At 67.3% G+C, this 50,867-nt stretch carries 59 protein-coding genes, 3 tRNA genes and 1 pseudogene; 6 read left to right on the top strand and 57 right to left on the bottom strand.

The window, feature by feature from the left end:
- A pseudogene (locus tag VS93_RS31765) lies at positions 1-637 on the top strand (hypothetical protein); the annotation flags it as partial.
- A complete protein-coding gene (locus VS93_RS27055) occupies positions 595-933 on the top strand; it encodes a hypothetical protein (protein WP_236700570.1) in 339 nt (112 codons plus the stop codon). The pseudogene VS93_RS31765 and the gene VS93_RS27055, both read left to right, overlap by 43 nt.
- A gap of 63 nt (positions 934-996) precedes the next feature.
- Here the strand turns inward: VS93_RS27055 and truA are convergent, their stop codons facing one another.
- The 37 genes from truA to VS93_RS15450 form a co-directional block, all read right to left on the bottom strand.
- Positions 997-1,827 carry a tRNA pseudouridine(38-40) synthase TruA gene (gene truA / locus VS93_RS15630; protein WP_082126916.1) on the bottom strand — a complete coding sequence of 277 codons (831 nt, stop codon included), beginning with the start codon at positions 1,825-1,827 and terminating at the stop codon, positions 997-999.
- Positions 1,828-1,922: 95 nt separating this feature from the next.
- Complete coding sequence (gene rplQ / locus VS93_RS15625; RefSeq protein ID WP_046470661.1) at positions 1,923-2,462, bottom strand: 50S ribosomal protein L17; 540 nt, start codon at positions 2,460-2,462, stop codon at positions 1,923-1,925.
- Positions 2,463-2,636: 174 nt separating this feature from the next.
- A complete protein-coding gene (locus VS93_RS15620) occupies positions 2,637-3,656 on the bottom strand; it encodes a DNA-directed RNA polymerase subunit alpha (protein WP_046470660.1) in 1,020 nt (339 codons plus the stop codon).
- Between the two features lie 133 nt (positions 3,657-3,789).
- Complete coding sequence (gene rpsK, locus VS93_RS15615) at positions 3,790-4,194, bottom strand: 30S ribosomal protein S11 (RefSeq protein WP_046470659.1); 405 nt, start codon at positions 4,192-4,194, stop codon at positions 3,790-3,792.
- A gap of 66 nt (positions 4,195-4,260) precedes the next feature.
- Positions 4,261-4,641 (bottom strand): 30S ribosomal protein S13, encoded by a 381-nt coding sequence (rpsM, locus tag VS93_RS15610; protein ID WP_046470658.1) that lies wholly within the window; start codon positions 4,639-4,641, stop codon positions 4,261-4,263.
- A gap of 204 nt (positions 4,642-4,845) precedes the next feature.
- A complete protein-coding gene (gene rpmJ, locus VS93_RS15605; RefSeq protein WP_046470657.1) occupies positions 4,846-4,959 on the bottom strand; it encodes a 50S ribosomal protein L36 in 114 nt (37 codons plus the stop codon).
- 56 nt (positions 4,960-5,015) lie between these two features.
- On the bottom strand, positions 5,016-5,237 hold the full coding sequence (gene infA, locus VS93_RS15600) for a translation initiation factor IF-1 (RefSeq protein ID WP_017593374.1): 222 nt from the start codon (positions 5,235-5,237) through the stop codon (positions 5,016-5,018).
- A gap of 301 nt (positions 5,238-5,538) precedes the next feature.
- Positions 5,539-5,985, bottom strand: coding sequence for a DUF1707 SHOCT-like domain-containing protein (locus VS93_RS15595; protein WP_046470656.1), 447 nt, complete (start codon positions 5,983-5,985; stop codon positions 5,539-5,541).
- Positions 5,986-6,092: 107 nt separating this feature from the next.
- Positions 6,093-6,917 carry a type I methionyl aminopeptidase gene (map, locus tag VS93_RS15590; protein WP_046470655.1) on the bottom strand — a complete coding sequence of 275 codons (825 nt, stop codon included), beginning with the start codon at positions 6,915-6,917 and terminating at the stop codon, positions 6,093-6,095.
- A gap of 1 nt (position 6,918) precedes the next feature.
- The gene (locus VS93_RS15585) at positions 6,919-7,557 is read right to left on the bottom strand and encodes an adenylate kinase (protein WP_046470654.1); all 639 of its coding nucleotides are present in this window, start codon (positions 7,555-7,557) and stop codon (positions 6,919-6,921) included.
- Between the two features lie 11 nt (positions 7,558-7,568).
- Entirely contained in the window at positions 7,569-8,882 is a 1,314-nt protein-coding gene (gene secY / locus VS93_RS15580; RefSeq protein WP_046470653.1) for a preprotein translocase subunit SecY, read from the bottom strand.
- Between the two features lie 304 nt (positions 8,883-9,186).
- Positions 9,187-9,654, bottom strand: coding sequence for a 50S ribosomal protein L15 (rplO, locus tag VS93_RS15575; RefSeq protein WP_046470652.1), 468 nt, complete (start codon positions 9,652-9,654; stop codon positions 9,187-9,189).
- Entirely contained in the window at positions 9,651-9,836 is a 186-nt protein-coding gene (gene rpmD / locus VS93_RS15570) for a 50S ribosomal protein L30 (RefSeq protein ID WP_046470651.1), read from the bottom strand. The genes rplO and rpmD overlap by 4 nt, the downstream gene beginning before the upstream one ends.
- Positions 9,837-9,838: 2 nt before the next feature.
- Positions 9,839-10,441 (bottom strand): 30S ribosomal protein S5, encoded by a 603-nt coding sequence (gene rpsE / locus VS93_RS15565; RefSeq protein ID WP_046470650.1) that lies wholly within the window; start codon positions 10,439-10,441, stop codon positions 9,839-9,841.
- Between the two features lie 51 nt (positions 10,442-10,492).
- On the bottom strand, positions 10,493-10,879 hold the full coding sequence (rplR, locus tag VS93_RS15560) for a 50S ribosomal protein L18 (protein ID WP_046470649.1): 387 nt from the start codon (positions 10,877-10,879) through the stop codon (positions 10,493-10,495).
- Between the two features lie 2 nt (positions 10,880-10,881).
- Positions 10,882-11,418 carry a 50S ribosomal protein L6 gene (rplF, locus tag VS93_RS15555; RefSeq protein WP_046470648.1) on the bottom strand — a complete coding sequence of 179 codons (537 nt, stop codon included), beginning with the start codon at positions 11,416-11,418 and terminating at the stop codon, positions 10,882-10,884.
- 16 nt (positions 11,419-11,434) lie between these two features.
- Positions 11,435-11,833: a 30S ribosomal protein S8 gene (rpsH, locus tag VS93_RS15550; RefSeq protein WP_046470647.1), complete on the bottom strand. Its 399-nt coding sequence runs from the start codon at positions 11,831-11,833 to the stop codon at positions 11,435-11,437.
- A 260-nt stretch (positions 11,834-12,093) separates the two neighbouring features.
- Positions 12,094-12,279: a type Z 30S ribosomal protein S14 gene (locus tag VS93_RS15545; RefSeq protein WP_046470646.1), complete on the bottom strand. Its 186-nt coding sequence runs from the start codon at positions 12,277-12,279 to the stop codon at positions 12,094-12,096.
- 13 nt (positions 12,280-12,292) lie between these two features.
- The gene (gene rplE, locus VS93_RS15540) at positions 12,293-12,886 is read right to left on the bottom strand and encodes a 50S ribosomal protein L5 (RefSeq protein WP_046470645.1); all 594 of its coding nucleotides are present in this window, start codon (positions 12,884-12,886) and stop codon (positions 12,293-12,295) included.
- Positions 12,886-13,191 (bottom strand): 50S ribosomal protein L24, encoded by a 306-nt coding sequence (gene rplX / locus VS93_RS15535; protein ID WP_046470644.1) that lies wholly within the window; start codon positions 13,189-13,191, stop codon positions 12,886-12,888. The genes rplE and rplX overlap by 1 nt, the downstream gene beginning before the upstream one ends.
- Positions 13,192-13,194: 3 nt before the next feature.
- Positions 13,195-13,563: a 50S ribosomal protein L14 gene (gene rplN / locus VS93_RS15530; RefSeq protein WP_046470643.1), complete on the bottom strand. Its 369-nt coding sequence runs from the start codon at positions 13,561-13,563 to the stop codon at positions 13,195-13,197.
- Between the two features lie 104 nt (positions 13,564-13,667).
- Positions 13,668-13,946, bottom strand: a complete 279-nt coding sequence (rpsQ, locus tag VS93_RS15525; RefSeq protein WP_046470642.1) for a 30S ribosomal protein S17 — start codon at positions 13,944-13,946, stop codon at positions 13,668-13,670.
- Positions 13,943-14,197 carry a 50S ribosomal protein L29 gene (gene rpmC, locus VS93_RS15520; RefSeq protein WP_046470641.1) on the bottom strand — a complete coding sequence of 85 codons (255 nt, stop codon included), beginning with the start codon at positions 14,195-14,197 and terminating at the stop codon, positions 13,943-13,945. Before rpmC ends, rpsQ begins: the two co-directional genes overlap by 4 nt.
- A gap of 73 nt (positions 14,198-14,270) precedes the next feature.
- Entirely contained in the window at positions 14,271-14,687 is a 417-nt protein-coding gene (gene rplP / locus VS93_RS15515; protein ID WP_046470640.1) for a 50S ribosomal protein L16, read from the bottom strand.
- 3 nt (positions 14,688-14,690) lie between these two features.
- Entirely contained in the window at positions 14,691-15,524 is an 834-nt protein-coding gene (gene rpsC / locus VS93_RS15510; protein ID WP_046470639.1) for a 30S ribosomal protein S3, read from the bottom strand.
- Positions 15,524-15,901 (bottom strand): 50S ribosomal protein L22, encoded by a 378-nt coding sequence (gene rplV / locus VS93_RS15505; protein WP_046470638.1) that lies wholly within the window; start codon positions 15,899-15,901, stop codon positions 15,524-15,526. Before rplV ends, rpsC begins: the two co-directional genes overlap by 1 nt.
- 70 nt (positions 15,902-15,971) lie before the next feature.
- On the bottom strand, positions 15,972-16,250 hold the full coding sequence (rpsS, locus tag VS93_RS15500; protein ID WP_046470637.1) for a 30S ribosomal protein S19: 279 nt from the start codon (positions 16,248-16,250) through the stop codon (positions 15,972-15,974).
- Positions 16,251-16,262: 12 nt separating this feature from the next.
- Positions 16,263-17,096: a 50S ribosomal protein L2 gene (gene rplB, locus VS93_RS15495; protein WP_046470636.1), complete on the bottom strand. Its 834-nt coding sequence runs from the start codon at positions 17,094-17,096 to the stop codon at positions 16,263-16,265.
- A 56-nt stretch (positions 17,097-17,152) separates the two neighbouring features.
- Entirely contained in the window at positions 17,153-17,443 is a 291-nt protein-coding gene (rplW, locus tag VS93_RS15490; RefSeq protein WP_046470635.1) for a 50S ribosomal protein L23, read from the bottom strand.
- Positions 17,440-18,111: a 50S ribosomal protein L4 gene (rplD, locus tag VS93_RS15485; RefSeq protein ID WP_046470634.1), complete on the bottom strand. Its 672-nt coding sequence runs from the start codon at positions 18,109-18,111 to the stop codon at positions 17,440-17,442. The genes rplW and rplD overlap by 4 nt, the downstream gene beginning before the upstream one ends.
- 3 nt (positions 18,112-18,114) lie before the next feature.
- Entirely contained in the window at positions 18,115-18,765 is a 651-nt protein-coding gene (gene rplC / locus VS93_RS15480) for a 50S ribosomal protein L3 (protein WP_046470633.1), read from the bottom strand.
- Between the two features lie 13 nt (positions 18,766-18,778).
- Positions 18,779-19,087, bottom strand: a complete 309-nt coding sequence (rpsJ, locus tag VS93_RS15475) for a 30S ribosomal protein S10 (protein ID WP_013156110.1) — start codon at positions 19,085-19,087, stop codon at positions 18,779-18,781.
- Between the two features lie 254 nt (positions 19,088-19,341).
- The gene (gene tuf, locus VS93_RS15470; RefSeq protein ID WP_046470632.1) at positions 19,342-20,535 is read right to left on the bottom strand and encodes an elongation factor Tu; all 1,194 of its coding nucleotides are present in this window, start codon (positions 20,533-20,535) and stop codon (positions 19,342-19,344) included.
- A 51-nt stretch (positions 20,536-20,586) separates the two neighbouring features.
- Positions 20,587-22,701 (bottom strand): elongation factor G, encoded by a 2,115-nt coding sequence (fusA, locus tag VS93_RS15465; RefSeq protein ID WP_046470631.1) that lies wholly within the window; start codon positions 22,699-22,701, stop codon positions 20,587-20,589.
- Positions 22,702-22,746: 45 nt separating this feature from the next.
- Positions 22,747-23,217, bottom strand: coding sequence for a 30S ribosomal protein S7 (gene rpsG, locus VS93_RS15460; RefSeq protein ID WP_046470630.1), 471 nt, complete (start codon positions 23,215-23,217; stop codon positions 22,747-22,749).
- Positions 23,218-23,219: 2 nt separating this feature from the next.
- Complete coding sequence (gene rpsL, locus VS93_RS15455; RefSeq protein WP_046470629.1) at positions 23,220-23,591, bottom strand: 30S ribosomal protein S12; 372 nt, start codon at positions 23,589-23,591, stop codon at positions 23,220-23,222.
- 464 nt (positions 23,592-24,055) lie between these two features.
- Positions 24,056-24,883: a glutaminyl-peptide cyclotransferase gene (locus tag VS93_RS15450; protein WP_201776657.1), complete on the bottom strand. Its 828-nt coding sequence runs from the start codon at positions 24,881-24,883 to the stop codon at positions 24,056-24,058.
- 201 nt (positions 24,884-25,084) lie between these two features.
- On the opposite strand from VS93_RS15450, the gene VS93_RS15445 reads away from it, so the two are divergent.
- Positions 25,085-25,471, top strand: a complete 387-nt coding sequence (locus VS93_RS15445) for a VOC family protein (protein WP_046470627.1) — start codon at positions 25,085-25,087, stop codon at positions 25,469-25,471.
- Positions 25,472-25,651: 180 nt separating this feature from the next.
- A complete protein-coding gene (locus VS93_RS29225; protein WP_046470626.1) occupies positions 25,652-25,897 on the top strand; it encodes a hypothetical protein in 246 nt (81 codons plus the stop codon).
- A gap of 7 nt (positions 25,898-25,904) precedes the next feature.
- On the opposite strand, the gene VS93_RS15435 is transcribed toward VS93_RS29225, so the two are convergent.
- The 12 genes from VS93_RS15435 to VS93_RS15380 form a co-directional block, all read right to left on the bottom strand.
- Positions 25,905-27,167, bottom strand: coding sequence for a cation:proton antiporter domain-containing protein (locus VS93_RS15435; protein ID WP_156184859.1), 1,263 nt, complete (start codon positions 27,165-27,167; stop codon positions 25,905-25,907).
- A 148-nt stretch (positions 27,168-27,315) separates the two neighbouring features.
- Positions 27,316-27,486, bottom strand: coding sequence for a hypothetical protein (locus tag VS93_RS15430; RefSeq protein ID WP_156184858.1), 171 nt, complete (start codon positions 27,484-27,486; stop codon positions 27,316-27,318).
- Complete coding sequence (locus tag VS93_RS15425; protein WP_156184857.1) at positions 27,471-29,744, bottom strand: hypothetical protein; 2,274 nt, start codon at positions 29,742-29,744, stop codon at positions 27,471-27,473. The genes VS93_RS15430 and VS93_RS15425 overlap by 16 nt, the downstream gene beginning before the upstream one ends.
- A 656-nt stretch (positions 29,745-30,400) precedes the next feature.
- Complete coding sequence (locus tag VS93_RS15420; protein ID WP_046470623.1) at positions 30,401-34,276, bottom strand: DNA-directed RNA polymerase subunit beta'; 3,876 nt, start codon at positions 34,274-34,276, stop codon at positions 30,401-30,403.
- 34 nt (positions 34,277-34,310) lie between these two features.
- Complete coding sequence (gene rpoB / locus VS93_RS15415; RefSeq protein WP_046470622.1) at positions 34,311-37,778, bottom strand: DNA-directed RNA polymerase subunit beta; 3,468 nt, start codon at positions 37,776-37,778, stop codon at positions 34,311-34,313.
- A gap of 511 nt (positions 37,779-38,289) precedes the next feature.
- Complete coding sequence (gene rplL / locus VS93_RS15410; RefSeq protein WP_046470621.1) at positions 38,290-38,679, bottom strand: 50S ribosomal protein L7/L12; 390 nt, start codon at positions 38,677-38,679, stop codon at positions 38,290-38,292.
- A gap of 98 nt (positions 38,680-38,777) precedes the next feature.
- Positions 38,778-39,302: a 50S ribosomal protein L10 gene (gene rplJ / locus VS93_RS15405; RefSeq protein ID WP_046470620.1), complete on the bottom strand. Its 525-nt coding sequence runs from the start codon at positions 39,300-39,302 to the stop codon at positions 38,778-38,780.
- A 328-nt stretch (positions 39,303-39,630) separates the two neighbouring features.
- On the bottom strand, positions 39,631-40,338 hold the full coding sequence (rplA, locus tag VS93_RS15400; RefSeq protein WP_046470619.1) for a 50S ribosomal protein L1: 708 nt from the start codon (positions 40,336-40,338) through the stop codon (positions 39,631-39,633).
- Between the two features lie 149 nt (positions 40,339-40,487).
- Positions 40,488-40,919, bottom strand: a complete 432-nt coding sequence (rplK, locus tag VS93_RS15395; protein WP_046470618.1) for a 50S ribosomal protein L11 — start codon at positions 40,917-40,919, stop codon at positions 40,488-40,490.
- Positions 40,920-41,224: 305 nt separating this feature from the next.
- Entirely contained in the window at positions 41,225-41,983 is a 759-nt protein-coding gene (gene nusG / locus VS93_RS15390) for a transcription termination/antitermination protein NusG (protein ID WP_046470617.1), read from the bottom strand.
- 135 nt (positions 41,984-42,118) lie between these two features.
- Positions 42,119-42,400, bottom strand: coding sequence for a preprotein translocase subunit SecE (secE, locus tag VS93_RS15385; RefSeq protein WP_046470616.1), 282 nt, complete (start codon positions 42,398-42,400; stop codon positions 42,119-42,121).
- 87 nt (positions 42,401-42,487) lie between these two features.
- A tRNA-Trp gene (locus tag VS93_RS15380) sits at positions 42,488-42,560 on the bottom strand.
- A gap of 236 nt (positions 42,561-42,796) precedes the next feature.
- On the opposite strand from VS93_RS15380, the gene VS93_RS15375 reads away from it, so the two are divergent.
- Complete coding sequence (locus VS93_RS15375; RefSeq protein ID WP_046470615.1) at positions 42,797-44,005, top strand: pyridoxal phosphate-dependent aminotransferase; 1,209 nt, start codon at positions 42,797-42,799, stop codon at positions 44,003-44,005.
- A 106-nt stretch (positions 44,006-44,111) separates the two neighbouring features.
- Positions 44,112-45,137, top strand: coding sequence for an adenosine deaminase (locus VS93_RS15370; protein ID WP_046470614.1), 1,026 nt, complete (start codon positions 44,112-44,114; stop codon positions 45,135-45,137).
- A gap of 43 nt (positions 45,138-45,180) precedes the next feature.
- On the opposite strand, the gene VS93_RS15365 is transcribed toward VS93_RS15370, so the two are convergent.
- From VS93_RS15365 to VS93_RS15330, 8 genes are all read right to left on the bottom strand, one after another.
- Positions 45,181-45,771, bottom strand: coding sequence for a TMEM165/GDT1 family protein (locus VS93_RS15365; protein ID WP_082126915.1), 591 nt, complete (start codon positions 45,769-45,771; stop codon positions 45,181-45,183).
- A gap of 306 nt (positions 45,772-46,077) precedes the next feature.
- Positions 46,078-47,157, bottom strand: coding sequence for a UDP-N-acetylmuramate dehydrogenase (locus VS93_RS15360; protein ID WP_046470613.1), 1,080 nt, complete (start codon positions 47,155-47,157; stop codon positions 46,078-46,080).
- A 62-nt stretch (positions 47,158-47,219) separates the two neighbouring features.
- Positions 47,220-47,648, bottom strand: a complete 429-nt coding sequence (locus VS93_RS15355; protein WP_046470612.1) for a MaoC/PaaZ C-terminal domain-containing protein — start codon at positions 47,646-47,648, stop codon at positions 47,220-47,222.
- Between the two features lie 20 nt (positions 47,649-47,668).
- Complete coding sequence (locus VS93_RS15350; RefSeq protein WP_046470611.1) at positions 47,669-48,139, bottom strand: MaoC family dehydratase N-terminal domain-containing protein; 471 nt, start codon at positions 48,137-48,139, stop codon at positions 47,669-47,671.
- 162 nt (positions 48,140-48,301) lie between these two features.
- Positions 48,302-48,466 carry a 50S ribosomal protein L33 gene (gene rpmG / locus VS93_RS15345; protein ID WP_046470610.1) on the bottom strand — a complete coding sequence of 55 codons (165 nt, stop codon included), beginning with the start codon at positions 48,464-48,466 and terminating at the stop codon, positions 48,302-48,304.
- A gap of 90 nt (positions 48,467-48,556) precedes the next feature.
- A tRNA-Met gene (locus VS93_RS15340) sits at positions 48,557-48,629 on the bottom strand.
- 112 nt (positions 48,630-48,741) lie between these two features.
- Positions 48,742-48,817, bottom strand: a tRNA-Thr gene (locus tag VS93_RS15335).
- Between the two features lie 138 nt (positions 48,818-48,955).
- A partial coding sequence (locus VS93_RS15330; RefSeq protein ID WP_046470609.1) for an ATP-binding protein occupies positions 48,956-50,867 on the bottom strand: 1,912 nt, incomplete at its 5' end.

Genomic DNA, 50,867 nt, shown 5'->3' with positions numbered 1-50,867 from the left:
CCCACCCGGCCGGCCCCCCATGTCCGGCCCCCAGGCACCGCACACCGCAGGCGGCGGGCAGCAACCGCTGCAGGGGCATGTCCTCCCTCCCGGGACCGGCGACTCCGCGGCCGGGGACGCCCCCGCGGCCGAGCCCCTGTTCCCGCCCGACGCCGGCCAGGCGACCCAGAACATGCGCGCCGTCAGCAACGACGCCCCTACCCAGACGGCCCCTCCGGTGGAGGACGAATTCGGCGGCCGGCCGATGTTCCGGGACGAGGCCCCCAGCGGGGACAGCCGCAACACCACCACGGCTGAGATCGATCTCTCCGACATAGGCGACGACGCCCCGCAGCCCCTCTACCGCAACAAGACCGTGCTGCTCATCGGCGGGTTCGTCGCCCTGCTGCTCATCGGCGCGGGAGGCGCGTTCCTGCTCGCCGCCAATAGCTCCGGCGGCCCGGGCACACTCGCGGCCGGTGACGTGTTCCCGGAGACCGTGGACGTCGCCGGTGAGACCTACGAACTGGTACTCACCGACGACACCGACGAGTGCGGAACGGCGGCCCACGGAGCTACGGCGACGTCCTCGACGACAACGACTGCGAGCAGATCGTGCGCGCCGCCTACGTCAACGAGGACAAGACGCAGGCCGTGACCGTCGGCGTGGCGGCGATGGCCTCGCCCGAGGACGCGGAGCAGGCTCAGGACGCCCAGGACCTGGAGAACGCGGAGTGGTTCGCCGGACTCAGCGGTGAGGACGGCAGCGGCGCCGAACGCATGGAGTTCGCCGAGGGGCACGGCTCCGGCGCGCAGTGGGACCGCTACCTGGTCTTCTCCCTGGCCTCCACCAGCGACGGCCGGGTCTCCGAAGACGACCGCTCCCAGCTCACCGAGATCAGCGAGGGGTTCGCCGAGGTCCCCTACGAGGGCCTGGACGAGTACGTCGGCTAGGCCCCGGCCATACAGTCGACTAGACCCTGGTCCAGCGGGAGGGCGCCCCGGAACGGGGCGCCCTCACCCGCCGGGCAGGGTCCTGACCCGGCGGGTCGCGGCCGCGCGCCCGGCGAGCTCGTCGTTCTCGGGGTAGCGGACCTCTTCGAGGCTCAGCCCGTGCGCGGGGACCACGTGCACGCCGGAATCGCGCACACCCGCCTCCAGCACCTTCCGCGGCCACTCGGCCCCCCGGCGGCCGTCCCCGACCGCGAGCAGCGCTCCCACCAGCGCACGGACCATGTTGTGGCAGAACGCGTCGGCCTGGACCGCGGCCGCGTACAGGTGCTCCGCCTCCTTGTACCACTCCAGGCGCAGCAGCTCCCTGATGGTGGTCGCGCCCGCGCGCTTGCGGCAGTAGGCCGCGAAGTCGTGCTCCCCGACCAGGCCCGCGGTGGCCTCGTTCATCCGGTCGAGGTCGAGAGAGTGCTTGTGCCACAGCACATCGCGCCTGCGCAGCGGGTCCACTCCGCCCGGCGCGTCGCTGACCCGGTAGACATAGCGGCGGAACAACGGCGAGAAACGCGCATCGAACCCCGGAGGGGCTTCGGTCACTGCGTGCACCCGTACATCAGCGGGAAGCACACCGGCCAGGCGACGCAGCAGCCGGTCGCCCTCGGCCGCCCAGAGCTCCACAGGAACGTCCAGATGCGCCACCTGCCCCCGGGCGTGCACGCCGGCGTCGGTCCGGCCCGCAACGGTCAACTGGACGCCGGCGAGCCGCAGCACCCGCCGCAGCGCCGCCTGCAGCTCCCCTTGGACCGTGCGCCGGTCCGGCTGCTCGGCCCAACCGGAGAAGTCAGTGCCGTCGTAGGCGATGTCCAGCCGCAACCGGACCGTCGGCGCATCCCGCATCGATGATCTCCACCGCGCATCCACTGCAAAGACGAGCGCCCGCCCCCCGTTACGGGGACCGGGCGTCGTGTGCTCGAAGGGACGAACCCCGGACTCTACTTCTTCTCGTCCGAGGACTCGTCTTCGGCCTGTGCTGCCTCCTCCGCCTGAGCGGTCTGTCCGGAGGTCGGCTCCTCCGCCGCCTGCTCGCCGGCCTCGGGAGCGGCGGTGCCCTCCTCCTGGGCCGGCTCCGCCTGCGCAGCCGGAGCGGCGCTCCGGGAGGCCGCGGGCTTCGCCGGGGCGGCCTCCACGAGCTCGATCACCGCCATCGGGGCGTTGTCGCCCTTACGCGGACCGATCTTGGTGATGCGGGTGTACCCACCGTCACGGTTCTCGTAGCGCGGGCCGATCTCGGTGAAGAGCTCGTGCACGATCGCCTTGTCGGTGATCTTGCGCAGCGCCAGGCGGCGGGCGTGCAGGTCGCCCCGCTTGCCGAGAGTGATGAGCTTCTCCGCATACGGACGCAGGCGCTTCGCCTTGGCCTCCGTCGTCTTGATGCGGCCGTGCTGGAACAGCGAGGACGCCAGGTTCGCCAGCATGAGCCGCTCATGAGCCGGGCCGGAACCCAGGCGAGGCCCCTTCGTTGGCGTGGGCATGGTGTGGTTCTCCTAGTGATGCGGTCCTCGGCCAGTTGTCGCTGGCCGAGGACCATGGGCGACGGCTTGAAAATACCGCGGCGCGCGGTGCCTCGGTTGAGGCGACGGGCGACGGCTTGAAAAACCGCGGCGCGCAGCGCCTCCTTTGAGGGCTGTGGTGGGCGACGGGCGGGCCTAGTACTGCTCGGTCTCGACGAAGGACTCGTCATCCTCGTCGGAACCGTAGGAGTCGGCCGCACTGGTGGGGTCGAATCCGGGCGGGGAGTCCTTCAGGGAGAGCCCCATGTCGATGAGCTTCTGCTTGACCTCTTCGATGGACTTGGCGCCGAAGTTCCTTATATCGAGAAGGTCCTGCTCGGAGCGAGCGACCAGCTCGCCGACGCTGTGGATTCCCTCGCGCTTGAGGCAGTTGTAGGAACGGACCGTGAGGTTGAGGTCCTCGATCGGCAGCGCCAGGTCGGCGGCCAGGGCGGCGTCCGTCGGTGACGGGCCCATCTCGATGCCTTCGGCGTCGTGGTTGAGCTCGCGCGCCAGGCCGAACAGTTCGACCAGGGTCTTGCCGGCGCTCGCGACAGCGTCACGAGGACGGATGCACGGCTTGGTCTCGATGTCCACGATCAGCCGGTCGAAGTCCGTACGCTGCTCCACACGGGTGGCCTCGACCTTGTAGGTGACCCGCAGAACCGGCGAGTAGATCGAGTCGATCGGGATGCGCCCGATCTCCTGGCCGAGCTGCTTGTTCTGCGTCGCCGAGACATAGCCGCGGCCGCGCTCGACCGTCAACTCCATCTCCAGCTTGCCCTTGCTGTTCAGGGTCGCGATGTGCAGGTCGGGGTTGTGCACCTCGACCCCCGCCGGCGGCGCGATGTCCGCGGCCGTGACGACCCCGGGGCCCTGCTTGCGCAGGTACATCAGAACCGGCTCATCGTGCTCGGAGCTGACGACCAGGCCCTTCAGGTTGAGGATGATCTCGGTGACATCCTCTTTCACGCCCGGCACGGTGGTGAACTCGTGCTCGACGCCCTCGATGCGGATGCTGGTGACAGCGGCACCGGGGATGGAGGACAGCAGGGTCCGGCGCATCGAGTTCCCGATCGTGTAACCGAATCCGGGCTCGAGCGGTTCGACGACGAACCTCGAACGGAGGTCCGAGATCAGTTCCTCGGAGAGTGTTGGACGCTGTGCGATCAACATGGTCCGTGATTTCCTTTCCCACGGCCGCCCGCTATTTGACGGCCACTGGACGGCCCCGCAGTCGCGGGACCTGTGTTATATCTGCCCTCGCGGCCCCATGCGGAACCCGCGAGGACGACGCGGCGCTGTGCGGTCAGACCCGCCGACGCTTCGGTGGGCGGCATCCGTTGTGCGGAACCGGCGTGACGTCCTGGATGGACCCCACCTCAAGGCCGGTGGCCTGCAGCGAACGGATGGCGGTCTCGCGACCGGAGCCGGGGCCCTTCACGAAGACGTCCACCTTGCGCGTCCCGTGCTCCTGGGCGCGGCGCGCGGCGGCCTCGGCGGCCATCTGCGCGGCGAACGGGGTGGACTTGCGCGAACCCTTGAAGCCGACCTGCCCGGAGCTCGCCCATGAGATCACCGCGCCGTTCGGGTCGGTGATGCTCACGATCGTGTTGTTGAACGTGCTCTTGATGTGAGCATGTCCGTGGACGATATTCTTCTTTTCCTTGCGACGCACCTTGCGTGCGGCACCCTGACGGCCCTTAGGCGGCATACCTGTGAACTCCCAAGATCATCGGTCCGTTGTCTGTATCCGGGCACCCGCCGCGCCCGGAACGGACTACTTCTTGCCGGACTTCTTCTTTCCGGCCACGGTCTTCTTCTTGCCCTTGCGCGTGCGCGCGTTGGTCTGCGTGCGCTGACCCTTGACCGGGAGGCCACGGCGGTGCCGGATGCCCTGGTAGGAGCCGATCTCCATCTTGCGGCGGATGTCGGCCTGGACCTCACGGCGGAGGTCACCCTCGACCTGGTAGTTCGCGTCGATCCAGTCGCGCAGCTTGACCAGCTCGTCCTCACTGAGCTGGTGGACACGGGTCGCGGAACTGACACCCGTGTTCTGCAGGGTCTCGACGGCGCGGGTGCGGCCGATCCCGTAAATGTATGTGAGAGCGATCTCCACCCGCTTGTCGCGGGGAAGATCGACGCCCTGGAGGCGTGCCATGTGGGCGATCTCCTTCGTGCTCTGCGGAGGTCGTAACCCGCCCCTTAAGCCCTCTCGTCGCCCAATCGACGAGGCCCCGGCCTCCGACCGGGGGATATCCCCCGAAAAGCAGGGGGATCGGAACGGGTTCCTTATCTTGTTATCGGAAACACACCGCGGGGCCGGTTTGATCCCCGCTGCGTCCTGCGCGCAAGAAGCGGGTCGCTAGCCCTGCCGCTGCTTGTGCCGCGGGTCCGAGCAAATGACCATGATCTTGCCGTGCCGACGGATGACCCGGCACTTCGAGCAGATCTTCTTGACGCTCGGCTTGACCTTCATGGTTTCTCCGAACTCATACCACCGCCGGCACGCTGCCCCGCAGCGTGCGGGATGGACTACTTGTAGCGGTAAACGATGCGCCCGCGCGTAAGGTCGTACGGGCTCAGCTCCACGACGACGCGGTCGTCGGGAAGAATACGGATGTAGTGCATCCGCATCTTGCCGCTGATGTGGGCAAGGACCTTGTGCCCGTTGTCGAGCTCCACTCGGAACATAGCGTTGGGTAGGGACTCGATAACGGAGCCCTCGATCTCGATGGCACCGTCTTTCTTGGCCATGTCCTCCACGCTTCGTTCATCGACTAGTTGACTGGACTAACCCGGAACGCTCCCAGCCACCCTCGTGACCGACAATCGGGAGCGCAGGTAGGGCAGGGAGCGAGCGATAGGCCGCCCCTGCAAGAAGCGCACGCTGGAAGATCAGGTCAACTGCAGTAGCATACGCCAGTACAACGAACGAATGCGAATGAAGGCAGACTGACCCAACAGCCCGCGTATGGGCTCTTTAAGTCTAGCGCGTCCCGGCGAGTGCTCTCGACGGCACTCGCCGCCGTTCCTGCTTCTGCCAACCGCCGGCCGTTCAGTCCGCCCGGCCCTGTCGTCCCTCCTTGAGCACGATGACCCCGATGCTGATGAACAACAGCACCACGCCCCACGGGCCCGCCACCCACAGGAACCACGGGTAGGCCGTTCCGGCGCCGGTGAGGTAAGGGATCAGCCAGATGGTGAAGCACAACGCGTTCACCCCGGCCCATACCAGCCACGGGATCACCAGCGCCGGGTCCATCCGGTTCCCCGCCGCGGGCGGGCGCGGGGCCTCGGCCGGAAGAGAACCGAGATCCATCTCGGGCAGGTCCCTGAAAAGCGGTACCAGCTCGCCTCGGGTACGCGCCTTGTAGGCGCTCTCCAAACGGGTGTTGAACTCGTCGTCGTCCAGGCGACCCTGCGCGAAGTGCTCCCGCAGCAGTTTGGCCACCCGCTCGCGATCGGCATCCGATACCCGGAGATCGGGCGAGTCCTCCGTCACGGCACACCTCTTAGTCGATCCCGGCTTTTCCGGCCGGATGGCCGTTAAGCGCCAGCGTAGCCGAGGAAGCCTGCCACCGCTGGGGGCCGGGCACCGGTTGGACCCTTTCAGAAACCGGGATCAGGGAAACCCAGTTCGGCGATCTTCACGCGGTTCTCCTCGCGGGCGGTGAGGACCAGCGGCCCGTCGGCGGTGACCGCCACCGAGTGCTCGAAGTGCGCCGACCGCTTGCCGTCGCGGGTGACCACGGTCCATTCATCGCTCAGCGACGCCACGTGCCGGGTGCCCTGGTTCGTCATGGGCTCGATCGCCAGGCACATGCCCTTGGTCAGTTTCATGCCCTTGCCCGGCTTGCCGTAGTTGAGCACATGCGGGTCCATGTGCATCTCGGTGCCGATTCCGTGGCCGCCGTACTCCTGGACGTTGCCGTACCTGCCCTGCGACCGTATGTAGCTCTCGATCGCGTGGCCGATATCACCGAGGTGCCGGCCCAGCCGCATCTCGGCGATACCCCGCCACATCGCTTCCTCGCAGACCTGCATCATCCGATGGTCCTCCGCGCTCACCTCGCCGATCGCGATCGTGATCGCGGAGTCGCCGTGCCACCCGTCGAGGATCGCCCCGCAGTCGACGGAGATGATGTCGCCGTTCTGCAGGACCTTGGTGTCCCGCGGGATGCCGTGCACCACCTCTTCGTTCACCGAAGCGCAGATCGACCCGGGGAAACCGTGGTAGCCCTTGAAGGACGGCACGGCATCGGCATCGCGGATGCTGCGCTCGGCGATGGCGTCGAGATCCAGCGTCGTCATGCCGGGCCGGGCGGTGTTCCGAAGCTCCTCCAGGGTGCGGGCCACGATCCGGCCCGCCTCCCGCATCTTCCGCACCTGCTCCGGAGTCTTCAACTGGACCGAGGGGTCGGCTCTGCGGAACATGTCAGGTCCGGCTCCGCAGGGCTTCCATGGCCCGCGCTGTGACGTCCTCCACCGGCCCGGTGGCCTTGATCGGGACGAGGAGACCCTCGTTGTCGTAGAACGAGACCAGCGGCGCGGTCTGCTCGTCGTAGACCTCCAGCCGGCGGCGGATGGTCTCCTCTCGGTCGTCATCGCGCTGGAACAGCTCGCCCCCGCAGGAGTCGCAGACGCCCTCGGTCTTCGGGGGATCGTAGTCCACGTGCTGCACGTGGCCGCAGTTCCGGCAGGAACGACGACCGGACAGTCGCTTGACGACCTCCTCCTTGTCGACCCTGAGTTCGAGCACGACGTCGAGCAGCTCGTCCAGCTCGCCGAGGATCTTGTTCAGGGTCTCGGCCTGCGCCACGTTGCGCGGGAAGCCGTCCAGCAGAAAGCCGGCCTTGGCGTCGTCCTGCGCCAGGCGGTCGCGGACCATCGCGTTGGTGACCTCGTCGGGAACGAGTTCACCGCGGTCCATGTACGTCTTGGCCTGATTACCAAGCTCCGTGCCACCGCTGACGTTGGCACGGAAGATGTCACCGGTGGACACCTTCGGGATCGACAATTCTGACGCCAAGATCTGGGCTTGGGTACCTTTACCGGCCCCAGGGGGCCCTACCAATACGGCACGCACTATCGCAGAAAACCTTCGTAGTTCCTCTGCTGGAGGTGACTCTCAATCTGCTTCACCGTGTCCAGCCCGACACCGACCATGATCAGGATGCTCGTACCACCGAATGGGAACCCCCCAGAGGCGCCTGCCGATCCGAGGGCGATCATTGGCAGTAGAGCGATCAGACCCAGGTACAGCGAACCGGGGGTCGTCAGCCGAGTCAGCACGTAGTCGAGATATTCGGCGGTCGGACGCCCCGGACGAATGCCCGGGATGAACCCACCGTACTTCTTCATGTTCTCGGCGACTTCGGCGGGGTTGAAAGTGATGGCCACGTAGAAGAACGCGAAGCCCACGATCAGGAAGAAGAACGTGGCCATGTACACCGGGTGCGTACCCGTGACGAAGTAGTCCTGGAGGAACCGCACCACGCGGTTCTCGGAGTCCTCGCCCATAAGGCCGATGGCGAGCTGCGGCAGGTACAGCAGCGAGGAGGCGAAGATGACCGGGATGATGCCGGCCTGGTTGACCTTCAGCGGAATGTAGGTGGAGCTGCCGCCGTACATCCGCCGGCCGACCATCCGCTTGGCGTACTGCACCGGGATCCGGCGCTGCGCCTGCTCCATGAAGACCACACCGGTGATCAGCACCAGGCCCGCGACGCAGATGAGGGTGAACAGCCAGGTCTCCTCCTCTTCCCACAGACCCGCGATGGAGGACGGGAAGACCGCGATCACCTGGGTGAAGATCAGCAACGACATGCCGTTTCCGACACCGCGCTCGGTGATCAGTTCACCGAACCACATGATGATGCCGGTACCGGCCGTCATCACGAAGACGATGGTCACCAGGGTCAGGATGTCCTGGTTGGGCATGTAGGTGTGCACCGGGATCTGCCCTTGGAACAGCTGCCCGGTGCGGGCCATCGCGACGATGCTCGTCGACTGGAGAATCGCCAGAGCCAGGGTCAGATATCGCGTGTACTGGGTGATCTTGCTCTGTCCCGCCTGGCCTTCCTTCTTCAGCGTCTCCAGTCGCGGGATGACCACTGTGAGCAGGTTGATGATGATGCTCGCAGTGATATACGGCATGATGCCCAGCGCGAAGACCGCAAGCTGCAGTAGTGCGCCACCACTGAACAGATTGACCAGCGCGTAAATGCCGGACGTGTCGGCGGCCTGCACCGCCTCCATCTGCTCCCTGATCGCCGCTGAGTTGATGCCCGGTGCGGGGATCACCGATCCCAGCCGGAAGATCGTCAGGATGAACAGTGTGAACAGCAGCTTGTTACGCAGGTCAGGCGTGCGGAACGCACGGACGAACGCACCTAGCACGTCTCCTCCTGCGAGGCTTCGGCGGCGGAACCGATTCGAGACATCGCGGCCGATCCTGAATCGTCGTATAGCGTCAGCACCGGGCGGCTGCCCGGGGCCCGGAAGTCATCAATCAAGCAGATGGCACTGTAACAGCCATCCACCGGGATGGGAGGATCTTCGAGCTCACAGCCGGTAGCCGGCCGCTCCCGGAAGGTCCTCCCGGTCCCGGGCTGGCAAAGCGCACAGAGGCGCCCGCGTGGCCCCAATCTAGTGGGTGTAACCAAACGGGCGCCCCATGAACGCATAGGTCGGATGTCGCTTCCTAGCGCTCGGTGACACTGCCACCGGCCGCGGCGATCTTCTCCTTGGCGGAGACGGAGAACGCGTGCGCGCTCACCTGCACCGCCACCGAGATCTCGCCGGTGCCCAGCACCTTGACAGGCTTGTTCTTGCGAACCGCTCCCTTGGCGACCAGGTCCTCGACGGTGACCTCGCCTCCGTTCGGGTAGAGCTCGCTCAGCTTGTCCAGGTTGACGACCTGGTAGACCGTCTTGAACCGGGCGTTGCTGAAACCCTTGAGCTTGGGAACCCGGCGGATGAGCGGCATCTGACCGCCCTCGAAACCCACCGGAACGGTCGAACGAGCCTTCGTCCCCTTGGTACCGCGTCCCGCCGTCTTTCCTTTGGAAGCCTCGCCGCGACCCTTGCGGATCTTGGCCTTGTTGGCACCGGCTGCCGGACGGAGGTGGTGGAGCTTGAGCGGCTCGTCGGTGGAGTACTCATTACTCATGAGTTGTCCTCCTCGACAGAGACGAGGTGCGCGACAACGTTGATCTGCCCGCGAACCTCAGGACGGTCCTCACGCGAAACAGACTTGCCGATCCGGCCGAGGCCCAGCGAACGGAGGCTGTCGCGCTGCTTCTGGGTGCCGCCGATCTTCGAGCGGACCTGCGTGATCTTCAGCTTCGCCATGGTCAGGCACCCGCCTTCGTTTCCGCCTGGGCGCGCAGCATGGCGGCCGGCGCGACGTCATCGAGCGGCATACCGCGGCGTGCGGCGATCTCCTCGGGACGCTTCAGCTGCTTGAGCCCGGCCACGGTCGCGTGCACGATGTTCAGCGGGTTCGCCGACCCCAGCGACTTGCTGAGGACGTCGTGGATGCCCGCGCACTCCAGCACCGCACGGACCGGACCGCCGGCGATGACACCGGTACCGGGCGCAGCGGGGCGCAGCAGGACGACGCCCGCGGCCTCCTCTCCCTGCACCCGGTGCGTGATCGTGCCCTGGATACGCGGTACCCGGAAGAAGTTCTTCTTCGCTTCGTCGACCCCCTTGGCGATCGCCGAGGGGACCTCCTTGGCCTTGCCGTAACCCACGCCGACCATGCCGTTGCCGTCACCGACGACGACCAGGGCGGTGAAGCTGAAACGCCGACCACCCTTGACGACCTTGGCGACCCGGTTGATGGTCACGACTTTCTCGATATAGGAGACACCCTTGTCTGCGGCGCCGCCGCGGCGATCGTCGCGGCGGTCTCGCCGCTCGCCACCGGCGCCGCGCCGCGGAGCTGCAGCCATCAGTGGTTCCTCTTCTCGTCGTAGTTCTTGCCCTGGACTGAGTTCATCTGATCAGAACTCCAGTCCGCCGGCGCGCGCGCCGTCAGCCACCGCGGCGACACGGCCGTGGTAGCGGTAACCCCCGCGGTCGAAGACGGCCGCGCCGATTCCGGCGTCCTTGGCACGCTGCGCCAGCAGCTCGCCGACCTGCCTCGACTTCTCGGTTTTGGTCTTCTCGGAGCTGCGGATCACCGGATCCATCGTGGACGCCGAGACCACGGTAACTCCCCTGGTGTCGTCCACCATCTGGGCGACCATGTGCTTGGAGGAGCGGGTGACGACCAGGCGCGGACGCTCGACCGTACCCGAGACCTTCTTGCGGACGCGCAGATGCCGCCGCGCACGGGAAGCCGCGCGCGTGGCTGCGCCCTTCCGGGGCCGCAACGTGCTCTTCGCCATGCTCACTTACCAGCCTTTCCGGCCTTGCGGCGGATCCGCTCGCCCTGGTATCGCACGCCCTTGGCCTTGTACGGGTCGGGCTTGCGCAGACTACGGATGTTCGCGGCAACCTGACCCACGAGCTGCTTGTCGATGCCCTCGACGTGCAGCACGGTCGGCTTCTCCACCCGGAAGGTGATGCCGTCCGGCGGCTCCACCGTGATGGGGTGGCTGTAGCCCAGGGAGAACTCCAGGTTGGAGCCCCTCGACTGGACGCGGTACCCCACACCGTGGATCTCCAGGGTCTTGATGAAGCCCTTTGAGACGCCCTCGATGAGGTTCGCGAGCAGGGCACGGGTGAGCCCGTGCAGCGAGCGGTTCTCGGGTTGGTCGTCCGGACGCGTGACCGTGATCGTGCCGTCCTCCTGTGAGACGGTGATCGGTTCGGTCACGGTGTGGCTCAGTTCGCCCTTCGGCCCCTTGACTTTGACGTCTTGCCCGTCAATCGTGACTTCGACGCCCTTCGGGACCGAGATCGGCAGTCGACCGATACGCGACATGCTGAAATCTCTCCCTTTACCAAACGTAGGCGAGGACTTCGCCGCCCACGCCGCGCTTCTTGGCCTGCTTGTCGGTCATGAGGCCACCGGACGTCGAAATGATGGCCACGCCGAGGCCACCCAGGACCCGCGGAAGGTTGTCCTTCTTCGCGTAGACCCGCAGACCCGGCTTGGAGACCCGGCGGACGCCGGCGATCGAACGCTCCCGAGTGGGCCCGTACTTGAGCTCCACCACAAGGCTCTGACCAACCGGGGCGTCCTCGGTGCGCCAGCCCTGGACGTAGCCCTCCTGCTGGAGGATCTCGGCGATGTGTGCCTTGATCTTGGAATACGGCATCTTGACGGTGTCGTGGTATGCCGAATTCGCGTTGCGCAGACGCGTGAGCATATCTGCGATGGGGTCGGTCATCGTCATGGCCGATTGGCCCTTCCTCGCCGCGGTTTCCCCAAGGGCAGGTGCCTGAGCCTGTTCGTGCACGCTCGCTGGCGCACCGACTCCTCTAGGACCTACGGCGTGGTCGTGGGCACCATACCGGAGCCTCCGGTATCGTGCCCGATCGGTTAACTGTCTTGTGAATGCTTTCGCGCGGCGGGTCCTACCGGCCGCTTGATCGAACTGCCGCGGACAGCGGCAATCCCGGGGCCGGTCCCGAATAGGACCGGCCCGGAAGGGATTTACCAGCTGGCCTTGGTGATGCCCGGGAGCTCGCCCCGGTGCGCCATCTCGCGGAAGCAGATCCGGCAGAGGCCGAACTTCCGGTAAACGGCGCGCGGACGACCGCACCGCGAGCATCGAGTATATCCGCGAACGGCGAACTTCGGCTTCCGGTTCGCCTTGGCGATCAGTGCCTTCTTAGCCATCTGTCGTCACCTTTCAGGCTTCCTTGAACGGGAAACCGAGCCGCTTGAGCAGGCTCCGGCCCTCGTCATTGGTGGCCGCCGAGGTGACGACCGTGATGTCCATACCCCGGGGCCGATCGATCTTGTCCGGGTTGACCTCGTGGAACATCACCTGCTCGGTCAGACCGAACGTGTAGTTGCCCTGGCCGTCGAACTGGTTCGGGGACAGCCCACGGAAGTCGCGGATCCGGGGAAGCGCCAGCGAGAGCAGGCGGTCGAGGAACTCCCACATCCGGTCGCCGCGCAGCGTGACGCTGGCGCCGATCGGCATGCCCTCGCGCACCTTGAACTGCGCGATCGACTTCTTCGCCCGGTTGATCTTCGGCTTCTGCCCGGTGATCACCGACAGGTCGGCGACCGCGCCCTGGATCAGTTTCGCGTCGCGAGCCGCCTCGCCGATCCCCATGTTGACCACGATCTTGGTCACCTTGGGGATCTGCATGACGTTGCCGTAACCGAACTCCTCGCGGAGTCCCGAAACGATCTCGGAGCGGTACTTCTCCTTGAGGCGGGGAACCGGCCGGGCCTCGGAGGCACTGGTGGCGTTGTCGTCAGTTGTAACCGTCATCAGATGTCCTTACCGGTACGGCGGGAGATCCGAACTTTCGTTCCGTCTTCCTCGAAGCGGTAACCGACACGGGCAGGCTTGCCGTTCTCCGCGAGCGCGACATTGCTCACGTGGATCGGCGCCTCCTTGGTGACGACCTCGCCCTGCTGACCGCCCGCCGGGTTGGCCTTCTTGTGCTTCTTGATGAGGTTGACGCCCTCGACGACGACACGCTGCTCCTTGGGAAGAGCCCTGATGACCTTCCCGGTGGCACCCTTGTCCTTGCCGGCGATGACGATGACCTCGTCGTTCTTCTTGATCTTCATCGCCTAGAGCACCTCCGGCGCTAGCGAGATGATGCGCATGTACCTGTTGTCCCGCAGCTCACGACCGACCGGGCCGAAAATACGGGTGCCTCGCGGGTCCCCGCCGTCCTTGATGAGCACGGCGGCGTTCTCATCGAAGCGGATGTAGGAGCCGTCGGGCCGGCGGCGCTCCTTCCTGGTGCGCACGATCACGGCCTTGACGACATCGCCCTTCTTCACGCCGGCGCCGGGAAGGGCGTCCTTCACCGTCGCCACGATGGTGTCGCCGATGCCCGCGTAGCGCCGACCCGAGCCGCCAAGGACACGGATGGTCAGGATCTCCTTTGCCCCCGTGTTGTCGGCGACCTTGAGTCGCGACTCCTGCTGAATCACGTCTGCTCCTGATAACTGCGCACGAGCCGATGCCCGCGCATGCTAGGTGGTCTCACCCCTTGGGCGGCCGACTCCGGTCGAGAACCGGCCGCCGAGGCAGGGGTCTACTTAGCCTTCTCCAGGATCTCCACGACGCGCCAGCGCTTGGTCGCGGAGAGCGGCCGGGTCTCCATCATGCGCACCCGGTCGCCGACGCCGCAGGTCTCCGCTTCGTCGTGGGCCTTGTACTTCGTGGTGCGGCGGATGACCTTGCCGTAAAGCGAGTGCTTCACGCGGTCCTCCACCTCGACAACGACAGTCTTCGACATCTTGTCGCTGACGACATAACCTTCGCGCACCTTACGGTAGTTACGCGCGGCAGTCTGCTTGTTGGTTTCGCTCATTCGGCCGCTTCCTTCGTCTTCTCAGCCGACTCACCAGCAAGCGGCACAATGCCGAGCTCGTGCTCCCGCATCACCGTGTAGATCCGGGCGATCTCACGCTTCACGGTGCGCAGCCGACTGTGGTTGTCCAGCTGCCCGGTGGCGGCCTGGAAGCGGAGGTTGAACAGCTCTTCCTTCGCCTCCTTGAGCTTGTCGACCAGGTCCTCCACGGACTGGCTCCGAAGCTCCCGGGCGGTCAGGGACTTCGCCATCACGCCTCCACTTCGCGCTTACTGCTTGCCTTCTCAAAGCCCGGTGACGGGAGCCCGTGCATCGCACGCATCATTACTCCCACACCTCGCGCTTCACGAACTTGCACTTCATCGGCAGCTTGTGCATCGCCCTGCGCATGGCCTCCTTGGCCACCGGCTCCGCCACACCCGAGAGCTCGAACATCACGCGCCCGGGCTTGACCGGCGCGACCCACCACTCGGGCGAACCCTTACCGGAACCCATGCGGGTTTCGGCGGGCTTCTTGGTCATGGGCCGGTCCGGGAAGATGTTGATCCACACCTTGCCGCCACGGCGGATGTGCCGTGTCATGGCGATACGGGCGGCCTCGATCTGCCGGTTGGTGACGTAGGCGGCCTCCAGCGCCTGGATGCCGTACTCACCGAAGTTGACCTTCGTGCCACCCTTGGCGCGACCGCTGAGGTCCGGGTGGTGCTGCTTGCGGTACTTGACCTTGCGAGGAATGAGCATCGGTCAGCTCCCCTCTTTCCCGGAGTTCTCGGCGCCCTGCGCCGCCTCGGCGGACGCGCCGGACTTGGCCTCCGACTGCTGGCCCTGGCCGCCCTGCTGCTGGCCGCCACGGCGCCGGCGCTGCGAACGCTCGCGGCGCTGCTGGCCGCCGCCACCACCGCCACCGCCCGGAGTGCGCTGCGCGGCCTGGGCGGCCTCGCGCTCAGCCCGGGTCTGCGGGGCGTCGCCCTTGTAGATCCAGACCTTCACACCGATGCGACCGAACGTCGTCCGGGCCTCGAAGAACCCGTAGTCGATGTCGGCGCGCAGGGTGTGCAGCGGCACGCGGCCCTCGCGGTAGAACTCCGAACGCGACATCTCAGCGCCGCCGAGACGGCCTCCGCACTGGATGCGGATGCCTTTGGCGCCGCTCTTCATCGCGCTCTGCATCGCCTTACGCATCGCCCGACGGAACGCGACCCGGCTCGACAGCTGCTCCGCGACGCCCTGAGCGACGAGCTGAGCGTCGATCTCAGGCGTCTTGACCTCGAAGACGTTCAGCAGAACCTGCTTCTTCGTCAGTTTCTCGAGGTCGGCGCGGATGCGGTCCGCCTCCGAGCCCCGCCGGCCGATGACGATGCCCGGCCGTGCGGTGTGCACGTCGACGCGGACACGGTCGCGGGTGCGCTCGATGTCCACCTTGGAGATTCCGGCACGTTCCATACCGCGGTTGAGCAGCCGGCGGATGGCCACGTCTTCCTTGACGTAGTCCTTGTACAGCTTGTCGGCGTACCACCGGCTCTTGAAATCGGTGGAGATACCCAGCCGGAACCCGTGCGGGTTGACCTTCTGCCCCACTATCGGGTCCTTTCCTTCGTCTTGGTTGACGAGGCGCCCGCGGTCTCCTTCGGCTCGACGACCACAGTGATGTGGCTCGTCCGCTTGGTGACCCGGAATGCCCGGCCGAAGCCTCGCGGCCGAATCCGCTTCAGGGTCGGACCCTCGTCCACCCAGGTGCGGCTAACCACCAGCGTCTCGCGGTCCAGCTTGTCGTTGTGCTCGGCATTGGCGATGGCGCTCGCGAGCACCTTGCCCACCGGTTCGCTCGCCGTCTGGGGCGCGAACCGGAGTACCGCCTGTGCCTCGTCAGCGGGCAACCCGCGAATAAGGTCCACCACCCGGCGGGCCTTTCGGGGCGTAACACGGACGTACCGTGCCTGTGCCCTCGTTCCCATCGCTTTCCCTCGCTCACGGAAATCACCCCCACGCACCGTGGGGAAATGGCTCTTACTCCTGCTGCAACCGCTAACGGCGGCTACGGCGGTCCTCCTTGACGTGGCTCCGGAAAGTGCGCGTGGGAGCGAACTCGCCGAGCTTGTGGCCGACCATCGATTCGGACACGAACACCGGAACGTGCTTGCGACCGTCGTGGACGGCGATCGTGTGCCCGATCATCTCCGGGATGATCATGGAACGCCGCGACCACGTCTTGATGACGTTCTTGGTGCCCTTCTGATTCTGGTCCTCCACCTTCTTGAGAAGGTGGTGATCGACGAAGGGGCCCTTCTTTAGGCTACGTGGCATCAGACGTGCTCCTTACCGCTTCTTCTTGCTACGCCGACGCACGATGAGCCGATCGCTGGCCTTCTTCGGCTTCCGGGTGCGCCCCTCGGGCTTGCCCCAAGGGCTGACCGGGTGGCGTCCACCCGAGCTCTTGCCCTCACCGCCGCCGAGGGGGTGGTCGACCGGGTTCATGACCACACCGCGGACGGAGGGGCGCTTGCCCTTCCACCGCATGCGGCCGGCCTTGCCCCAGTTGATGTTGGACTGCTCGGCGTTGCCGACCTGCCCGACCGTGGCGCGGCAGGTGATCTCGACCTGGCGCATCTCACCGGAGGGCATGCGCAGCGTTGCGTACTTGCCTTCCTTGGCCAGCAACTGGATCTGCGAACCAGCGGAGCGGCCCAGCTTCGCGCCGCCGCCCGGCTTCAGCTCGACCGCGTGCACGAACGTACCCGTGGGGATGTTGCGCAGCGGGAGGCAGTTGCCGGGCTTGATGTCGGACTTCGGGCCGTTCTCGATCTTGTCGCCCTGCTTCAGGCCGGCCGGGGCGAGGATGTAGCGCTTCTCCCCGTCGACGTAGTGCAGCAGAGCGATCCGCGCGGTCCGGTTCGGGTCGTACTCGATGTGCGCGACCTTCGCGGGAACGCCGTCCTTGTCGTGGCGGCGGAAGTCGATCACGCGGTAGGCACGCTTGTGCCCCCCGCCCTGGTGGCGTGCGGTGATACGGCCGTGGCCGTTGCGACCACCCTTGGAGTGAAGCGGACGGACCAGGGACTTCTCCGGTTCCGAGCGTGTGATTTCGACGAAGTCGCTCACGCTCGAACCGCGGCGCCCCGGCGTCGTCGGCTTGTGTCTACGAATGCCCATCTTCTTCGCGCATTCCTTTGCGTGGTAATTGGTTCGAAGCGGTCAAGCGGACGGGATCAGACACCGAAAATGTCGATCCGGTCCCCTTCCTGCACGCTCACGATCGCGCGCTTGGTGTCGGGCCGCTTCCCGTAACCGAAACGCGTCCGCTTACGCTTGCCCGGACGGTTGATCGTGTTCACGCTGGTGACCTTCACATCGAAGATCTTCTCGACCGCGATCTTGATCTGCGTCTTGTTGGCGTCGGGCCGGACGATGAACGTGTACTTATTCTCGTCCAGCAGCCCATAGCTCTTCTCGGAAATCACCGGTTCGATGATGATGTCCCGAGGGTCGGGGATCCTCACTGGTCGTCCTCCTGAGACGTCGCGGCCTGCGAGGTGCCGGCCGCGTGAGCCAGGAACTCCTCGTAACCGCGCTCGGTGAAGACGACGTCGTCCGACTTCAGGACGTCGTAGGTGTTCACCTGACCGGCGTCGAGGATGTGCACCTCGTCCAGGTTGCGCAGCGCCAGACGGTTGTGCTTGTCGTTGCGGTCCAGGACCACCAGCACCTTGCGGGACTCGGTGACCTGGCGCAGCGCCTTCTGCGCGGTCTGGGTGCGCTTGCTGGTCGTGTCCTCGGCGAGAAACTCGCTGACGATGTGCACCCGGCCGTGGCGCGCCCGGTCCGAGAGAGCCGCGCGCAGAGCGGCGGCCTTCATCTTCTTGGGCGTGCGCTGGCTGTAGTCGCGGGGCTTGGGCCCGTGCACCGTGCCACCGCCGACGAACTGCGGGGCGCGGATGGAGCCCTGCCGAGCGCGGCCGGTGCCCTTCTGCCGGTACGGCTTCTTGCCACCGCCGCGGACCTCACCGCGGGTCTTCGTGGAGTGCGTCCCCTGGCGGGCAGCGGCCTGCTGCGCGATGACGACCTGGTGGATCAGCGGGATGTTCACCTGCTGCTCGAAGATCGAGCTCGGGAGCTCGACGCTCCGTCCGGCCGCACCATCGGGGTTCGTGACCTTGATCGTCGCCATGGCTTAGTTGTCCCCCTTCACGGCGGTGCGGACGAGCACCAGCCCGCCGTTGGGACCGGGCACCGCACCCTTGACAAGGATGATCCCCTTCTCGGCGTCAACCTGGTGCACGAGGAGGTTCTGGACGGTCTTGCGCGTGTTGCCCATGCGTCCGGCCATCTTCGTCCCCTTGAACACGCGCGCCGGAGTGGCGGCGCCGCCGATGGCCCCGGGAGAGCGGTGCTTGCGCTGGGTACCGTGCGAGGCGCCGAGGCCGTGGAAGCCGTGGCGCTTCATCACACCGGTGAAGCCCTTGCCCTTGCTCTTGCCCGTGACATCGACCTTCTGGCCGGGCTCGAACGCGTCGGCACTCACTTCCTGCCCAAGCTCGTACTCGGGGGCGTCGGCCGTGCGTACCTCGACGTAGTGCCGGCGCGGGGTCAGACCATGCCTGCGCAGGTAATCGCCGAGCGGCTTGTTCACCTTGCGCGGGTTGATCTGCCCGTAGCCGAGCTGGATGGCGGAGTAGCCATCGGTATCCGGAGTCCGGACGCGGGTCACGACGCACGGACCGGCCTTCAGGACCGTCACGGGCACGATCCTGCCCGCGTCGTCGAAGACCTGGGTCATGCCGAGCTTCTCGCCCAGAACTCCCTTGATCTGCTTGGTGGCCATGTCTGTGCGTCCCTTACAGCTTGATCTCGATGTCGACGCCGGCCGGAAGATCGAGTCGCATGAGCGAATCGACGGTCTTCGGCGTCGGGTCGATAATGTCGATCAGCCGCTTGTGCGTGCGCATCTCGAAATGCTCACGCGAGTCCTTGTATTTGTGCGGCGAACGGATGACACAGTAAACATTCTTCTCCGTCGGCAACGGCACCGGGCCAGCGACCTGCGCGCCGGTCCGCGTCACGGTCTCGACGATCTTGCGAGCCGAGCTGTCGATGACCTCGTGGTCATAGGCCTTGAGCCGAATGCGGATCTTCTGTCCCGCCATGGTGGCCTTTTCGTCCTTCGCTTCAGTGTCCGTAGAGGCGCGGTACCGATTGACCGGCCCTGTGCCCTGCAGAGGCTGCCCTTGTCGTTTTGAGGCCCTATTCACCTGAGAAACTGCTACAGGGCTGTCCCCTGAGGCGCATCACCGCTACAGAGCCCGATGACGTCGTTCATGGTGTGGCGGCCGAGCCGATCTCCGGCCCGACCGCCCCAGAGGCGATGCCGCCGTGGAGGCACCGCCTCTCGCGTTTGGTGCTACTTGATGATCTTCGTGACGCGGCCCGCGCCGACGGTCCGGCCACCCTCGCGGATGGCGAACTTCAGGCCCTCTTCCATGGCGACCGGCTGGATCAGCTGAACCGACATCTCGGTGTTGTCGCCCGGCATGACCATCTCGGTGCCCTCGGGCAGCGTGACGACGCCGGTGACGTCCGTGGTGCGGAAGTAGAACTGCGGCCGGTAGTTGTTGAAGAAGGGCGTGTGACGGCCGCCCTCGTCCTTGGACAGGATGACGACCTGCGCCTCGAACTCGGTGTGCGGGGTGGTCGTGCCCGGCTTGATGACGACCTGGCCGCGCTCGACGTCCTCGCGCTTGATGCCGCGCAGCAGCAGGCCGACGTTGTCACCGGCCTGGCCCTGGTCGAGCAGCTTGCGGAACATCTCAACGCCGGTGACGGTCGTCGTCTGCTTCTCTTCCTTGATGCCGACGATGTCGACCGTCTCGTTGACGTTGATGATACCGCGCTCGACGCGGCCGGTGACGACCGTGCCGCGGCCGGTGATCGAGAAGACGTCCTCGATCGGCATCAGGAACGGCTTGTCGACGTCGCGCTCCGGGTTCGGGACGTGCTCGTCGACAGCCTTCATGAGCTCCATGACCTGCTGTCCCCAGGTCTCGTCACCCTCCATCGCCTTGAGCGCGGAGACCTTGACGACGGGGACCTCGTCGCCCGGGAACTCGTACTCGTTGAGGAGCTCGCGGACCTCCAGCTCGACCAGGTCGAAGATCTCCTCATCGTCGACCATGTCGGCCTTGTTCAGGGCGACGACGATGTAGGGGACGCCGACCTGGCGGGCCAGCAGGACGTGCTCCTTGGTCTGCGGCATCGGACCGTCGGTGGCGGCGACGACCAGGATCGCGCCGTCCATCTGCGCGGCACCGGTGATCATGTTCTTCACGTAGTCCGCGTGACCGGGGCAGTCCACGTGAGCGTAGTGGCGCTGCTCGGTCTGGTACTCGACGTGCGCCACGGAGATCGTGATGCCGCGCTCCTTCTCCTCGGGAGCGTTGTCGATGTCCTCGAACGGCGTGAACGGGTTGAGCTCCGGAAGCGCGTTGTGCAGGACCTTGGTGATGGCGGCGGTAAGTGTGGTCTTACCGTGGTCGATGTGACCGATGGTGCCAATGTTTACGTGCGGCTTGGTCCGCTCGAACTTAGCCTTCGCCACTGGATTTCTCCTAGACGTACGGGTTGCTAGCTAACTGGTTACGTGTCGCGGTTACTCGCCGCGCGCCTTCGCCACAATCTCTTCGGCGACATTGGACGGGACCTCCGCGTAGGTGTCGAACACCATCGTGTACTGTGCTCGACCCTGCGTACGGCTGCGCAGGTCACCCACGTAGCCGAACATCTCTGACAGGGGCACCTGCGCCTTGACGACCCGTGCGCCGGAGCGTTCCTCCATGGACTGGATCTGTCCCCGACGGCTGTTCAGGTCGCCGATCACATCGCCCATGTAGTCCTCGGGCGTCGTGACCTCGACCGCCATCACCGGCTCCAGCAGGACCGGCTTGGCCTTGCGTGCCGCCTCCTTGAAGGCCATGGAACCGGCGACCTTGAACGCGAGTTCGGAGGAGTCCACGTCGTGGTACTGGCCGTCCTGCAGCGTCACCTTGATGCCCACGATCGGGTACCCGGCGAGGACACCGAACTCCGCGGCTTCCTGGCATCCGGCGTCCACCGACGGGATGTACTCCCGCGGGATGCGGCCGCCGGTGATGTTGTTGACGAACTCGTAACCGGCGCTGTCGCCTTCACCATCGGCCACGAGCGGTTCGAGGTCGATGACGACACGACCGAACTGGCCCGAGCCACCCGTCTGCTTCTTGTGGGTGTACTCGACCTTCTCGATCTTCTTGCGAATGGTTTCGCGGTAGGCCACCTGCGGCTTGCCGATGTTGGCCTCGACCTTGAACTCGTCGCGCATCCGGTTGACGAGTACCTCCAGGTGCAGCTCACCCATACCGGCGATGACCGTCTGGCCGGTCTCCTCGTCCGTGGAGACCTGGAAGGACGGGTCCTCGTCGGCGAGCCGCTGAATGGCGATGGAGAGCTTCTCCTGGTCGCTCTTCGTCTTCGGCTCGATGGCGACCTGGATGACCGGCGCGGGGAAGGACATCGACTCCAGGACGATCGGCTGCGCCGCACTGCACAGCGTCTCGCCGGTCGTGGTGTCCTTCAGTCCCATGACGGCGACGATGTCGCCCGCGCCGACGCGGTCGATCTCCTCGCGCTTGTTGGAGTGCATCCGGTAGATCTTGCCGATGCGCTCCTTGCGGCCCTTCACCGAGTTCAACACCTGTGTGCCGGTCTCGATGACACCGGAGTAGACGCGCAGGTAGGTCAGCTTACCCAGGTGCGGGTCGCTCATGATCTTGAAGACCAGAGCGGACATGGGCTCTTCCTCGCTCGGTTTGCGGGAGAGGGCGGCCTCCTGCTTCTCGTCCTTGGGGTCGTGGCCGGTGATGGCGCTGACGTCCAGTGGCGAGGGAAGGTAGGCGACGATCGCGTCCAGCAGGGGCTGCACGCCCTTGTTCTTGAACGCGGTGCCGCACAGGACCGGAATCGCGGTGCCGGCGATCGTGGCGCGCCGGATGGCCGGCACGATCTGCTCGATGGTGGGCTCCTCGCCCTCCAGGTAGAGCTCCATGATCTCGTCGTCGGCCTCGGCCAGGATCTCGATGAGCTTGTCGTGCCCCTCGCGCGCCGCCTCGACGTGCGATTCCGGAATGTCGATGGTGTCGTACATCTCGCCCTTGGCGGCCTCGTCGTTCCAGACGTAGGCCTTCATCCGGACGAGGTCGATGACACCCTTGAAGTCGGCTTCGGCCCCGATCGGCAACTGGATCGGCATCGGCGTGGTGCCGAGACGGTCGGAGAACATGTCGACGCAGCGCTGGAACTCCGCACCGATCTTGTCCATCTTGTTGATGAAGCAGATCCGCGGAACGCCGTAGCGGTCAGCCTGCCGCCACACCTGCTCGGACTGGGGCTCCACACCTTCCTTGGCGTCGAACACCGCGACCGCGCCGTCGAGCACACGCAGCGAGCGCTCGACCTCGACCGTGAAGTCCACGTGGCCGGGCGTGTCGATGATGTTGACGGTGTGGTCGTCCCAGTGAGTGGTGGTCGCGGCGGACGTGATCGTGATCCCGCGCGACTGCTCCTCCTTCATCCAGTCCATGGTGGCGGCGCCGTCATGGACCTCACCGAGCTTGTAGTTCACGCCGGTGTAGAAGAGGATCCGCTCAGTCGTCGTGGTCTTGCCCGCGTCGATGTGCGCCATGATCCCGATGTTGCGGACCGTGGCAAGGTCAAGAGCAGTGGTAGCCATTTGGCTTGTCTTCTCTCGGTCTCAGGTATCGAATAGGCCGCGGGATTACCAACGGTAGTGAGCGAAAGCCTTGTTGGACTCCGCCATCTTGTGGGTGTCCTCGCGACGTTTGACGCTGGCGCCCAGACCATTGCTGGCGTCGACCAGCTCATTCATGAGGCGCTCGGTCATGGACTTCTCGCGGCGCTTGCGCGCGTACGTGACCAGCCACCGAAGGGCGAGCGTGGTGCTCCTGGAGGCACGGACCTCGACCGGCACCTGGTAGGTGGCGCCACCGACTCGGCGGCTGCGCACCTCGAGGGCGGGCTTCACGTTGTCCAGCGCACGCTTCAGAACCACGAGCGGGTCTTGGCCGGTCTTCTCCCGAGCACCCTCGAGAGCGTCGTAGACGATGCTCTGGGCGATGGAGCGCTTACCGTCCAGCAGCACCTTGTTGATCAGTGCGGTCACCAGCGGCGATCCGTAGACCGGGTCGGTGATCAGCTGGCGCTTTGGCGCCGGGCCCTTGCGCGGCATGCTTACTTCTCCTTCTTAGCGCCGTAACGGCTGCGCGCCTGCTTGCGGTTACGGACGCCCTGGGTGTCGAGTGACCCGCGGACGACCTTGTACCGGACACCCGGCAGGTCCTTCACACGGCCACCACGCACGAGCACGATGGAGTGTTCCTGCAGGTTGTGCCCGATGCCGGGAATGTAGGCCGTGACCTCGGTCCCGCTGCTCAACTTCACACGGGCGACCTTGCGCAGCGCGGAGTTCGGCTTCTTCGGCGTAGTGGTGTAAACACGCGTGCACACACCACGACGCTGCGGACTCCCCTTCAGCGCCGGGGTCTTGTTCTTCGCGACCTTGTCCTGTCGGCCCTTGCGGACCAGCTGCTGGATGGTGGGCACAGCGTCTCCGTACTTCTCCTCGTGACCTACGCCGGTTCTCTTAGCCGATATCGCTATCGATGACCTGCTGGATTTCCCGTTCCCCCCGACCCCCGCATCCGGGCGTGTCGCCATCTGTCCCACGCATGCGGGATCCGAGTAAGCCCGCCTGGCGGCCGATTGTCGTGGGAGGAGGTATCACGCACCGCTCTCGGTCCACCGCCCCTCGGGACGGTTCAAAAGCGCGCACGTGTGACCCGTTGACTCACGGGCACGAAGTTAGAGCGTACCGAAGCCGGTCTGCCCGGTCAAAACGGCGACCGTGAACTCCGGCACACGCCCTTCTACGCCCTATGCTGCCGTAGGTCTCTTCTAGTGTACGCGGTCCGCACGAGTGCTCGCGTTGGTTTTCCGGCACCGCGCCTGGAACGGGGCGGCGGCCGGTGGCGGGAGCCGGCCCGGACGAGTCCCCGGTGAGCCGCCTCTCACCCGGAGGACGGCGGCTCACCGGGGATGAACCTGACCAGGAAGATCCGAGGCCACAGTTTTCCGGTGACCAGGAAGGTGTCGCTGCCCGGAACCACCGCGATGCCGTTGAGGACGTCGGCCTGGGAGCGCTCGGATTCCGACAGCAGCCCGGAGGCGTCCACCACGGCCTCGACCTCCCCGCTCTCCGGGTCGATCCGCACGATCTCGTCGGTGGGCCACACGTTGGCCCACACCGCGCCGTCGGCGCACTCCAGTTCGTTGATCCTCTCCAGCGGCTCGCCCCCGAACGTCACCCGGGTGGAGGACAAGGGGGCGAACGTCTCCGGGTCGCGGAAGGTCAGCTCGGCACTCCCGTCGCTCATGACCAGCCGGTCGCCTTCCCGGTCGTGGCACAGTCCCCATCCCTCGCCGGAGTAGTCCGCCCGCCCGGTCTCCTCCAGCGTCTCGGCGTCGCGCCGGATCGCGGTCTCCTCGCGCCAGGTGAGCTGCCACACAGTGTCGCCGGCGAGGGTGAGTCCCTCGCCGAAAGCGCTGTCGGGGAGTTCCGCACGGCGCTCGACCGCTCCGGTCTCCGGCTCCACGATGCGGGCGTCGGACTCGCCGTAGCGGCCGGCGCTCTCGTACAGCGCTTCGCCACGCAGCTCCAGCCCCTGGGTGAAGGCCCCCGTATCGTGCGGGTGGCTTTCGACGACCTCGACCCGGAGGCGCTCCACATCGGTGGCGGTGGCCGCCGGCTCCCTCTCCTTCGACAGGGAGGCGACCGGAAGCGCGATCAGCGCCCCCGCGATCACCGTGGCTCCCGTCCATCGGCACAGTGGAGGCACGGCTCCTACCCGATTCCGTTCCGAAGCGCGGCAAGGGGACACCACCCTAAGAGAACCGGTTCCGTTAAGCGGTTCTTCGGCACGCTGAAGTACGAACATCTCTACCGCGCCACCGTCGGCGACGGCAACGCCCTCGCCGTCGAACACTGCGGTTAGCGTGTGGCCTTTGGCTGACCCGCTACTTGACCGGGAGGTCCTGACATGACCAGTAAGTTCACCGAGCTTGCGATCGACTGTGCCGATCCAGGCGGTCTCGCCCGGTTCTGGTGCTCGGTCCTTGACTACGAGGTGCAAGACGAAGACGACGGAATTGTCACAATTGGCCTCCCTATGGGGCCTGAAGGCAAGAACCACCTTGGCCCAGTGCCACCGACGTTGACATTCGCGCACGTGCCCGAGGGCAAGACCGTCAAGAACAGGCTCCACCTCGACGTCAACCCAGCCGACAGGGAGCAGGACGAAGAGGTCCGTCGCCTGCTCGATCTAGGTGCTCGACACGCCGACGTCGGCCAAGGCGATGAGAGCTGGGTCGTACTCACCGACCCAGAGGGGAACGAGTTCTGCGTCCTTGCGGGCCGCCGCCCCTGATCGGAGGCCGCACACCGCGCCAGACCTACTTCCGCCTCGCCTACCCACGCTCACGCGAACACGATGAGGAGCCCCTCCAAAGACGCAGAATCCCGACCCGAGCAAGATCAAACTCTGCCGACTTCTTGACTCCTGACACTGATCGGTCATGGCCAGCACCGAGTACGAGGCCCACACGGGATGGAAAGTGCGGCTCTGCTCGTCGGTGGGAAGCGCCTCGGCGAGGAACGCCTCGACGAACGCGCGCGGCGGGGGAGGACTCGGCAGCCGGGCCAGGCGCGCCGCCCACCGCTCGCTGCTGCGGTGCCCGAGGTGCCGCAGAGCGGCCACCCCCTGGCGTTCGCCTCGCTGGTCGGCCTCTCCGCTCTCACTCTGCCCGTTGCCGCGCTCATGCGGCGGCACACCCGCGCTTCCCCCGACGCGTGACCGGCCGCTACGTTTCCGGCCGGGGCGTCCCGGAGCGGTCCGCGGCCCCCTTTCCGGCCCTCCGCCCGAACAGCCGGGTGAGCGGCGTCGCCGTCACCCCGTGTACGAGCACCGACGCGCAGATGACGAGGCTGCCCACCGTCCATGCCAGATTGGTCGGCGTCTCGCGGACCGACAGGCTGGCGTAGAACAGCGCGGCGGCGCCTACCGGGCCGAACCAGCCGAGGAATGCGGCCTCCCGCACGCCGTGGACAGACCTCATGAACGGCCCCAACGCCAGGAAGGCGGGCAGGCGGCGGAGCAGGAGAACGGCGACGACCAGCACGGGACCACGCCAGCCCAGCTCGGCCCACTCCTGCCAGGGCAGCGTGATACCGAGCAGGACGAACACGGGAAGCAGGAAGAAGTCGTTGGCCGCCTCCTGGACCTGTTCCTCGTCCCGGTCCTCCTGCTCGGAGATGACGTTTCGGAACACGAGCCCGGCGACGAACACGCCGAGCAGACCGTTGGTCTTCGCCAGCTCGGTCGCGCCGAGCACGGTGACGGTCAGCGAGAGGCTGAAGACGATGTAGGAGGTCCGGGCCACGCGATCGCTCCGGTGCGCCCACCTCAGCGCCCGCCCGGCCGCGTACCCCAGTGCGCCGCCGAACACCACGGCGAAGAGCACCTCCCACAGCATGACCCTCAGCAGCCATTCCGACAGCGCGTCGCTCGGGGGCAGCGTCAGCATCAGAACCGCCAGGAACACCAGCGGATAGCTCAACGCGTCATTGGCCCCCGCCTCAGCGGAGAGGAAATGCCGCATCCGCGCGGGGAGGTTCCGCTCGGCTTCGGACCCCTGGACGATGGTGCTGGAGATCACCGGATCGGTCGGCGCTATGACGGCCCCCACCAGCAGCGCCACCCAGAGCGGGACCGCGAGGACCGCGTAGGCGAGGAGCCCGCTCACCAGCCACATGGCGATCATGACCGGTCCCAGCACGATGGCGAGCGATCGGGCGTGCGTGCGCAGATAGTCGCGGGGCAGGCGCAGGGCGATGGCCATCAGCGACACAGCGACCGTGAGCTGGGAAAGCCGTTCCAGAAGGACGGTCTCCTCGCCCAGTTCGGCCGGCGTGAGCAGGCCCAGGACCTCCGGACCCAGCAGGACCCCTAGAAGGAGGGCGAGCAGCGGGCCGGACAGGAAGTGCTGTTTGATCGGCCCGGACAGCAGGCCCAGCACCAGGACCGTCGCCCCGATCGCCGTAAGCCCGACGTCGAACGCCGTCACCCCATCGCCCCCAGGCTCCCCCGAGCGTACCCCCGCATTCTCACCGATCACGGGGCGTGGTCGCCCTGTGGGACACGCCGTTGTGGACAGAAGACGGCGGTGCCCTGCCGCCCGGGTCCGGGCGGCAGGGCACCGCCGCTTCGCTTCCTCAGCCGATGATGAACGACGCAGCGCCCCATGCGACAGCGAGGATGGAGAGCACGATTCCGACCCATGCCAGGATCGTGCCGATCCGCACCAGGTTCTCGCCCTCCAACTCTCCGCCGGAGCGCCGGATCCTCGACCGCGCCTTCGGACCCATGATCAGCGCGGCGACCACGCCGACCACCCCGATAACCGGAACCAGGGCGAGGATGCCCAACCATAGTGTGGTCGTGGCCCCGCGGTCGGTCTCGGGCCAGTACTCCATGTCGAGGTTGTCGTAGCCCGGGTACGGATCGCCCGCGGCACCGCCGAGCGGCTGGTCGTCGAAGCCGGGGAAATCCTCTTGGAGGGAGGTGCGGCGGCCACGGGGATCCTGTTCGGGGTGCTGCCCCTCGTATTCGTCGTAGTTCGCCTCGCCGTACTCGTCGTAGCGGAACTCGGCGTCCTCGTCGCCGTAACGGCGTTCGGCACGGTCGCCGTAGCCGTAACCGTCGTCCTCGGCCGCATAGCCCGCGGCGCCATGCGGCGGGTACTCCTCAGGAGGGCCGTAGGAGTCGTACCGTCCTCAGCGGGGGGCTCGTCGTAGCCGTACCCGGGTGCTGCGGTACCGGTGAACCCGTCCGCAGAGCCCAAGGGCTCGTCGCCGTACTCGCCGATGCGGCCAGCGGTGTACTGTCCGTAGGCTCCGTACTCCCCCTCCGGGGCACGGTCCCACTCATCGACGCGGCGGTCCGCTCCGAGATCGTCGGAGACGACCGGCATCTCCTGGGTTCCCAACCCCGGATCGGACGGGTTGTAGGGACGACCGCCCCACTCGCGCGGCTCGGCACCGGGTTCCGGCCCACCGGGATCCTCCGGACGGGGCCAGACCTGCTCGGTCGCGCCCGCGGAGGGCGGCTCCTCTGCGGGGGCTCCGGCGTCCGGCGCACCGAGGTCGCCCAGGTACCGGTCCGCGAGTCCGGGGTAGTCGTCCCCGAAGCGGTCGACCGGAGCGGCGGGCCCGCCCGTGTACGGGTCGGGGCCCGACTCCGGGTCGCCGGCGGCCGGGGCGCCGAGATCGGGCCGGAACGCGTGGGTCGCCTGGTCGGGTGCGCCGCCGCGCCGCTTCTCCTCGGCGTCGATGGCGGCCTGGCGCAGCTCCTCGGGCAGGGTGAAGTCATCGCGGTTGAATGCCCAGGTATTGCCGCTTCCCGTGCCCAGTCCGCCACCGCTCGCGCTACCGGAGGGAAGCCCCGACACCGGATCCGCCGTCCCGGGCGCCGCTCCCCAGCGCTCCTCCGGTCCGGCCGTCCCCCCATCCGGCTCGTCGAACCGGTCCCTCGTGATCCCCGCGGGGTCCGCCTCGCCTGGAGCATAAGTTCCGTACTCCGGATACCCGGTACCGCCACCGGGGGCACCGGCGTACGGCACGGCTTCGCCGTCCGGACCGGGCCGGTCGGTGCGGGGCCGGGAGAGCTCGTCGTCGTAGCGGTCCGGAGCCTCCTTCGAGTAGAGGGCATCAGAGCGGTCCCCGAGGCCGCCGGTGCGGTCTCCGAAAGGCACCGCACCGTAGGAGCCGATCTCCGGCGCGGGGGCCGCACCGGTCTCGGGAGGCCCGGAGGAGCGCGGTGCCGTGCGGGGACCGTCGAGCGGGTCGTTCAGCGGGTCGGCGAGTCGGCTGATGCGGGCTTCGGGGCTCTCACCCGGATCGCGGTACCGTCCCGCCGCGTAGCCGGTTCCTCCGCTTCCCCCCGTCTCCTGGGGAGCGGAAGGACGGTCGCCCCCGGCGCCGAAGGCGTCAGAGCGCTGCCACCCGGTGCCCTCCGCGGGCGCGGAGCGATCAGCGGGCCACCCTCCTACGCCGGCGGCGGAGTCCTCTCTCGGCGCGGGATCGGTGAACACGTCCGCCGATCCGGGAGCGCTCGACTGCCACTCGTAATAGCTCCCGGTCCCTCCGAGAGGATCGGGCGCGGCGGGGTAGGCCCCGCGAGGCGCACCCGCCTCGTAGTCGCGGTACTGACCGCCCTCGTAGCCGCCCTGCTCGTATTGTCCGAACGAGGAGTCGCTCCCGTAGCCGAAGGACCGCTGCCCGCCGGTGGACTCCCAGTAGGCCCCGGCTTCCGGGCTTTCCGCCGGCCGTGCCGTGAACTCTCCCTGCTCCGGGGGCACGCTCGGGGCGTAGGGCTCTCCCCCGGCCGGCGGCTGCCCGCCGGCGGGCTCCCAGTACGCACCGGTGCCACCGCTCCCCTGTCCCGGCCACCCGGTGGACCCCCCTGAGCCCGCCGGAGCCTGGGGCTCGTACGGCGCCCCGCCGCGAGGAACGCTTCCCATGGGACTGGAGCCGCCTCCCAAGCCGGAGCCCCAGCCGTCGTCCGCCGGCGCCGCTTCCGGAGCGTAGCGATCGGACGGCTCCTCCTGCGAGGGGCCGAGGTCCGGAGCGTAGGGACGGCTCACCGATTCCGGGGACGGCGGGTTCCCCGCGCTGTCCCCCGCCCCCGGGTACACAGGGGCACCCGGGTAGGAGGACGCCCCTGAGTAAGGGGAGACCCCTGGATAGGAGGAGCCGGGGAACGCGGAGGGCTGTCCGGACTGCCCCGAGGCCGGTGGGGTGCCGGGCCCGGGCCCCCCCAGGCCGCTGAGGGCCGAGGGATAGGCTCCGCCATGCCCGGACGCTCACCGCTCATTCCCGGGTAGCCACCGGTGCGCGGGAATCTCTCGCCTCCTGCGGGTGGTTCCTGGCCCGGATGCTCTCCAGGGGCCGCGGACGCTCTGTCCGAGTCCCAGCGGTCCTGGTACTCGGCAGGTCCTTCGCTCTGCTCGCTGTACGGGTCCTGGTAGTGCGTCTGAGCGCCGTACCGGCCGCCGGTCGGCGTGAACCATGAGCCCGCGTCATCCTGCCGCGGCTCGGGTTCATCACCTGGCGTTCCGTACGGCGCTCCCCCGTTATCGGTCACTGTGTTCGATCTCCAGACCGCGCCTGAGCGCTCGAAGCCCCATCCGAATCCGAGTATGCCGAGCGACAACGACGAACGGCGGCAGCGCCCCCTCCATTGGAGTGCGCTACCGCCGTCGCCAGATCAGTCACCTGATCTCACGGGCCGTCCCTCGACTCACCTGTTGTAGGGGCCGAAGTCGTACTCCTCCAGCGGAACCGCTTCGCCGGATCCCTGACCAAAGGTGTACTCACTGGGCTCCTCGTAGCCCGAAACGGAGTACATCGACGCCTTTGCCTCCTCGGTCGGTTCGACCCGGATATTCCGGTACTGCGGCATACCGGTACCCGCCGGGATGAGCTTACCGATGATGACATTCTCCTTGAGGCCCACGAGGGGGTCACTCTTGCCGTGAATGGCGTTCTCGGTGAGCACCCGCGTGGTCTCCTGGAAGGAGGCCGCGGACAGCCACGACTCTGTGGCCAGCGACGCCTTGGTGATCCCAAGGAGCACCGGCCGCCCGGCCGCCGGCTGGCCGCCTTCGGCCACCACCTGGCGGTTGATCGCCTCGAACTTCGGACGCTCGACCATCTCGCCGGGCAGCAGCTCGGTGTCGCCGGACTCCAGGATGTTCACCCGCTTGAGCATCTGGCGCACGATGATCTCGATGTGCTTGTCGTGAATCGAGACACCCTGCGACTTGTAGACCTCCTGCACCTCCGACACCAGGTGCTGTTGGACCGCGCGGGGACCCTGGATACGCAGCACCTCGTGCGGGTTGATGGCGCCCTGGATCAGCTGCTGGCCGACCGAGACCTGCTCGCCGTCGCTCACCAGGAGCTGGGCCCGCATGGGCACCGGGTAGGAGATCTCGTCCGAGCCGTCGTTCGGGATCAGGATGATCTTGCGACTCTTCTCGGTGTCGTCGATCCGGATCCGGCCGTCGAGCTCGCTGATTGGGGCCACACCCTTGGGGATGCGGGCCTCGAACAGCTCCTGCACACGCGGTAGACCGTGCGTGATGTCCTGACCGGCGGAACCGCCCATGTGGAAGGTCCGCATGGTCAGCTGGGTACCCGGCTCGCCAATGGACTGGGCGGCGATGATGCCGATGGCCTCACCGACGTCGACCGGCTTGCCTGTGGCCATCGAGCGGCCGTAGCAGGTGGTGCACACCCCGATCTTGGCCTCGCAGGTGAGGGAGCTGCGCACCCGCACCTGCTCGACACCGTGGGCGACCAGCGTGTCGATGATGCCCTCGGAGGTGTCGGTCAGAGCCGGGACGACCAGCTCGCCGTCCTTCACGACATCCTCGGCGATGGTCCGGCCGAAGCCCGTGTTCTCGACGTTGTGCTTGCGCACGACGACGCCGCGGGCGTTCTTCTCGCCGATCTCCTGCCAGATCGAGCGGTCGGTGCCGCAGTCGAGCTCGCGGACGATGACGTCCTGCGCGACGTCCACCAGACGGCGCGTCAGGTAACCGGAGTCGGCCGTACGCAGCGCGGTGTCGGCCAGACCCTTGCGCTGACCGTGGGTGGAGATGAAGTACTCCAGCACCGACAGGCCCTCGCGGTAGGAGGACTTGATCGGGCGCGGGATCGTCTCACCCCTGGTGTTGGAGACCAGACCGCGGATACCGGCGATCTGCCGGACCTGCATCGGGTTACCCCGGGCACCGGACTGGACCATCATCCACACCGGGTTGTCCGCTGGGAAGTTCTCCTCCATCTCCTCGGAGACCTCGTTGGTGGCCTTGGTCCAGATCTCCGTGAGCTCCTGGCGGCGCTCGTCGTCGGTGATCAGACCGCGGTCGAACTCCCGCTGGATCTTGTCGGCCTGCTTCTCGTAGCTCTCCAGGATGTCCTGCTTGTGCGGCGGAGCGACGACGTCGTCGATGCCGATGGTCAGCCCCGAGCGGGTGGCCCAGGTGTACCCGGCGTCCTTCAGCGCGTCCAGCGTGGTCGCCACCTGCGCCTTCGGGTAGTTCTCCGCCAGCTCGTTCACCAGTGTGGAGATCTGCTTCTTGGCCACCTGGTAGTTGACGAACGGGTAGTCGACCGGTGTGGTCTCGTTGAACAGGTACCGACCGAGCGTGGTCTCCAGGACGTAGCTGCCGCCGGGCTCGTGGCCCTCAGGCCGCACCCAGTCGCGCGGCGGCGGGATGTCACCGGGGACCCGGAGGCTGATCCGCGCCTGGAGATCGAGTCCTCCAAGGTCGTAGGCCATGATCGCCTCAGCCGGCGAACGGTAGGCGTGGCCCTCTCCCTTCGCCCCCTCCTTGAGGGTGGTCAGGTAGTAGAGCCCGATCACCATGTCCTGGGTGGGCATGGTCACCGGCTTGCCGTCGGACGGCTTCAGGATGTTGTTGGTGGCCAGCATGAGCAGCCGCGCCTCGGCCTGCGCCTCCGACGACAGCGGCAGGTGGACCGCCATCTGGTCGCCGTCGAAGTCCGCGTTGAACGCGGTGCAGACGAGCGGGTGGATCTGGACGGCCTTCCCCTCGACCAGCTGCGGCTCGAACGCCTGGATACCCAGCCGGTGCAGGGTCGGCGCCCGGTTCAGCAGCACCGGGTGCTCGGTGATGACCTCTTCGAGGACGTCCCACACCACGGATCGGGACCGCTCCACCATCCGCTTGGCGCTCTTGATGTTCTGCGCGTGGTTCAGGTCGACCAGGCGCTTCATCACGAACGGCTTGAACAGCTCCAGCGCCATCTGCTTGGGCAGACCGCACTGGTGCAGCTTCAGCTGCGGACCGACGACGATGACCGAACGGCCGGAGTAGTCGACGCGCTTACCGAGCAGGTTCTGCCGGAACCGGCCCTGCTTCCCCTTGAGCATGTCGGAGAGCGACTTCAGGGGGCGGTTGCCCGGTCCGGTAACCGGACGGCCGCGGCGGCCGTTGTCGAACAGCGCGTCGACGGCCTCCTGAAGCATCCGCTTCTCGTTGTTGACGATGATCTCCGGCGCACCGAGGTCGAGCAGTCGCTTGAGTCGGTTGTTCCGGTTGATCACCCGGCGGTACAGGTCGTTCAGGTCGGAGGTCGCGAAGCGGCCGCCGTCGAGCTGCACCATGGGCCGCAGGTCCGGCGGAATGACCGGGATGCAGTCGAGGACCATGCCCATGGGGCTGTTCCGGGTGTTCAGGAACGCCGAAACGACCTTCAGCCGCTTCAGGGCGCGGGCCTTCTTCTGCCCCTTGCCGCTGCGGATGGTCTCGCGCAGCTTCTCCGCCTCGGCGTCGAGGTCGAAGTTGGCCAGCCGCTCCTGGATGGCCTGGGCGCCCATGCCGCCGCGGAAGTACTTCCCGAAGCGGTCCCGCATCTCGCGGTAGAGCATCTCGTCGCCCTCCAGGTCCTGGACCTTGAGGGACTTGAAACGGTTCCAGACCTCTTCGAGGCGGTCGATCTCGCGCTGGACCCGGTCGCGGATCTGGCGCATCTCGCGCTCGGCGCTCTCGCGCACCTTGCGCCGGGCGTCGCCCTTGGCCCCCTGCTCCTCCAGCTCGGCCAGGTCGGCCTCAAGCTTGCGGTGCCGCTCCTCGACGGAGGAGTCGCGCCGCTGCTCAAGGTGCTGCCGCTCGACCGAGATACGCGCCTCCAGCGACTGCATGTCGCGGTCGCGGGCCTCGGTGTCGACCCAGGTGACCATGTACGCCGCGAAGTAGATGATCTTCTCGAGATCCTTCGGGGCGAGGTCCAGCAGGTAGCCCAGACGGCTCGGCACGCCCTTGAAGTACCAGATGTGGGTCACCGGTGCGGCGAGTTCGATGTGCCCCATGCGTTCACGCCGGACCTTCGCCCGGGTGACCTCAACACCACAGCGCTCACAGATGATGCCCTTGAACCGGACGCGCTTGTACTTGCCGCAGTAGCATTCCCAGTCGCGGGTGGGACCGAAGATCTTCTCGCAGAAGAGTCCGTCCTTTTCCGGCTTAAGGGTCCGGTAGTTGATTGTTTCCGGCTTCTTGACCTCACCGTGCGACCACTGACGGATGTCGTCGGCGGTGGCGAGGCCAATACGCAGCTCGTCGAAGAAATTGACGTCGAGCACTTAATTCGTCCCCTGCTCTTTAAGATCGCGGAAGTTAGACCTCTTCGACACTGCTCGGCTCTCGCCGACCAAGGTCGATACCAAGTTCTTCCGCTGCACGGAAGACGTCCTCATCGGTGTCCCGCATCTCGATGGACATACCGTCGCTGGACAGCACCTCCACGTTCAAACAGAGCGACTGCATCTCCTTGATGAGCACCTTGAACGACTCGGGAATGCCCGGCTCAGGGATGTTCTCGCCCTTGACGATCGCCTCGTAGACCTTCACGCGGCCCAGGACGTCGTCGGACTTGATCGTGAGCAGCTCCTGCAGCGCGTAGGCGGCGCCGTACGCCTCCAGCGCCCAGACCTCCATCTCGCCGAAGCGCTGGCCGCCGAACTGCGCCTTACCGCCCAGCGGCTGCTGGGTGATCATCGAGTACGGACCAGTGGAGCGCGCGTGGATCTTGTCGTCCACCAGGTGGTGGAGCTTCAGGAAGTAGGTGTAACCGACCGCGATCGGCTCGTCGAAGGGCTCGCCGGTGCGCCCGTCGTAGAGCACGGTCTTGCCGCTGGAGTCGATCAGGCGATTCCCGTCCTCGTTGGGCAGGCTGGACTCCAGCAGACCACCGATCTCGTCCTCCCGCAGACCGTCGAACACCGGAGTGGCGACCTTTGTTCCCGGCGAGATCTCGGAGGCGCCGATGGCGTGCATGGATTCCTTCCAGGCCGCATCGTTGCCCTCGACTCTCCAGCCGTTCTGGGCCAGCCAGCCGAGGTGGATCTCCAGGATCTGCCCGACGTTCATCCGGCCGGGCACACCCAGCGGGTTCAGGACGATGTCGACCGGGGTGCCGTCCTCCATGAACGGCATGTCCTCCAGCGGGAGGATCTTGGCGATGACGCCCTTGTTCCCGTGCCGCCCGGCGAGCTTGTCGCCATCGGTGATCTTGCGCTTCTGCGCCACGTAGACGCGGACCAGCTCGTTGACGCCCGGAGGCAGCTCGTCGCCGTCGTCGCGGCTGAACACGCGCACCCCGATGACCTTGCCGGACTCACCGTGCGGGACCTTCAGCGAGGTGTCGCGGACCTCGCGCGCCTTCTCACCGAAGATCGCGCGCAGCAGCCGCTCCTCAGGGGTCAGCTCGGTCTCGCCCTTCGGGGTGACCTTGCCGACGAGGATGTCGCCGTCGACGACCTCGGCGCCGATCCGGATGATGCCCCGGTCATCGAGATCGGACAGCACCTCTTCGCTGACGTTCGGGATCTCCCGGGTGATCTCCTCGGGTCCCAGCTTGGTGTCGCGGGCGTCGACCTCGTGCTCCTCGATGTGGATCGAGGAGAGGACGTCGTCCTGCACCAGGCGCTGCGAGAGGACGATGGCGTCCTCGTAGTTGTGGCCCTCCCAGGACATGTACGCCACGAGCAGGTTCTTGCCGAGCGACATCTCGCCCTGCTGGGTGGACGGGCCGTCGGCGAGCACCTGCCCTTCCTCGACCCGCTGCCCCTCGGTCACGATCGGGCGCTGGTTGAAGCAGGTGCCCTGGTTGCTCCGCCGGAACTTGCCGAGGCGGTACGTCTTCCGGGTGCCGTCGTCGGCCATGACGGTGACGTAGTCCGCCGTGACGTCCTCCACGACACCGGAGTCTCCGGCCAGGACGACCTCGCCGGCGTCGGTGGCGGCGCGGTACTCCATGCCGGTACCGACCAGCGGGGACTCGGCGCGCAGCAGCGGCACCGCCTGGCGCTGCATGTTGGACCCCATGAGCGCCCGGTTGGCGTCGTCGTGCTCCAGGAACGGGATCATGGCCGTCGCGACCGACACCATCTGGCGCGGCGAGACGTCCATGTAGTCGACCTCGTCCGCGGACACCGCCTCGAACTCCCCGCCCTTGCGGCGGACCAGGACGCGGTTGTCGGTGAACGAGCCATCGGCCCCGACCGGAGTGTTGGCCTGCGCGATGACGTAACGGTCCTCTTCGTCGGCCGTCAGGTAGGCGATCTCGTCGGTCAGCTTGCCGTCGACGATCCGCCGGTACGGGGTCTCCACGAAACCGAAGGAGTTGACCCGCCCATATGCGGAGAGCGAACCGATCAGACCGATGTTCGGCCCCTCAGGGGTCTCGATCGGGCACATCCGGCCGTAGTGCGACGGGTGGACGTCGCGCACCTCGAAGCCGGCGCGTTCACGGGAGAGACCGCCGGGCCCCAGCGCCGAAAGACGGCGCTTGTGGGTCAGCCCCGCCAGCGGGTTGGTCTGGTCCATGAACTGCGACAGCTGGCTCGTGCCGAAGAACTCCTTGATGGAGGCGACGACGGGCCGGATGTTGATCAGTGTCTGCGGCGTGATCGCCTCGACGTCCTGGGTGGTCATCCGCTCGCGGACGACGCGCTCCATGCGGGCGAGGCCCAGGCGGACCTGGTTCTGGATGAGCTCGCCGACGGTACGCAGCCGGCGGTTGCCGAAGTGGTCGATGTCGTCGGTCTCGATCGGGAACGTGCCCTGCGGCGTTTCCAGTTCCTCCTCGCCGGCGTGCAGCCGGACGAGGTAGTCGACCGTGGCGACGATGTCGTCTTCGGTCAGCGTCCCCTGGCCGATCTCGGTCTCGAGACCCAACTTCTTGTTGATCTTGTAGCGGCCGACCTTCGCGAGGTCATAGCGCTTCGGGTTGAAGTACAGGTTCTCCAGCAGCGCCTGGGCCGACTCCTTCGTGGGCGGCTCCCCCGGGCGCAGCTTCCGGTAGATGTCCAGCAGTGCGTCGTCGGTACCCGCGGTGGGGTCCTTCTCCAGCGTGTTGCGGATGGATTCGTACTGGCCGAAGCGCTCCAGGATCTGGTCGGTCGTCCAGCCGAGCGCCTTCAGCAGGACCGTGACGCCCTGCTTGCGCTTGCGGTCGATCCGGACGCCGACGAAGTCGCGCTTGTCGACCTCGAACTCCAGCCAGGCACCGCGCGACGGGATGACCTTGCACCCGTAAAGGTCCTTGTCCGAGGTCTTGTCGACCTGGCGGTCGAAGTACACGCCCGGCGAACGGACAAGCTGCGAAACGACGACGCGCTCGGTGCCGTTGATGATGAACGTGCCCTTGACGGTCATGAGCGGGAAGTCGCCCATGAACACTGTCTGGCTCTTGATCTCACCGGTGTCGTTGTTGATGAACTCCGCCGTGACGAACATCGGGGCGGAGTAGGTCATGTCCTTGTCCTTGCACTCCTCTTCGGAGTACTTGGGCGGCTCGAACCGATGGTCTCGGAACGAGAGCGACATGGTGCCCGAGAAGTCCTCGATCGGGCTGATCTCCTCGAATATCTCTTCGAGGCCGGACTGCTCCGGAACGTCCTTGCGGCCGGCGTTACGGGCCGCCTCGACTCGGGTATTCCACTTCTCGTTGCCGAGCAGCCAGTCGAACGAATCGGTCTGCAGAGCGAGAAGGTTAGGGACCTCAAGCGGTTCCTGAATGCGGGCGAAAGAAACGCGGTTCGGACCAAGGGCGTTAGCGGAGGCGTTGCGCGAGGCTGCCAACAGGGGTCCTTCCGAAGGCTTGTGGCGGTTGATGCGCGCGCACGCCGGACGACCCTCATGTCTGAGGAGAACGACCGGTGTGAGACAGGTCGGCTCTCATCTCGTGGAGCACGTGCTCAGCTCCGAAACCCCAAGGGAATTCGGACACAACACACGGTCACCGGCACAGGGATCGTCAAAGGGCAGCGCAAAAGGGCAGTGTAGCCGAATACTACACCGCTGTCCAACAACGGCCCCCGGAGTCTGTCACGACACCAGGCAGCATCGCCTTAACGGGCGAATCCGTCAAGCCCAGAGCAGCTGTATCCGGCCAATCGGCCGCCGTGAGAGGCCCCACAGCCCCGGATAAGTGTGAACGAGGCGACATTGGGAATGATTTACCGATCCAGAGGTCAATCGGGGTCCCGCTGCGCGGCGGCGCCGACGCTGCTCCGCGGAGCTCGCCGGCCCCGGAAGCACGAGAGGGCGGCCACCCCCGCAGGAGCGGCCGCCCCGTGTAACCGGAAGAGGGCTACTTCAGCGTGACCGTGGCGCCGGCCCCCTCAAGAGCCTCCTTGGCCTTGTCCGCGGCCTCCTTGTTGACGCCCTCAAGCAGCGGCTTGGGCGCGTTGTCCACCAGGTCCTTGGCCTCCTTCAGCCCGAGGCTCGTGAGACCACGGACCTCCTTGATGACCTGGATCTTCTTGTCTCCGGCGGACTCGAGGACGACGTCGAACTCGTCCTTCTCCTCCTCAACGGCGGCCTCGCCACCGCCGACCGCCGGAGCAGCGACGACCGCGGCGGCCGGAGCGGCGGCCTCGACGTCGAACTTCTCCTCGAACAGCTTGACGAACTCGGAGAGCTCAAGGAGGGTCATCTCCTCGAAAGCGCTGAGCAGCTCTTCGTTGCTGAGCTTCGCCATGGTTGCGATCTCTCTTTCTCTAACAACACGCGCGTACACCGACGCGGTGCCGATCCCCGACACGGCGTCTGGACGCCCCTGCCGGGTCCGGGGTTTTCTTAGGCTTCTTCCGAGCGCTTGTCGTGCAGCGCCTGGGCGAGCCGCACGGTCTTGGTCGGCAGCGCCTGGAACAACCGGGCGGCCTGGCCCTGCTTGGCCTTGAACGCTCCGGCCAGTTTCGAGAGCAGAACTTCGCGGGACTCGAGATCGGCCAGCTGGTTGATCTGCTCCGGCGTCATCGCCTTGTCGTCGATGACGCCGCCCTTGATCACCAGCGGCGAGTTCGCCTTCGAGAAGTCACGCAGCCCCTTCGCGGCCTCGACGACGTCACCGCGGACGAAGGCGATGGCCGTAGGGCCCTGGAACAGGTCGATGACCTGCTCGTCAAGACCGGCCTCTGTGGCGGCGATCTTGGTCAGCGTGTTCTTGACGATGCGGAATCGCGCGTTCTGGCCGAGGCTGCGGCGCAGTTCACTGACCTGCGCCACGCTGAGCCCCCGGTACTCGGTCAGCACGGCGCCCTGCGAGCTCTGGAACTCCTCCGTGAGCTCGGCGACCGCGGCTGCCTTATCCGGCCTCGCCATGGGACTCCTTCCAAAAATGAACGCCGGCGGTTCCCAAGGGGCCGCACGAAGGAGGCGGAACGCATAAAAAACGCCCCGGCGCGGGTGTGCGCGGGGCCAAGAGGCCCATGCCGCAAAGGCACGGATCGCAACGACTCACTCACACCTGCGCTGGCCGCCCATTTCGCATGGAACCTTAGGTCACCCTTTGGGTGACGACCGGCGGTCTTCGGCGTCTCCAACGATACTAAAGACCGCGGAGTGCTGCGTACGCCGGGGGCACCCCTGAACGCGCGAAGTGCCCCGGCCCGTACGGGCCGGGGCACTTCGCGCGCCGTGTGAGCCGTCCTCAGAGGGCGGCGGCGAGGTTACGCGTGGCGTTCGGGTCGATCGGGATACCCGGGCCCATGGTGGTCGTCACGGTGACCTTCTTGAGGTACCGCCCCTTGGCAGCGGAGGGCTTGAGCCGCAGCACCTCGTCGAGCGCCGCGCTGTAGTTCTCGACCAGCTGCCGCTCGTCGAAGGACACCTTGCCGATGATGAAGTGCAGGTTCCCGTGGCGGTCCACGCGGAACTCGATCTTGCCGCCCTTGATGTCGCCGACGGCCTTGGCGACATCGGGGGTGACGGTACCGGTCTTCGGGTTCGGCATGAGGCCGCGGGGCCCGAGCACCCGGCCAAGGCGGCCGACCTTGCCCATGAGGTCGGGCGTGGCGACGACCGCGTCGAAGTCCAGGAAGCCGTTCTGGATCTCCTGGACCAGGTCGTCGTCCCCGACGAAGTCGGCGCCCGCGGCGCGGGCCTGCTCGGCACGGTCACCGGTGGCGAAGACCAGGACCCGAGCGGTCTTGCCGGTGCCGTGCGGCAGGTTGACCGTGCCGCGGACCATCTGGTCGGCCTTGCGCGGGTCGACGCCCAGGCGCAGCGCGACCTCGACGGTCGCGTCGAACTTGGCGACGCTGCTCTCCTTGGCGAGCTTCACGGCCTCGGCCGGCGAGTGGAGCCGGCTCCGGTCCACCAGCTCGCTGGCTTTGCGGTGGTTCTTGCTGCGCTTCACGTGACTCTCCTGATCGAAAGCTGTGGTGTGCGGGCCAGCGCCTGGCCCTGCCACTGCGGGTTCTCCTCGGCGCCCCGTCGCCCCCTTGTACGAAGCTTCCCCCGGCGCGCCAGCGCCCCCCCTGTGGGTGGAGGCGGGTGACGGGAGGGCTACTTGACCTCGATCCCCATGGAACGGGCGGTGCCGGCGACGATCTGCTCAGCACGCTCGATGTCGTCGGTGTTGAGGTCGGGCAGCTTGGTCTGGGCGATCTCCCGGATCTGGTCGGCCGTGACGGAACCGGCGCGGGTGCGCTTCGGGTCCGCGCTGCCCTTGTCCAGGCCCGCGGCCTTGAGGATGAGCTTCGGGGCCGGCGGCGTCTTGGTGACGAAGGTGAACGAGCGGTCCTCGTAGATGGTGATCTCTACGGGGATGACGCTGCCGCGCTGGCCTTCCGTAGCAGCGTTGTACTGCTTGCAGAAGTCCATGATGTTGACGCCGTGCGGACCGAGCGCGGTACCGACGGGCGGGGCCGGTGTGGCCTGGCCAGCGGGCAACTGGACCTTGACCAGCGCTGCGATCTTCTTCTTCTTGGGAGGCATTTCGGGTCCTTTGCCTGACTCGCTCTGTCGTTTAGGTCCCTGACACTCCGCATGCGTGGGGTGTACAGGCCGGATCCGTGCGGCGCCGGACCATGGGCCGGCCTCCACACGATGTGGAGGACCGCGCATCCACCGGGACCCGAGCGGATCGCGAATACGCCCCGCCGGAGCGGGGCGCGATGGTTCCGCCTGTAAGGCGGACCCACCAAGTCTACGCGCTCACCAGCCCGCCTCGCGCGGGAAGGGGCCGGCGCACGCCAACGAGGGCACTCCCGGCAGGTCCGCCGGAAGGCGCCGGATCGGCCTCAGATCTTGGAGACCTGGTTGAAGCCCAGCTCCACCGGGGTCTCGCGGCCGAAGATCGAGACGAGCACCTTCAACTTCTGGGTGTCGGCGTTGATCTCGCTCACCGTCGCGGGAAGCGTGGCGAACGGACCCTCCATCACGGTGACCGATTCGCCGACCTCGTAGGCGACGTCGGAACGCGTCTCGGTCTTCTCCTTCTGCACCTGCTCCGGTTCTTCCTCCGCCTCCGGCGCGAGAAGCTCGGCGACCTCCTGGAGGCTCAGCGGAGCGGGGCGGTTCGACAGGCCCACGAAACCGGTGACACCCGGCGTGTTGCGGATGGCGGCCCAGGACTCGTCGGTGAGGTCCATGCGCACGAGGACGTAACCCGGCAGCACCTTCTCCGTGACCTGCTGGCGCTTACCGCTCTTGACCTCGGTGACCTCCTGCGTGGGTACCTCGACCTGGAAGATGTAGTCCTCCATGTTGAGCGACTGGGTGCGGCTCTCGACGTTGGCCTTCACCCGGTTCTCGTAACCCGCATAGGTGTGCACGACGTACCAGTCGCCCGGAAGCAGCCGGAGTTCTATCTTGAACTCTTCGACGGGGTCGAGCCTGGGAGCCTCCTCCGGCTCGCCCTCTTCCGCCGTGGCGCCTCCGGCCTCGTCCGCGGCCTCCTCGGCCGCGTCGCTGGCCGCCGCCTGCTCCGTCTCTTCCGCCGACGACTGATCCAGCTCCTCGGTGGGGAGGTCGTCAGAGGTCAGTGGGGACTCGGACACGGCTGCTCTTTCTCTCGTCGGTTACGCGCTCTGGGCCGGCTCGATGATCGATAGCGCCGGTACCAGTCCCTGCCCAGCTTACGGTCTCGGCGATGGTAATGGGACCAGCCGGGCGTGTTGATCCAGGGCGCGCCGCTACTGCGGAACGGCCGGCGCCTGGCCGCCCGTCTCACCGCTGCTCCCGAACGTTCCGTAGAGCCAGGTGACGGCTTCGCCGAACCCGTAGTCGAGAAGCGAGACGTAACCGACCATGATGAGCACGAACACCATGACGACGATCGTGTAGGTGACGAGCTCGCGGCGGGTGGGCCAGCGGACCTTCCGCAGTTCGCCCACGACCTGCTTGACGAAGGTCACCGGACCGGTTCGACGCTGGGGCCCCCGGTCCGGCTTAGCCGCGGCGTCAGTCTGTGTCACCTGAGGTCCTTAGGAGTTGACGGTCCGGGTCGGGAGAGTTCCACCGCGCTCGCTCGCGGTGCCCCGCATCCTTCTCAGAGTGCCTTGCAGGGCAGGAGGGACTCGAACCCCCAACCGCCGGTTTTGGAGACCGGTGCTCTGCCAATTGAGCCACTGCCCTTCGGGATTCCGTACGGCTCCCAGGATAGCGAGGCGCTTTCCGCGGGGCGCAAGCCATTATCGGGCACACACCCGTTGAGGTGACCTCACCATCGGTCAAAGAAGTCTATGCCCTATCCCCGCCTAGCACCAACCCGGCCGCTCCGGCCTGCCGGAGGGCCCTGCCGACGGTTCGGCACCGGCGGCACCCCCGCATGCCGGGAAAGCCACTCGACACCTCATGCAAGCATAGTGAACATGACTGAGCGACCTCGCATCTCCGCACGCATCGGCGGCATTTCCGAGTCAGCGACACTGGCCGTGGACGCCAAGGCCAAGGCCATGAAGGCGGCCGGGCGTCCCGTCATCGGCTTCGGCGCCGGGGAGCCCGACTTCCCGACACCCGACTACATCGTCGAGGCCGCGGCGAAGGCCTGCCACGAGCCCCGCTTCCACCGCTACACCCCGGCCGGCGGCCTGCCGGAGCTCAAGGAGGCAATCGCGGCCAAGACCCTGCGCGACTCCGGCTACCGGGTGGAGCCGGGCCAGATCCTGGTGACCAACGGCGGCAAGCAGGCCGTCTACGAGGCGTTCGCCACGTTGCTCGACCCGGGCGACGAGGTCATCGTCATCGCCCCCTACTGGACCACCTACCCGGAGTCCATCAAGCTGGCCGGCGGCGTTCCCTCCTACGTGGTGACCGACGAATCGACCGGCTACCTCGCCGCCGTCGAGCAACTGGAGGCGGCGCGCACCGCCCGGACCAAGATCCTGCTGTTCGTCTCCCCCTCGAACCCCACCGGCGCCGTCTACCCGCCGGAGCAGGTCCGCGAGATCGGGCAGTGGGCACAGGACAACGGGCTCTGGGTCCTCACCGACGAGATCTACGAGCACCTGGTCTACGGCGACGCGCGCTTCAGCTCCATTCCGGTGGAGGTGCCCGAACTCGCCGAGCGGACCGTCGTCGTCAACGGTGTCGCCAAGACCTATGCGATGACGGGCTGGCGCGTCGGGTGGATCGCCGGCCCCCAGGACGTCGTCAAGGCCGCCGGGAACCTGCAGTCGCACGCCACGTCGAACGTCGCCAACGTCTCCCAGGCCGCCGCTCTGGCCGCGGTCTCCGGCGACCTGAGCGCCGTGGCCGAGATGCGCGCCGCCTTCGACCGGCGCCGGCAGACCATCGTCCGGATGCTGAACGAGATCCCCGGCGTCATCTGTCCGGAGCCCCAAGGGGCGTTCTACGCCTACCCCTCGGTCAAGAACGTGCTCGGCAGGGAGATCCGCGGGCAGCGCCCGCAGACCTCCGCCGAGCTCGCCGAGGTGATCCTGGAACAGGCGGAGGTCGCCGTCGTCCCCGGTGAGGCGTTCGGCACCCCGGGATACCTGCGGATGTCCTACGCGCTGGGCGACTCCAACCTGGCCGAAGGTGTGGGCCGCATCCAGAAGCTGCTGAACGAGGCGCAGTAGCACCACCGGCCCGAACACGATCGCCCGGAACGGCGGCCGTTCCGGGCGATCGTGTTTTTCTCCGCCGCCTTAGGCGACACGAGCGCTCTTAAGGCACCCTTGTGTCATGCACCGCCCCATCGCCCGGCTTCCAAAGGCCCACCTGCACCAGCACTTCACCGGTTCCATGCGGCACACCACCCTGGTCGAGCTCGCCCGCGAGCGCGGTGTGCACCTGCCACACGCCCTGGTGGAGGAGTGGCCGCCGAAACTGCGGGCAACGGACGAGCGCGGCTGGTTCCGGTTCCAGCGTCTCTACGACATCGCCCGTTCGGTGCTGCAGCGGCCCGAGGACATCTACCGCCTGATGCGGGAGGCGACCGAGGACGAGCGCTCCGCCGGCTCGGGGTGGCTGGAGATCCAGGTGGATCCCAGCGGCTACGCCTCGCGTTTCGACGGCCTCACCGCCACGCTCGAACTCATCTTGGACGCGGCTCGGACGGCCGAGCGCGATACCGGAGTCGGTATCGGGATCATGGTCGCGGCCAACCGCACCAAGCACCCGCTCGACGCCAAGGCGCTGGCCCGGCTCGCGGCGCAGTACAGCGGTCGCGGCGTGGGCGCGTTCGGGCTGAACAACGATGAGCGGCGGGGGCGGGCCCTGGAATTCGAGGGGGCGTTCCGGATCGCGCGGCGCGCCGAGCTGGTGTCGGCCCCGCACGGGGGCGAGCTCCACGGCCCCCGGAGCGTGCGGGAGTGCCTGGACGAGCTGTCGGCCGATCGCCTTGGCCACGGCGTACGCGCGATCGAGGACCCCTACCTGGTGGAGCGGATCGCCACCCAGGAGGTCACGCTGGAGGTCTGCCCCACCTCCAATGTGAGTCTGGGGGTGGTCGAAGAGATCGGGCACGTACCGCTGCGCCGACTGTTCGACGCGGGGGCGCCCATCGCCCTGGGCGCCGATGACCCGCTGCTGTTCGGGCCCCGGCTGGCCGAGCAGTACGAGATCGCCCGCTCGGTGTTCGGCTTCTCCGACAACGAGCTGGCACTGCTGGCCCGGATGTCGGTCAACGGCTCGACCGCGCCCGACGCGCTGAAGAAGGAGCTGCTGGCAGGAATCGACGCCTGGCTGGCGGCCCCACCGGTCGAGTGAGCCGGGAGAGAGTCCGCCACACGGGCGGCAAAGGCCCGGAGACTCAGATCGCCACCATCCGCACGCCCTGGAAGGTCATCACCGCTCCCGCGGCGAAGAAGGCGATCGCCGCGCCGAGCTGCACCGCCCTCTCGGGGAGCTTCTTGCCGAGGACGGCGCCGAGCGCGATCGCGATGGCGTCGGCGAGCACCATACCCAGGGTGGACCCGAGCCACACCGGCAGCCAGTGGTACTGGGTGCCGACGGCGATCGTGGCCAGCATCGTCTTGTCGCCGAGCTCCGCGACGAAGAAGACCGCGCACACGGTGAGGAAACCGGACCGGATGCGCCTGGAGGCCGCGCGCTCCTCGTCCCTGTCGCTGAGCTCGTCGCCGCGCAGCGTCCAGGCGCCGAAGACGAGGAAGGAGACCCCGGCGGCGAGCGTGATCCAGGCGGTGGGAAGCGCCAGCCCCAGAACCTCGGCGACGAGAACGCTGATGGCGTGTACCGCGAAGGTCGCCGTCGTGATGCCGAGCAGTACGGTCAGGGGCCGGTAGCGCGTCGCCAGGGACATCGCGACGAGCTGGGTCTTGTCACCCATTTCGGCGACGAAAATAGCCCCGGTGCCCACCGCCAGCACAATGAGGAATTCCACAGAGTCTCCACCCGTCGTTTCAGCCCGCAGGGCGGAGGCGAAAAGCGGGAACGACACTCCGACCCGCAGGCGCTGCCTGCCGGATCAAAGGTCTCGTCCGCCCGGAAAACCCCAGGCCCGTGCGACCGGGCCTGCTTTACGCCGGCCAGTCTGTCGATCGCACGATTCGGGACTACTCCCCTTCGCTAAATTCGACTTTAGCAGAGAATTGGCGGCACGCAATTTATCGGCGCCGCAATCGATTTCAATGGACTTTCCCAATAAAGGAGTTCGGCACACCGAAAACAATTACTTCCCGGGCCTACCTCAAAGGCCGGCGCCCACCATTACGGGCTCGTTCACCAGGGTCACCCCGAACACCTCGGCGACGCCGGCGCGCACCTCGCGGGCCAGTTCGAGCAGGTCGGCCGTTGTGGCGCCTCCCGGGTTGGTCAGCGCGAGGGTGTGCTTGGTGGAGATCCGGGCCGGGCCGCGACCGTAGCCCTTGCCGAATCCGGCGTGCTCGATCAGCCACGCGGCGGACAGCTTGACGCGGCCGGTCCCGTCCGGATGGGCCGGCGGTTCCACGTCCGGTCCGAGCCGTTCCGCGACGCGCTTACCGAACTCGGTGAACTCTTCGGGACCCAGGACGGGGTTGGTGAAGAAGGAGCCCGCGCTACGCGTGTCAGGGTCGCCGGGATCGAGCACCATGCCCTTGCTCCTGCGCAGCCGCAGTACGACGTCGCGCGCCTCCGCCAGCGGCACCTGGTCGCCGATCCTGGCCCCCAGCGTCCGGGCGACCTCCGCATAGCGGACGGGGCGGCTCCGGTGGGCACGCGTGAGCTCGAACACCACCTCGCAGACGACGTAGCGGTCGTCACCTTTGAAGATGCTGTTGCGGTAGGTGAAGCCGCACTCATCGCCGGCCATGACGCGCCGCTCACCGGTGCGCCGGTCGTAGACCAGCACCTCCGCGATGGTCTCGCTGACCTCCTGGCCGTAGGCGCCGACGTTCTGGATGGGGGTGGAGCCGACCCGGCCGGGGATCCCGGAGAGGAACTCCAGACCGTTGAGCCCTTCGGCGATGCTGTACTCCACGAGGGTGTCCCACTCCGCCCCCGCGCTCACGCGCAGCTGCACCCGGCCGCGTCCGGCCGGGCCGACCGGTGTCAGGCGCACCCCCTGGGAGTCCACGTGCACGACCGTCCCGGGGAAGCCGTCGTCGCCGATGACGAGGTTGCTGCCGCTGCCGATTAGGAGCACCGGCTCACCGACGCTGTCGGCCGCCGCCACGGCACTGACCAGTTCCTCGGTATCGCGGGCGGTGACGAACCGGGCCGCGGGACCACCGAGGCCGAGCGTGGTGTAGTCGGCCAACGGGACGTCGTGGACGGGAGCAGTGGTCACGGGGCACCTCTGGTGGGACGGGAGGCCGGAGCCGGCGCGAGCACGGCCGACTACGGGACGGATTAGGCGAGTCGGACGACGGCGGTGGAGCCACCCAGTACCTTCACTCCTTTGGAGCGCGCGGTGATGGCCACCACGACCTGGTTGTCGTCGAGCTTCTTCTTGATGACGCCGCTCACGGTGACCTCGGCCCCCTTGTCGTCGTCGGGCACCACGACGGGGGCGGAGAAGCGCACACCGAACTCGACGATCGCTCCGGGGTCGCCGACCCAGTCGGTGATGTAACGCCCCGTTTCGGCCATGGTGAACATGCCGTGGGCGATCACGTTCGGCAGGCCGACCGACTTGGCGACGCGCTCGTTCCAGTGGATCTCGTTGAAGTCCCCGGAAGCCCCCGCGTAGCGGATGAGATCGAGCCGCCGCACCGGGTAGGTCTGCTCGGGCAGCTCCTCGCCCACCTCGACGTCGGCGTACTTGATTGTGGCTGTCATGAACAGGTCCCCTTCTTCCGCTACCGCCCCGCGGTGCCGTCGTCCTCGGCCCCGCCGCGCACGACGAGCGTGTTGACGGCGGTGACGATGTGCTCACCGTCGACGGTGAGCATCTCGCTGTCGAGCGTCATGAGCTCGTTGCCGCCGAGCGCCTTGATGTCGGAGATGCGGGTGACGCACTCCACGAGGTCACCCGCCTCCATGGGGCGGCTGTAGCGGAAGCGCTGTTCGCGGTGGACCACCATCGAGAAGTCGAGGCGCAGCTCGGGGTCGACGATCGCCTGCCCCGCGCCCGCCATGCCCAGGATGATGGGGAACGTCGGCGGCGCGATGACGTCGGTGTACCCGGCGGCCCTGGCCGTGGCCGTGTCGCTGTAGATCGGGGTCGGGTCCTGGATCGCCTCGGCGAACTCCCGGATCTTGCCCCGGGTCACCTCATAGGGTTCCGGGGCCCGGTACTCCCGCCCCAGAAAATCACGGTTGATCGCCATGCAGTCCCTCTCACGCCGCGTATCCGGTCACTGCCGCCCCAACACGACCGGAGCACCACACACTCATAGCCCAGTGAGCGGTACCGCTCACTGGGCTGGATGCGCATGAACGCCGGTCCGGTCCCGGACCCGGCGGGCCGCCGGGCCGGTCCGCCGCGGGTTCTAGCGAGTCTCGCGGTGCTCGGAGTGCGACCGGCAGTTGGGGCAGAACTTCTTCAGCGTAAGGCGGTCGGGGTTGTTCCGGCGGTTCTTACGCGTGATGTAGTTGCGGTGCTTGCACTCCTGGCACGCCAAGGTGATCTTCGGCCTCACGTCAGTGGTAGCCACGTCGGAGTGCCTTTCTGCTGGAAGACTTGGACACTACAAAAGACCCACGAAGACCCCTGATTCGTTCAGGGCCAGGGGTCGCGCAGGTAGTAGCGGGGGCCGGACTTGAACCGACGACACAGCGATTATGAGCCGCTTGCTCTACCGACTGAGCTACCCCGCCTCGCTCCGGGACATCCGGACCACTCTCGGGGAGGATACCGGAACCCGGTCAGACCGGCGGACGAGATTTCCGCCGACCACCCACCTGAGTGAATCGGAACCTCATCAAGTGGTGGAGCCCCTTTACGGAATCGAACCGTAGACCTTCTCCTTACCATGGAGACGCTCTGCCGACTGAGCTAAAGGGGCACGCCTCCGGGGAACCCGCTCCGGGATCCGCCCTCCGCGTTGGTCACGACTATACAGCCCCCGCGGGGTGCTCTGCCAAATCGGGACTCCGGGCCGCGCTGCGCCTCCAACGGCACCCGCGTCGCGCGCCTCCGGTGCTCAGTCCCCGTAGCCGGTCACCCGGACGTTGGACATCGAGTCCCGGTGGAGGGAGCGGATCGTCGCGGGCAGCCCCAACCGCTGCAGCGCGTCGGGCAACCGGGTGTCGTGGGTGAAAACGACGAGTTGCCGGTACCGCCCCACCTCCGCGAGCACACTCGACAGCCCTTCGACGGTCTCGGTGTCCATGGCCTGCACGGGATCGTCCAGCACGAGGAAGCCGAACGGATTTCCGGGGACCATCGTGCGCGGCAGGCAGATCGACAGTGCGAGCGCCTGGAACTCTCCCTGGCTGAGCAGCCCGGGCGAGTTGGCGTCGCTCTCGGCTCCGTCGACGGCGACGTCCACCGCCACCCGGCGCTGTGTCCCCCGCCCGACCAGGCGCAGTGCTTCCAGGTCGATGTAGCGTTCCTGGCGCAGCAGGTGCCAGACCTGCTCGGCCTGCGCCGCGAGCGGGTGCAGCCGCTCGGCCCGGATCTCCCGCGCCTGTTCGGTGAGCCAGCGCAGGGCCTGCTCGGCGGGATGCAGGGTCTCACTGGCGCGCATTGACCTGCGGGCGTCGTCGATCCACGCCGAAAGCTGCTCGGCCAGCTCCGCCCAGCCGTCCGTGGGGTCCTCCAGGCGCGCTCCGGCCGCCTTGCGCGCGGCGTTGGCCGTGGAACGCAGCTTGCGCCCAACGGCCTCGATGTGATCGGCCAGCTCTCCCAGATCGGTGAGCTGGGCCCCAGCCTCCCACTCCGCCCAGACGCGGCCGAGCTCGCTGTCGGCGGGCAGCCAGGACGGCATCGGGGCCATCAGGAACCGGGCCTGGTCGCGGGCGGCGTCGGCGCGCTGGTAGGCGGCGGCCGCGGTGGCGGCCGACGGCTCAAGAGCGGCGATCTGCGCCTTGGCCTTCGCCGCCCATCCCGGACCGAACGCCTCGCTGGTACCGCAGGTGGGGCAGTCGGAGTCGGTGGGGTGCCGGCGATGATGCTCCAGCGCCTGCCGGAGCAGCTCCACGATACCCCGGGCGCGGTCGCCCTTGGTTCCGGCGGCCATGGCGAGTTCCATGGCGGCACCGCGCAGCTCGTTGACGACATCGGTGAGGATGGCGCGCTCGGGCACCGAGAGCCGCCGCAGCCGGCGCAGCACCACCTGCTGCCCGGGATCGGCGGGGCCGTTGTCGGCGGCGATGCTCCCCAGCCGGTCGAGGTCGATGGACGGGGCGGTCAGGACCTCCACGGCCCGCGCGGCGCGCGGATCGCCGCTCTCGCGCAGCCGCTCGACCAAGTGGGGAAGGTCCTGGTTGGGGCGGTCGCGCTGTTTGGCCAGCTTGTCGCACATCCTGGCCAGGCGGCGCTCGGCCTCGGCCAACTCGGTGATGCCGAGCAGGGCGGTGAGCGTGTCGTAGAGCTCGGCGGCGCGCCCGGTGACAGCCCGCCCGAGCTCGTCGTAGGAGAGGAACGGGCGGTAGCGTCCGAGCTCTGCCTCCCACCCCAGGCCGCGCAGCGTGGTCGTCTCACCGGAAGGCCACTCGACCGCGCCACGGGCCGAGCGCACGCTGTCGCCGGTCCAGGTCCGGGTGACGCGGGTCGGAACGGTGTCGCCGGACAGCATCAGGTCGATGGTGGCCTCGGTGTGCTCCTCGTAGTGCAGGTTGCGCCAACCGTCGCGCCACGCCGTGGGCATCGCGTCCCAGCGGAGGTTGCGTCCAGTGAGGGCGGCCTCGGCCGCCTCGGCGAAGCTGGACTTGCCCGAACCGTTGCGCCCGACGATGACGGTCAGCCCGGGGGTCGGCGGGAAGTCCAGCGCGGCCGGAGGACCGATACCGCGGAACCCCTGGACCTCGATACGGCTCAGGTAGCTGTGCCGGACCGGACCGGACTGCGGGGCCGCGGCCGGGGCGGCCGCGGGCACCGGCGGGGCCTCGCCG

The organism is Allosalinactinospora lopnorensis (genome assembly GCF_000981225.1).
Classification (GTDB): domain Bacteria; phylum Actinomycetota; class Actinomycetes; order Streptosporangiales; family Streptosporangiaceae; genus Allosalinactinospora; species Allosalinactinospora lopnorensis.
This window is presented reverse-complemented; position numbering and strand designations above follow the sequence as displayed.

What these genes read in the sequence shown, in the direction of transcription:
- VS93_RS15370 (WP_046470614.1), top strand. Translation starts at nt 44,112, where the DNA reads ATGCACCGCCCCATCGCCCGGCTTCCAAAGGCCCACCTGCACCAGCAC.
- VS93_RS15445 (WP_046470627.1), top strand. Translation starts at nt 25,085, where the DNA reads ATGACCAGTAAGTTCACCGAGCTTGCGATCGACTGTGCCGATCCAGGC.
- rplJ (WP_046470620.1), bottom strand. Translation starts at nt 39,302, where the DNA reads ATGGCGAGGCCGGATAAGGCAGCCGCGGTCGCCGAGCTCACGGAGGAG.
- rplX (WP_046470644.1), bottom strand. Translation starts at nt 13,191, where the DNA reads ATGAAGATCAAGAAGAACGACGAGGTCATCGTCATCGCCGGCAAGGAC.
- rpmD (WP_046470651.1), bottom strand. Translation starts at nt 9,836, where the DNA reads ATGGCGAAGCTGAAGATCACGCAGGTCCGCTCGAAGATCGGCGGCACC.
- rplQ (WP_046470661.1), bottom strand. Translation starts at nt 2,462, where the DNA reads ATGCCCACGCCAACGAAGGGGCCTCGCCTGGGTTCCGGCCCGGCTCAT.
- rplR (WP_046470649.1), bottom strand. Translation starts at nt 10,879, where the DNA reads ATGGCGAAGAGCACGTTGCGGCCCCGGAAGGGCGCAGCCACGCGCGCG.
- rplC (WP_046470633.1), bottom strand. Translation starts at nt 18,765, where the DNA reads ATGGCCACCAAGCAGATCAAGGGAGTTCTGGGCGAGAAGCTCGGCATG.
- rpsJ (WP_013156110.1), bottom strand. Translation starts at nt 19,087, where the DNA reads ATGGCGGGACAGAAGATCCGCATTCGGCTCAAGGCCTATGACCACGAG.
- VS93_RS15545 (WP_046470646.1), bottom strand. Translation starts at nt 12,279, where the DNA reads ATGGCTAAGAAGGCACTGATCGCCAAGGCGAACCGGAAGCCGAAGTTC.
- rplE (WP_046470645.1), bottom strand. Translation starts at nt 12,886, where the DNA reads ATGACGGTTACAACTGACGACAACGCCACCAGTGCCTCCGAGGCCCGG.
- rpmJ (WP_046470657.1), bottom strand. Translation starts at nt 4,959, where the DNA reads ATGAAGGTCAAGCCGAGCGTCAAGAAGATCTGCTCGAAGTGCCGGGTC.
- rplD (WP_046470634.1), bottom strand. Translation starts at nt 18,111, where the DNA reads ATGGCGACGATCAAGGTCACGAACCCCGATGGTGCGGCCGGACGGAGC.
- rplP (WP_046470640.1), bottom strand. Translation starts at nt 14,687, where the DNA reads ATGCTCATTCCTCGCAAGGTCAAGTACCGCAAGCAGCACCACCCGGAC.
- rpsH (WP_046470647.1), bottom strand. Translation starts at nt 11,833, where the DNA reads ATGACGATGACCGACCCCATCGCAGATATGCTCACGCGTCTGCGCAAC.
- infA (WP_017593374.1), bottom strand. Translation starts at nt 5,237, where the DNA reads ATGGCCAAGAAAGACGGTGCCATCGAGATCGAGGGCTCCGTTATCGAG.
- rplL (WP_046470621.1), bottom strand. Translation starts at nt 38,679, where the DNA reads ATGGCGAAGCTCAGCAACGAAGAGCTGCTCAGCGCTTTCGAGGAGATG.
- rplF (WP_046470648.1), bottom strand. Translation starts at nt 11,418, where the DNA reads ATGTCGCGTATCGGTCGACTGCCGATCTCGGTCCCGAAGGGCGTCGAA.
- rpsM (WP_046470658.1), bottom strand. Translation starts at nt 4,641, where the DNA reads ATGGCACGCCTCCAGGGCGTCGATCTTCCCCGCGACAAGCGGGTGGAG.
- rpsS (WP_046470637.1), bottom strand. Translation starts at nt 16,250, where the DNA reads ATGCCACGTAGCCTAAAGAAGGGCCCCTTCGTCGATCACCACCTTCTC.
- VS93_RS29225 (WP_046470626.1), top strand. Translation starts at nt 25,652, where the DNA reads ATGGAAAGTGCGGCTCTGCTCGTCGGTGGGAAGCGCCTCGGCGAGGAA.
- truA (WP_082126916.1), bottom strand. Translation starts at nt 1,827, where the DNA reads ATGCGGGATGCGCCGACGGTCCGGTTGCGGCTGGACATCGCCTACGAC.
- rplO (WP_046470652.1), bottom strand. Translation starts at nt 9,654, where the DNA reads ATGAGTAATGAGTACTCCACCGACGAGCCGCTCAAGCTCCACCACCTC.
- rpsE (WP_046470650.1), bottom strand. Translation starts at nt 10,441, where the DNA reads ATGGCTGCAGCTCCGCGGCGCGGCGCCGGTGGCGAGCGGCGAGACCGC.
- map (WP_046470655.1), bottom strand. Translation starts at nt 6,917, where the DNA reads ATGTTCCGCAGAGCCGACCCCTCGGTCCAGTTGAAGACTCCGGAGCAG.
- VS93_RS15620 (WP_046470660.1), bottom strand. Translation starts at nt 3,656, where the DNA reads ATGTTGATCGCACAGCGTCCAACACTCTCCGAGGAACTGATCTCGGAC.
- rpsK (WP_046470659.1), bottom strand. Translation starts at nt 4,194, where the DNA reads ATGCCGCCTAAGGGCCGTCAGGGTGCCGCACGCAAGGTGCGTCGCAAG.
- rplK (WP_046470618.1), bottom strand. Translation starts at nt 40,919, where the DNA reads ATGCCTCCCAAGAAGAAGAAGATCGCAGCGCTGGTCAAGGTCCAGTTG.
- rplV (WP_046470638.1), bottom strand. Translation starts at nt 15,901, where the DNA reads ATGGGAACGAGGGCACAGGCACGGTACGTCCGTGTTACGCCCCGAAAG.
- rpsQ (WP_046470642.1), bottom strand. Translation starts at nt 13,946, where the DNA reads ATGAGCGAAACCAACAAGCAGACTGCCGCGCGTAACTACCGTAAGGTG.
- VS93_RS15355 (WP_046470612.1), bottom strand. Translation starts at nt 47,648, where the DNA reads ATGACAGCCACAATCAAGTACGCCGACGTCGAGGTGGGCGAGGAGCTG.
- fusA (WP_046470631.1), bottom strand. Translation starts at nt 22,701, where the DNA reads ATGGCTACCACTGCTCTTGACCTTGCCACGGTCCGCAACATCGGGATC.
- VS93_RS15375 (WP_046470615.1), top strand. Translation starts at nt 42,797, where the DNA reads ATGACTGAGCGACCTCGCATCTCCGCACGCATCGGCGGCATTTCCGAG.
- rplB (WP_046470636.1), bottom strand. Translation starts at nt 17,096, where the DNA reads ATGGGCATTCGTAGACACAAGCCGACGACGCCGGGGCGCCGCGGTTCG.
- rpmC (WP_046470641.1), bottom strand. Translation starts at nt 14,197, where the DNA reads ATGGCGAAGTCCCTGACCGCCCGGGAGCTTCGGAGCCAGTCCGTGGAG.
- VS93_RS15350 (WP_046470611.1), bottom strand. Translation starts at nt 48,139, where the DNA reads ATGGCGATCAACCGTGATTTTCTGGGGCGGGAGTACCGGGCCCCGGAA.
- rpsG (WP_046470630.1), bottom strand. Translation starts at nt 23,217, where the DNA reads ATGCCGCGCAAGGGCCCGGCGCCAAAGCGCCAGCTGATCACCGACCCG.